Source organism: Lentzea sp. NPDC036955 (assembly GCF_055608005.1).
The window spans coordinates 1-56,176 of record NZ_JBVJRC010000010.1 but is presented as its reverse complement, the minus strand read 5'-3'; the positions used below and the strand labels follow the sequence as shown (position 1 = coordinate 56,176).

51 protein-coding genes, 1 tRNA gene and 2 pseudogenes are annotated in these 56,176 nt (G+C 71.4%); 25 read left to right on the top strand and 29 right to left on the bottom strand.

The features are described from left to right. Positions 1-17: 17 nt before the first annotated feature. The 3 genes from ACZ7CF_RS31800 to ACZ7CF_RS31790 all read right to left on the bottom strand — a co-directional run bounded on the left by ACZ7CF_RS31800 (position 18) and on the right by ACZ7CF_RS31790 (position 1,975). Positions 18-293 (bottom strand): GlsB/YeaQ/YmgE family stress response membrane protein, encoded by a 276-nt coding sequence (locus ACZ7CF_RS31800; RefSeq protein WP_360400637.1) that lies wholly within the window; start codon positions 291-293, stop codon positions 18-20. Between the two features lie 64 nt (positions 294-357). After that, positions 358-840 carry a hypothetical protein gene (locus ACZ7CF_RS31795; protein WP_470371314.1) on the bottom strand — a complete coding sequence of 161 codons (483 nt, stop codon included), beginning with the start codon at positions 838-840 and terminating at the stop codon, positions 358-360. Between the two features lie 94 nt (positions 841-934). Further along, on the bottom strand, positions 935-1,975 hold the full coding sequence (locus tag ACZ7CF_RS31790; RefSeq protein ID WP_470371313.1) for a DUF2786 domain-containing protein: 1,041 nt from the start codon (positions 1,973-1,975) through the stop codon (positions 935-937). Positions 1,976-2,037: 62 nt separating this feature from the next. Here ACZ7CF_RS31790 and folP point away from each other — a divergent pair, with 62 nt between their 5' ends. Genes folP through ACZ7CF_RS31775 form a run of 3 tightly spaced genes read left to right on the top strand, consistent with a single transcriptional unit; the run spans position 2,038 to position 4,148 of the window. After that, positions 2,038-2,874, top strand: coding sequence for a dihydropteroate synthase (gene folP / locus ACZ7CF_RS31785; protein ID WP_360400646.1), 837 nt, complete (start codon positions 2,038-2,040; stop codon positions 2,872-2,874). A 1-nt stretch (position 2,875) separates the two neighbouring features. Continuing rightward, positions 2,876-3,814 (top strand): hypothetical protein, encoded by a 939-nt coding sequence (locus ACZ7CF_RS31780; protein ID WP_360400649.1) that lies wholly within the window; start codon positions 2,876-2,878, stop codon positions 3,812-3,814. 49 nt (positions 3,815-3,863) lie between these two features. Then, a complete protein-coding gene (locus ACZ7CF_RS31775; protein ID WP_360400652.1) occupies positions 3,864-4,148 on the top strand; it encodes a hypothetical protein in 285 nt (94 codons plus the stop codon). 85 nt (positions 4,149-4,233) lie between these two features. On the opposite strand, the gene ACZ7CF_RS31770 is transcribed toward ACZ7CF_RS31775, so the two are convergent. Genes ACZ7CF_RS31770 through ACZ7CF_RS31735 form a run of 8 tightly spaced genes read right to left on the bottom strand, consistent with a single transcriptional unit; the run spans position 4,234 to position 14,010 of the window. Then, the gene (locus tag ACZ7CF_RS31770; RefSeq protein WP_470371312.1) at positions 4,234-8,103 is read right to left on the bottom strand and encodes a TIGR02680 family protein; all 3,870 of its coding nucleotides are present in this window, start codon (positions 8,101-8,103) and stop codon (positions 4,234-4,236) included. Then, on the bottom strand, positions 8,096-9,253 hold the full coding sequence (locus ACZ7CF_RS31765; RefSeq protein WP_470371311.1) for a TIGR02678 family protein: 1,158 nt from the start codon (positions 9,251-9,253) through the stop codon (positions 8,096-8,098). The genes ACZ7CF_RS31770 and ACZ7CF_RS31765 overlap by 8 nt, the downstream gene beginning before the upstream one ends. After that, positions 9,250-10,587, bottom strand: a complete 1,338-nt coding sequence (locus tag ACZ7CF_RS31760) for a TIGR02677 family protein (RefSeq protein WP_470371310.1) — start codon at positions 10,585-10,587, stop codon at positions 9,250-9,252. The genes ACZ7CF_RS31765 and ACZ7CF_RS31760 overlap by 4 nt, the downstream gene beginning before the upstream one ends. 52 nt (positions 10,588-10,639) lie before the next feature. Next, positions 10,640-11,530 carry a hypothetical protein gene (locus tag ACZ7CF_RS31755; protein ID WP_470371309.1) on the bottom strand — a complete coding sequence of 297 codons (891 nt, stop codon included), beginning with the start codon at positions 11,528-11,530 and terminating at the stop codon, positions 10,640-10,642. Continuing rightward, positions 11,527-11,973, bottom strand: coding sequence for a DUF6346 domain-containing protein (locus ACZ7CF_RS31750; RefSeq protein ID WP_470371308.1), 447 nt, complete (start codon positions 11,971-11,973; stop codon positions 11,527-11,529). Before ACZ7CF_RS31750 ends, ACZ7CF_RS31755 begins: the two co-directional genes overlap by 4 nt. Then, positions 11,970-13,268, bottom strand: a complete 1,299-nt coding sequence (locus ACZ7CF_RS31745) for a hypothetical protein (protein ID WP_470371307.1) — start codon at positions 13,266-13,268, stop codon at positions 11,970-11,972. Before ACZ7CF_RS31745 ends, ACZ7CF_RS31750 begins: the two co-directional genes overlap by 4 nt. Beyond that, positions 13,265-13,570, bottom strand: coding sequence for a hypothetical protein (locus ACZ7CF_RS31740; protein ID WP_470371306.1), 306 nt, complete (start codon positions 13,568-13,570; stop codon positions 13,265-13,267). Before ACZ7CF_RS31740 ends, ACZ7CF_RS31745 begins: the two co-directional genes overlap by 4 nt. Next, complete coding sequence (locus ACZ7CF_RS31735; RefSeq protein WP_360400679.1) at positions 13,567-14,010, bottom strand: YbaB/EbfC family nucleoid-associated protein; 444 nt, start codon at positions 14,008-14,010, stop codon at positions 13,567-13,569. The genes ACZ7CF_RS31740 and ACZ7CF_RS31735 overlap by 4 nt, the downstream gene beginning before the upstream one ends. Before the next feature lie 57 nt (positions 14,011-14,067). On the opposite strand from ACZ7CF_RS31735, the gene ACZ7CF_RS31730 reads away from it, so the two are divergent. The 7 genes from ACZ7CF_RS31730 to ACZ7CF_RS31700 all read left to right on the top strand — a co-directional run bounded on the left by ACZ7CF_RS31730 (position 14,068) and on the right by ACZ7CF_RS31700 (position 22,046). Continuing rightward, positions 14,068-14,619: a hypothetical protein gene (locus tag ACZ7CF_RS31730; RefSeq protein ID WP_360400682.1), complete on the top strand. Its 552-nt coding sequence runs from the start codon at positions 14,068-14,070 to the stop codon at positions 14,617-14,619. 62 nt (positions 14,620-14,681) lie between these two features. Continuing rightward, positions 14,682-15,314, top strand: a complete 633-nt coding sequence (locus ACZ7CF_RS31725) for a hypothetical protein (RefSeq protein WP_470371305.1) — start codon at positions 14,682-14,684, stop codon at positions 15,312-15,314. Positions 15,315-15,426: 112 nt separating this feature from the next. Further along, positions 15,427-16,743, top strand: a complete 1,317-nt coding sequence (locus ACZ7CF_RS31720; RefSeq protein ID WP_470371304.1) for a purine-cytosine permease family protein — start codon at positions 15,427-15,429, stop codon at positions 16,741-16,743. Between the two features lie 11 nt (positions 16,744-16,754). Next, the gene (locus ACZ7CF_RS31715) at positions 16,755-18,323 is read left to right on the top strand and encodes a hydantoinase/oxoprolinase family protein (RefSeq protein ID WP_360400690.1); all 1,569 of its coding nucleotides are present in this window, start codon (positions 16,755-16,757) and stop codon (positions 18,321-18,323) included. Then, a complete protein-coding gene (locus ACZ7CF_RS31710) occupies positions 18,316-19,386 on the top strand; it encodes a DUF917 domain-containing protein (RefSeq protein ID WP_470371303.1) in 1,071 nt (356 codons plus the stop codon). The genes ACZ7CF_RS31715 and ACZ7CF_RS31710 overlap by 8 nt, the downstream gene beginning before the upstream one ends. A gap of 63 nt (positions 19,387-19,449) precedes the next feature. Next, entirely contained in the window at positions 19,450-20,511 is a 1,062-nt protein-coding gene (locus ACZ7CF_RS31705) for a DUF917 domain-containing protein (RefSeq protein ID WP_360400696.1), read from the top strand. Next, a complete protein-coding gene (locus ACZ7CF_RS31700; RefSeq protein WP_360400699.1) occupies positions 20,508-22,046 on the top strand; it encodes a helix-turn-helix domain-containing protein in 1,539 nt (512 codons plus the stop codon). Before ACZ7CF_RS31705 ends, ACZ7CF_RS31700 begins: the two co-directional genes overlap by 4 nt. Before the next feature lie 34 nt (positions 22,047-22,080). Here the strand turns inward: ACZ7CF_RS31700 and ACZ7CF_RS31695 are convergent, their stop codons facing one another. Beyond that, complete coding sequence (locus tag ACZ7CF_RS31695; RefSeq protein ID WP_360400702.1) at positions 22,081-23,109, bottom strand: sensor histidine kinase; 1,029 nt, start codon at positions 23,107-23,109, stop codon at positions 22,081-22,083. A 333-nt stretch (positions 23,110-23,442) separates the two neighbouring features. Between ACZ7CF_RS31695 and ACZ7CF_RS31690 the strand changes: the two are divergent. Then, positions 23,443-24,978 (top strand): annotated as a pseudogene (locus tag ACZ7CF_RS31690) (ABC-F family ATP-binding cassette domain-containing protein); the annotation flags it as partial. 98 nt (positions 24,979-25,076) lie between these two features. On the opposite strand, the gene ACZ7CF_RS31685 reads toward ACZ7CF_RS31690, so the two are convergent. Then, entirely contained in the window at positions 25,077-25,913 is an 837-nt protein-coding gene (locus ACZ7CF_RS31685) for a DUF4082 domain-containing protein (RefSeq protein ID WP_470371302.1), read from the bottom strand. 199 nt (positions 25,914-26,112) lie between these two features. Here ACZ7CF_RS31685 and ACZ7CF_RS31680 point away from each other — a divergent pair, with 199 nt between their 5' ends. The 4 genes from ACZ7CF_RS31680 (at position 26,113) to ACZ7CF_RS31665 (ending at position 30,633) form a co-directional block, all read left to right on the top strand. Next, entirely contained in the window at positions 26,113-27,351 is a 1,239-nt protein-coding gene (locus ACZ7CF_RS31680) for a glycosyltransferase 87 family protein (protein ID WP_470371301.1), read from the top strand. Next, positions 27,260-28,249 (top strand): hypothetical protein, encoded by a 990-nt coding sequence (locus tag ACZ7CF_RS31675; RefSeq protein ID WP_470371300.1) that lies wholly within the window; start codon positions 27,260-27,262, stop codon positions 28,247-28,249. Before ACZ7CF_RS31680 ends, ACZ7CF_RS31675 begins: the two co-directional genes overlap by 92 nt. Positions 28,250-28,295: 46 nt before the next feature. Beyond that, positions 28,296-29,087 carry a TIGR02452 family protein gene (locus ACZ7CF_RS31670; RefSeq protein ID WP_470371299.1) on the top strand — a complete coding sequence of 264 codons (792 nt, stop codon included), beginning with the start codon at positions 28,296-28,298 and terminating at the stop codon, positions 29,085-29,087. A gap of 166 nt (positions 29,088-29,253) precedes the next feature. Continuing rightward, positions 29,254-30,633: a GMC family oxidoreductase gene (locus ACZ7CF_RS31665; protein ID WP_470371298.1), complete on the top strand. Its 1,380-nt coding sequence runs from the start codon at positions 29,254-29,256 to the stop codon at positions 30,631-30,633. 141 nt (positions 30,634-30,774) lie between these two features. On the opposite strand, the gene ACZ7CF_RS31660 is transcribed toward ACZ7CF_RS31665, so the two are convergent. The 10 genes from ACZ7CF_RS31660 to ACZ7CF_RS31615 form a co-directional block, all read right to left on the bottom strand. Beyond that, a complete protein-coding gene (locus tag ACZ7CF_RS31660; protein WP_360400723.1) occupies positions 30,775-31,485 on the bottom strand; it encodes a DsbA family oxidoreductase in 711 nt (236 codons plus the stop codon). Next, positions 31,475-32,887 carry a purine-cytosine permease family protein gene (locus tag ACZ7CF_RS31655; RefSeq protein ID WP_360400726.1) on the bottom strand — a complete coding sequence of 471 codons (1,413 nt, stop codon included), beginning with the start codon at positions 32,885-32,887 and terminating at the stop codon, positions 31,475-31,477. The genes ACZ7CF_RS31660 and ACZ7CF_RS31655 overlap by 11 nt, the downstream gene beginning before the upstream one ends. After that, complete coding sequence (locus ACZ7CF_RS31650) at positions 32,884-33,192, bottom strand: Rieske (2Fe-2S) protein (RefSeq protein WP_360400729.1); 309 nt, start codon at positions 33,190-33,192, stop codon at positions 32,884-32,886. The genes ACZ7CF_RS31655 and ACZ7CF_RS31650 overlap by 4 nt, the downstream gene beginning before the upstream one ends. Further along, a complete protein-coding gene (locus tag ACZ7CF_RS31645; RefSeq protein WP_360400732.1) occupies positions 33,189-34,004 on the bottom strand; it encodes an iron-containing redox enzyme family protein in 816 nt (271 codons plus the stop codon). Before ACZ7CF_RS31645 ends, ACZ7CF_RS31650 begins: the two co-directional genes overlap by 4 nt. Next, positions 34,001-34,789: a dihydrodipicolinate synthase family protein gene (locus tag ACZ7CF_RS31640; RefSeq protein WP_360400735.1), complete on the bottom strand. Its 789-nt coding sequence runs from the start codon at positions 34,787-34,789 to the stop codon at positions 34,001-34,003. Before ACZ7CF_RS31640 ends, ACZ7CF_RS31645 begins: the two co-directional genes overlap by 4 nt. 6 nt (positions 34,790-34,795) lie before the next feature. Beyond that, a complete protein-coding gene (locus ACZ7CF_RS31635; protein WP_360400738.1) occupies positions 34,796-35,302 on the bottom strand; it encodes a DUF6190 family protein in 507 nt (168 codons plus the stop codon). Next, positions 35,292-36,443, bottom strand: coding sequence for an aminotransferase class I/II-fold pyridoxal phosphate-dependent enzyme (locus tag ACZ7CF_RS31630; protein WP_360400741.1), 1,152 nt, complete (start codon positions 36,441-36,443; stop codon positions 35,292-35,294). Before ACZ7CF_RS31630 ends, ACZ7CF_RS31635 begins: the two co-directional genes overlap by 11 nt. A 293-nt stretch (positions 36,444-36,736) precedes the next feature. After that, positions 36,737-37,432: a DsbA family oxidoreductase gene (locus tag ACZ7CF_RS31625; RefSeq protein ID WP_360400744.1), complete on the bottom strand. Its 696-nt coding sequence runs from the start codon at positions 37,430-37,432 to the stop codon at positions 36,737-36,739. Continuing rightward, a complete protein-coding gene (locus ACZ7CF_RS31620) occupies positions 37,429-38,247 on the bottom strand; it encodes an MBL fold metallo-hydrolase (RefSeq protein WP_360400747.1) in 819 nt (272 codons plus the stop codon). Before ACZ7CF_RS31620 ends, ACZ7CF_RS31625 begins: the two co-directional genes overlap by 4 nt. Before the next feature lie 25 nt (positions 38,248-38,272). Beyond that, positions 38,273-39,277, bottom strand: coding sequence for a DMT family transporter (locus ACZ7CF_RS31615; RefSeq protein WP_360400750.1), 1,005 nt, complete (start codon positions 39,275-39,277; stop codon positions 38,273-38,275). A gap of 110 nt (positions 39,278-39,387) precedes the next feature. On the opposite strand from ACZ7CF_RS31615, the gene ACZ7CF_RS31610 reads away from it, so the two are divergent. The 6 genes from ACZ7CF_RS31610 to ACZ7CF_RS31585 all read left to right on the top strand — a co-directional run bounded on the left by ACZ7CF_RS31610 (position 39,388) and on the right by ACZ7CF_RS31585 (position 44,597). After that, positions 39,388-40,002, top strand: coding sequence for a TetR/AcrR family transcriptional regulator (locus ACZ7CF_RS31610; protein ID WP_360400753.1), 615 nt, complete (start codon positions 39,388-39,390; stop codon positions 40,000-40,002). Positions 40,003-40,218: 216 nt separating this feature from the next. After that, entirely contained in the window at positions 40,219-40,740 is a 522-nt protein-coding gene (locus ACZ7CF_RS31605; RefSeq protein ID WP_458434059.1) for a YlcI/YnfO family protein, read from the top strand. Positions 40,741-40,812: 72 nt separating this feature from the next. Further along, complete coding sequence (locus ACZ7CF_RS31600; RefSeq protein WP_470371297.1) at positions 40,813-41,655, top strand: DUF4097 family beta strand repeat-containing protein; 843 nt, start codon at positions 40,813-40,815, stop codon at positions 41,653-41,655. Between the two features lie 12 nt (positions 41,656-41,667). Beyond that, complete coding sequence (locus tag ACZ7CF_RS31595) at positions 41,668-42,603, top strand: ATP-binding cassette domain-containing protein (protein WP_470371296.1); 936 nt, start codon at positions 41,668-41,670, stop codon at positions 42,601-42,603. Continuing rightward, positions 42,600-43,382, top strand: coding sequence for an ABC transporter permease (locus tag ACZ7CF_RS31590; protein WP_360400770.1), 783 nt, complete (start codon positions 42,600-42,602; stop codon positions 43,380-43,382). The genes ACZ7CF_RS31595 and ACZ7CF_RS31590 overlap by 4 nt, the downstream gene beginning before the upstream one ends. A gap of 15 nt (positions 43,383-43,397) precedes the next feature. Further along, on the top strand, positions 43,398-44,597 hold the full coding sequence (locus ACZ7CF_RS31585; RefSeq protein ID WP_470371295.1) for a cytochrome P450: 1,200 nt from the start codon (positions 43,398-43,400) through the stop codon (positions 44,595-44,597). 3 nt (positions 44,598-44,600) lie between these two features. On the opposite strand, the gene ACZ7CF_RS31580 is transcribed toward ACZ7CF_RS31585, so the two are convergent. Both ACZ7CF_RS31580 and ACZ7CF_RS31575 read right to left on the bottom strand, forming a co-directional pair. Then, positions 44,601-45,302 carry an SDR family NAD(P)-dependent oxidoreductase gene (locus ACZ7CF_RS31580; RefSeq protein ID WP_360400776.1) on the bottom strand — a complete coding sequence of 234 codons (702 nt, stop codon included), beginning with the start codon at positions 45,300-45,302 and terminating at the stop codon, positions 44,601-44,603. A gap of 43 nt (positions 45,303-45,345) precedes the next feature. Further along, positions 45,346-46,332 carry a fatty acid desaturase family protein gene (locus ACZ7CF_RS31575; RefSeq protein ID WP_470371294.1) on the bottom strand — a complete coding sequence of 329 codons (987 nt, stop codon included), beginning with the start codon at positions 46,330-46,332 and terminating at the stop codon, positions 45,346-45,348. Positions 46,333-46,685: 353 nt separating this feature from the next. On the opposite strand from ACZ7CF_RS31575, the gene dnaE reads away from it, so the two are divergent. The 3 genes from dnaE to ACZ7CF_RS31560 all read left to right on the top strand — a co-directional run bounded on the left by dnaE (position 46,686) and on the right by ACZ7CF_RS31560 (position 53,690). Further along, positions 46,686-50,246: a DNA polymerase III subunit alpha gene (gene dnaE / locus ACZ7CF_RS31570; RefSeq protein WP_458434056.1), complete on the top strand. Its 3,561-nt coding sequence runs from the start codon at positions 46,686-46,688 to the stop codon at positions 50,244-50,246. Between the two features lie 133 nt (positions 50,247-50,379). Next, on the top strand, positions 50,380-52,374 hold the full coding sequence (locus ACZ7CF_RS31565; protein ID WP_470371293.1) for a tetratricopeptide repeat protein: 1,995 nt from the start codon (positions 50,380-50,382) through the stop codon (positions 52,372-52,374). Next, positions 52,371-53,690 carry a hypothetical protein gene (locus ACZ7CF_RS31560; RefSeq protein WP_470371292.1) on the top strand — a complete coding sequence of 440 codons (1,320 nt, stop codon included), beginning with the start codon at positions 52,371-52,373 and terminating at the stop codon, positions 53,688-53,690. The genes ACZ7CF_RS31565 and ACZ7CF_RS31560 overlap by 4 nt, the downstream gene beginning before the upstream one ends. Here the strand turns inward: ACZ7CF_RS31560 and ACZ7CF_RS31555 are convergent. The 4 genes from ACZ7CF_RS31555 to ACZ7CF_RS31540 form a co-directional block, all read right to left on the bottom strand. After that, positions 53,656-53,729, bottom strand: a tRNA-Lys gene (locus ACZ7CF_RS31555). The two genes, ACZ7CF_RS31560 and ACZ7CF_RS31555, sit on opposite strands and share 35 nt — an antisense overlap. A 66-nt stretch (positions 53,730-53,795) precedes the next feature. Then, a complete protein-coding gene (locus tag ACZ7CF_RS31550; protein ID WP_470371291.1) occupies positions 53,796-54,413 on the bottom strand; it encodes a lysoplasmalogenase in 618 nt (205 codons plus the stop codon). A gap of 29 nt (positions 54,414-54,442) precedes the next feature. Continuing rightward, a complete protein-coding gene (locus ACZ7CF_RS31545; RefSeq protein WP_458434050.1) occupies positions 54,443-55,165 on the bottom strand; it encodes an anti-sigma factor in 723 nt (240 codons plus the stop codon). Then, complete coding sequence (locus ACZ7CF_RS31540; protein ID WP_360400796.1) at positions 55,162-55,764, bottom strand: sigma-70 family RNA polymerase sigma factor; 603 nt, start codon at positions 55,762-55,764, stop codon at positions 55,162-55,164. Before ACZ7CF_RS31540 ends, ACZ7CF_RS31545 begins: the two co-directional genes overlap by 4 nt. Positions 55,765-55,985: 221 nt before the next feature. Between ACZ7CF_RS31540 and ACZ7CF_RS31535 the strand changes: the two are divergent. Further along, positions 55,986-56,176 (top strand): annotated as a pseudogene (locus ACZ7CF_RS31535) (fasciclin domain-containing protein); the annotation flags it as partial.

Below are 56,176 nucleotides of genomic sequence, written 5' to 3'. Positions count from 1 at the left end.
CGGCCACGAGGGGTGGGTCAGTGGACGAGGGGGGACCTCGTGCGGCGGTTGGCGAGGGTGGTGACGCCGGCGCCGGCCAGGCCGACCTGGAGGGCCAGCTCGATCCAGTCGATGCCCGCGGTGTCGGCGACGCCGAGGACGGTGGCCGCCGCGGTGCCCAGCAGAGCCGCCGCGATGCCGACGAGGATCGTCGTGAGCAGCGAGACGTGTTGCCTGCCGGGGACCACCAGGCGGCCGAGGCCGCCGATGAAGGCGCCGATGAGCAGGGCGCTGATCAGGCCGGTGATTTCCACGGTTACCCCCTGAAGACTCTGGTGCGTACTGCTCCAGGGTCCGCCGCCGCGGGGGTCCGCCGAATCAGGTCTTCCCCTGAGGCTGCCCTGACATTCCCCCTAGCAGTGCGGCGGCGGTGGAGGAGAGCTCGCGGCCGGGCACGTCCGGGTCGCAGCCCACGCGGGCCAGGCGGGCCCGGATGGCGGTCGAGGAGCGCTGCATCTCCTCGCCCAGTGCGCGGATGAGGACGGTGGCGTCGTCGGTGGACGGGGTGAGCCAGGCTGCGCGGAGGTCGGAGTCGAGGGAGTCGGTCCAGGGCTGGTTGGCGTTCGCGTGGCGGGCTGGGCGGCCGCGCAGGCGCGTGTGGGCGCCCAGGACGCGGGAGAGCAGCTTGCCGACGGCTGCCCCGCCCTCGGAGGGCAGCCTGAGGCGGCCGTCGGCCACCACCTCCCCCGAGGGGGCGGACCCCAGCAGGTCCAGGACCACGGACTCGTCCGCGTCCGTCGTGGCGCTCAGCCGGTACAGGACCTCACCGAGCTTCGTCTCGTTCTGGTAGGTGCTTGGCATGGGGTTGACGTTAGGGAGGGGGTCTGACGGTTTTCGGCCCCGGTTGCCCCGGGACGGCCCCGGGAAGGGGGAGTTCACTCGAACGGGTACGGGGTCAGCCCCGTGGCACGGCCTTCTGGCCCGTTCCCAGGTCCGCGGCGTCCGCCGCCGCCCGCCCCGCGCCCCACCCGGCGGCCGACCGCACCGTCACGCGCGAGGTCCGCGTCCGCGTGAACATCTCGTCGAACAACGTGTCCACGGCCTTCCTGCGGTTCGCCAGCACCGGCAGCAGCCGCTCGTCCGGCACCGGCTCGTCGGCGGTGTGCAGCCGCTCCGCGATCCGGGACGCGTAGGCGATCAGGAACGACTTGCGGAACGGCCGCGACCGCGCCTCGCTGCCCTTGGTCTCCTTCCCGCCGGCGGCCACCATCGCGCGCGTTGCCTGCACCAGCAACGACGTGGACAGCAGCTCCACGATCTCCAGGTCCACCTCGTCGCCCACGAGCGCGACGAACCCGAACCCGTCGTAGGCCACCGCACGCGCCCGCGATGCCTCCGCCACCACGTGCACGAGCTGCGACTTCTCCTTGAAGTACGCCTTGTCGAGCCACATCCGCCGCGACGTCGCGAGCTGCGGCAGGTCCGCGTCCAGCACCGCCCGTTCGAGCGCGTGCCGGTTCATCAGGTCCTGCGCCTTGGCCGACAGCGCCTCCGCCTCCTCCGGGAACGACGTCGACTCGGCCTTCGCCAGCAGCCCGCGCACCCGGTTGAGCACCTTCGGATCCACACCCGCGCGCACGAGACCGCTCAGCGCGTCACCGGGCAGCGGCAGGATCCGCGGCAGGGTCGGCAGCCGGTTCAGGAACGCGAGCAGCTCCGCGGCCGTGCGGGACGCGTAGGACGCCGTCTCGATGTGCCGTGCCGCCCACGCCTCCAGCAGCGGTCCCTCCCACCAGACCGCGGCGCCGATCTCGTCCAGCTGCCGTTGCCAGCGCGGGTGCACCGTGCTCGCGGCATGGGGCGAACAGGACGAAGCGATCACGTCCACCACGAGCGAGGTGGCCGACTCGTCGAGCGAACGCGACACGATCTCGCGAACGTCGTAGGGCAACCATCCCCGGTCCCACAGCGCGTCGACCGCTTTCACCAGTTCCACGCAGGGCAGTATGAGACGTCCGCCATGTGCACAGGCCGGGGCCCGCCTGGTAGACACGGGATGTGATCGAGCTCCAGTTCCGCGGCCGGACCGTCGTCCGCGACCACGCGCTGGTGATGGCGATCATCAACCGCACCCCGGACTCGTTCTACGACAGGGGCGCCACCTACGCCGAGGACGTCGCCATGGAGGCCGTCCACCGCGTGGTCGGCGAGGGCGCGGACATCGTCGACATCGGCGGGGTGAAGGCCGGTCCGGGCGACCTCGTCGACCCCGAAGAAGAAGTGCGCCGCGTCGTGCCGTTCATCGCCCGTGTGCGCGACGCGTACCCGGACCTCATCATCAGCAGCGACACGTGGCGCGCCGACGTCGGCCGGCTGGCCTGCGAGGCCGGTGCGGACCTGCTCAACGACACGTGGGCGGGCGCGGACCCGCGGCTGGCCGAGGTCGCTGCCGAGTACGGCGCCGGTTACGTCTGTTCGCACACCGGGGGCGTGAAGCCGCGGACGCGTCCGCATAGGGTGAGCTACCCGGACCTCGTGGCGGACGTCGTCGCGGAGACGACGGCGCACGCGGAGAAGGTGGTCGCCCTGGGCGTGCCGCGCAAGAGCGTGCTCATCGACCCCACGCACGACTTCGGCAAGAACACCTGGCACAGCCTCGCGCTGGTGCGGCACACGGACGAGCTGGTCGCCACCGGGTGGCCGGTGCTGATGGCGTTGTCCAACAAGGATTTCGTCGGGGAGACCCTCGGCGTTGAACTGCACGAGCGCGTCGAGGGCACCCTCGTCGCGACTGCGATCGCGGCGGTGGCGGGCGCCGCGGTGTTCCGCGCGCACGAAGTGGCGCGCACCAGACGAGTACTCGAGGCCGTCGCCCGGCTGCAGCAGGAGGTATGAGGTGGACGACGTCTTCGCCCGGTTCTCGGACGACCGGTGGGACGACTTCCTCGACGAGCTCGACAAGATCCGCGTCACGGCGGTGGACCCCGCGGAACGGCAGCAGGTCAAGGCCACCGCGCGCCGTGACGCACGGGAGGCGGCCGGTCAGCCGTTGCTCGTGCGGATGGCCATCGCGGACCACTACCTGAACCTGCTCGCCGTCGGCGTGTGGGCGGGCGACGAGAGCTGGCGCGCGGAGCTGCGTGACCTGGTCGTTTCTCTAGTGCCCGAGGACGACGAGACGCGCGACGACGGCCTGTTGAGCTCCGTCATCGCCGTGGTGCTCGCACAGCTGCTGCAGGACGCCCGTCTGCGCGGTGGTTCCGAGGCGGACGTCATCGCGCGCACGGCGTGGGAGAAGGCGCAGGAGTGGGCCGCCTACGCGGAGGACCGCCACGTCGAACGGCTGCTGCACCACTCGACGGAGGCCGGCGCACGCGTCGTGACCGCCACCGAGGTGCAGGAGGTCGTGGAACTGGCCACGGCCGCCGCCGACGACCAGCACGCGGAGACCATCGCGGCGCTGGAGGCCGAAGGGCTGTCCGCGGAGCTGATGAACGGCGTCTGGGTCGTGGACGGCGACTTCCGCAACCCGGTCCGCGCCGCCGCCCGCGCCATCACCCTCACGGGCTACGGGTGCGTGCTCGCGCGGAACATCCGCCAGTCGGCCGTGATGCTGTGGCACGAGAACACGCTCGCCATGGCGGACTCCAAGGTCCCGCGCTGGCGGGTCTACCCGATCCTCGCGCCGGTCACCCCGCAGTCGAAGTTCTCCGGCGGCGAGGGCCTGCCCTTCACCCGCGACACCCACCCGCTGGCACCCGCTCCAGAAGTCGTGCGCCGGTTGGCCGACGCCGTTGGTGTCAACCTGTCCCATCTGCTGGCTGCATTGCGGTGAAAGGGTGATCTTTGGCTTTCCGCAACCTTCAGTGGTTAATCTTGGTGCCATGCCCAGATTTGCCGAGTTCGATGTGGAAGGCCTGCGGAAATCCAGCGCCGTCGCGGACTTTCCCTGGTCAGAGACGTGGGTCACGCTGATCCGCGTCGACGCCAAGGGAGTTGTCCGGCAAGCCAGCTCGTTGTCGGAGAAAGTTTCTCTGCTGACCGTTGCGTCGGACAAGGACCTCGTCATCGCCTCCTGTCCGGAGATTTACGCGGTCGACGACCTGTCGGCCGCCCGAGCAGCCGTCAGGGCTTCGGTCGCACGCGAGATGTCGCCAAGCCTCGGATGAAGCACCACCCGCCACTCGGGCTCAGCGGCGAGCACGAGTTCCGGGAACCGCCGCAACACCACCTGGAAGCGCTCTCACCCCCAGGTCACGACTCGTCCGGTTGCAGGCTGTGGCCGTCCCACGTGAACCGCACCGTCGTCACCGCGTCGTCGCCGTCGGTGCCCGTGGTCAGCTGGTGGATCGCGATGCCGCTGAGCTCCTGGTAGTCGCACCACTCGTGGTCCGAGGTGAGGACCAGGTCGAGGTCGAACGCGACGAGCAGCTCCAGGAGCTGGCCCCGGTTCGTGGCGTCGACGCCGACGAAGACCTCGTCGAGCAGGATCAGGCGGGGTGCGGTCGGGGTGGCCTGGTAGTGGGCGGCAGCCGCGGCGAACAGCGGGAGGTGCAGGACGATGGCCTTCTCGCCGCCGGACAGGGCGCCGTGGACGCGTTTGGTGACGGGGATCCAGCCGTCGCCGCGGTCGACCTTCACCACGAACTGGTGCCAGGTCGTGTAGTCGAGGACCTGGGCGAGCTGTTGTTCCCAGCCTGTCGCGGTGCCGTGGGCGCGTGCCTCTTCTACGCGCTCGCGGAAGAACTGGTGCAGGGTCGCGCGTTCGTCGTCCCTGAGGCCGGAGGGGTCGCGGAGCAGGAGGTCGCGGGCCTCGTAGGTGCCGAGGGGGAGTTGCGGGTCCACCTGCCAGACGAGCTGCACGCGGATGTTCGACGCGGTCTGCACGCGCTCCAGGCGCTGGTTCATCGTGTCGACGAGGTCGATGGTGGAGCTGATGCGCTGGGCGAGGTGACGGCGGGTGTCGCCGGTGAGGAGCTGGTCGAAGAGGGCGTGCTCGCTGTCGGCGATGTGCGCGAGCATGCGGTCGCGGTCGGAGCGCAGGGTGGCCAGCAGGCCGGAGGCGCCGGTGCTCACGCCGTTCACGGTGGCGGTGAGCAGGGTGACGTCGTCGTCGGGTTCGAGGGAGAGGTCGACGCGGCCGGCGAGCTGGTGGCGTGCGTCGTGCACGGTGTTGTTGAGCTGGGCCTCGGCGTCGCGGATCAGGCGTTGTTCGAACGGGACGTCCGCCAGCTCCTCGACGAGTCCCGCGGCGTCCGATGTGGACACGAGGGCGTCGGCGGGCAGCCGGCTGCCGATCAGGTGGCCGAACCGGGTCCTCGCGGCGTCACGGGCTGTGGTGGCCTCGAAGGCGCGGGCGGTGTCGGCCTTGCGGCGTTCCTCCCACGTGCCGAGGACGCGCGCGAGCGAGGTCTGCTTGTGCCGCAACGCCTCCTGCGAGTCGAGCAGTGAACGGGCCTGCGCGCGCAACGTGACGAGCTGCTGGTCCAGCTCCTGGTACTCGGCGCCGGAGGAGCGTTCGACGGTCTCCAGGACGATCGCGAGCCCCTCGGCTTCCTGCTGTTGCGTCGCGGCGGAGTCGGAGGCCTCCTCCGCGAGCTCGGCGCTGGTGGCGGCGCGGGCCACGGCGTCGGCGGCCAGTGCTTCGGCGGCGGCCGCGTCGAGGCGGTCGTCCAGCCAGCGCTGGCCCGTGGTGCGGAACGTCGCGACCGCGGCCAGGACCGCGTCGAGCCCCTGCTCGGTGGTGGGCAGGTCGGTCGCCAGCGCGGTCACGGCGCGCAGGGCCTCGGTGACGGCGAGGTCGGCCTCCGCGCACCGGGTGGTCGCGGCGGCGACGGCGTCTTTCCGTGCGGCACAACGGAGCTGGGCGCGCGTGCGCTGCTCCTCGGCGAGCTCCAGGGGGTCGTGGCTGGGCTGGCGGGCGATCTCACCGGCCAGGGTCGCGCGGCGCACGGACAGCAGCGACAGGGCCGCGTCGAGGCCGGAGAGGTCGGTGGCGAGCTCCTCGATCGACGCGGTGAGCTCGGCGATGCGCCGGGAACGGCCCCGCTCCCGTGCCGAGGTACCGATGTAGGTGGGCTCCGGCTTGGTCCAGCGACCGTGGGCCGCCGCGAGCCGCCACGAACCGTCGGCGCCGATCGCCGCCGTGTGACCGGTCGCGGTCTCACCGAACGCGATGCCTTCGAGCAGCTGCCGGGCGCGGTTGTCCTCGCTGGTCAGCACGTCGAGCAGGGTGCGGCCGGGTGCGGGCGCGGCCAGCAGGGGCTCGGCGAAGCGGTCCTCGTCGCTCAGGCCGTACGAGTTGACCGGCGTGAGCCACGCGTCGAGCAGGCCGGACGCCTCCAGTGCCGCCTCGACGGACCCGCGCACCGGGGTGGGCACGTCCGGGTGGAACTCGACGAGACGCCACAGCGGGGTGCCCGCGGCCGTCATCCGGTGGTCGAGGTCGCGGGTGTAAGGCGCCGGAGGTGGCACGTCGACCTGGTTGGCCAGCTTCTCGCGGATGGCGTTGTACTGCGAGAGCTGCCGGTTCAGCGCGTTGCGGCTCTCGTGCAACGTCGCCTCGGCGCGTGCGAACTCCTCACGGGCCAGCGCGGCGGCCTCCACGACGGCGGAGGGCACGATCTCGGTGGGGTCGGCCAGCGTCAGCTCGGAGCAGCCGCGGGCCCACGTCGCGAACTCCTCCGCGAAGCGCGCAAACGCTTGCTCGTGCGCTTTCTGCGCCTGGACCTCCGCCTGCTCGGCCTGCGCCAGCTCGTCGCGGGTCTCCTCCAGCCGCTGCTGCGCCGCCTTCTGCACGTGCAGGGCCACCTCGTGCGCGAGGAGCACCCGCCGCACGTCGGCGACCTGCGCGGTCCTGGCGTCGACGGCCGCGTCGAGCAGCTGGCGTTGCACTCGCACGTCGGTGCCGCGGTCGAGCTCGCCGAACACCGACGGCATGCCCGCGCGTTCGGCGGCGTGCTCGGCCTCGGTGGCGGACTTGCGCAGGTGCTCGGCCCGGTCAGCGGCCGTGGACCTGGCCGCGGCCGCCCGGTCGGCGTCCTCGGCGGCACGGGCGCGCAGCTTCTCGGCGTGCGCGGCGGCAGCGGCGGCCCACGCGCTCGCGGTGTCGAGCTGACGGCGCAGCCGGTCGACCTGCTTGCCCTTCCGGTAGGCGGGCAGCTCGGTGATGCCGGTGATCTCGGCCTCGACCCCGCTCGCCTCCGCGATCAGGGCGGTGAGCTGCTCCGCGTTCTGCTCCACGTAGGAGACCTGCTGGTGGTAGCGCTGCTCGCTCTCCTCGGCGGCACGGGTGCGTTCGGCCAGCTCCGCCTCGGCGGACGTCAGCGCCGTGGCCGCCGCACGCAGCACGCGCTGGGCATAGGTGCGTTGACGTGCGGCGAGCACGTCGGCCGTGGCGATCTCCTCGTTGAGCCGCCGCAGCTCCTCGCGTTGCCCGTCGAGCAGCTCGAAGCCCTCGGCGATCTCCCCGAGCTCAGTGGTGTCCAGCGGCGGAAGTGCCCTGGACAGCAACGTCGACAGCACGCTCGGGTCGAGCCGCTCGGACAGCTTCGGCGTGCGCAGCTGCAGCAGGGCCGTGATCAACGAGTCGTAGCGCTGCTCGCTCACGCCGGGGAACAACGTCGTGCGGACCGTGTCGCGGTATTCGGCCGGAGACGGGTGCACGGCGCCGTGCTCACCGATCGCGGTCGCGAGGTCGGAGCTGGTCAGCGGCCGTCCGGCCTCGTTGACCAGCGCCAGGTCGCCGACGCGCTGGTCGGTGGTGAAGTAGTGCGTGGTGACGTTGTTGGTGTTCGTGGTCGCCTGCAATCGCGCGCCACAGGTGAACCAGCGCTCGCCCTGCTGGAACTCCAGCCACACATAGCCCACGCGTGTGCTGCCGTGCACACCCTCGCCCATGAGGTTCCAGTGCATGGTGCGGTCCGCGCTGCCGAACGTCGACAGGCGGTGCGGGCGCAGGTTCGCGTCGAACAGGTACGGCAGCAGCAGTTCGAGCGCCTTCGACTTGCCGGTGCCGTTCGGGCCCCTGAGCAGCAGCCGGCCCTCGTGGAAGGTGAAGATCTCGTCGTAGTAGCGCCAGACGTTGATGATGCCGGCGCGGCTGGGTTGCCACCGGTCAGTCATGCAGCTCCTCGACCGCGTACCTGGCTGCCGCGGGCAGCCTGCTCACGTTGCCGTCCTCGACGCGGGCCAGCCCGAACGCCCGCAGCAGCGCGAGCCCGTCCTGCGCGAGCCGGGCGGCACCGCCGTCCGAACGGTAGGCCTTGGCCCAGTTGGGGAACCGGGTCAGCAGCTCGTCGGTCTCCGCGACCAGGTCGTCCTCGGTCGCGTCGCCCCGGGCGAGCCGGTCGAGCAGGACCAGCGCGGCGACCTTGGCGTGGTCGTCGTCATCGGGGAACCGCGTGTCCGTCGCGATCGCGTCGGCGTCGACGACCAGGAAGCCCTCCGCGCGCTCCTCCAGCGTGCACCCGGCGATGCCGACCGCGGTGTGCACGAGCTTGCGCCCGCTCGGCGAGGCCAGGAACGCCCGCTGGTCCTCGGTGAGCTCGTCGCGGTACACGACCGGGTCGTCGACCAGCCGCCGCAGCACCGAGTGCCGGGTCCAGGTCGTGCGCTGGACCGCCGAGCTGTCGTCCTCGTAGCGGTTCTCCCGGGTCAGGCCCTCAATGCTATCCACTGTGGACGGTGCGACAGGCGCGGCGAGCAGCCGGGTGACGAGCGCGGCGTCCACCCGGTACAGCACCTTCGCGCCGGGCTGGTCGAGGAAGCTCTCCGCCTTGCCGTCGACAGGCCGTGCGGCACCGTGCTGTTCGAGGAACAGCAGCACGTCCACGAACGCCGACCGCTCGTCCCGGCGGGACGGGTCGAACACCGGCAACCCCTCCAGCGCGGTCGTCTGCCGCACGCGGTCGGCGAGCAGGCCGATCGTCGTCGCCGGACCGGCCAGCAACTCCGCGCACACCACGCACAGCAGCGTGTAGCGGCGGCGGTCGAACGGCGCCCGTCCCGACCGCGCACGCCGCGCCGGCCGGGTCGGGTCGGGCCGCTGCGTGGTCTTGGTCAGCCGGGCGTACCCGGCGCGCGGCTCGACGTGCAGCCGCCAGCCGCAGTAGTAGTCGAACCACTTCGTGATCGGCTCACGGCGGCGGCGCACCAGGTCGAAGCCGTCCGGTTCGAGCGCGGCGGTCAGCAACGGGCTCGCGAGCAGCATCCTGATGCCACGCGCCACCTCCTCGCTCTCCAACCGCGCGAGCTGGTTCCCGGTCCGGCTCATCGGCGCTGCACTTCGATCACGTAGTCCGGGCCGCTCAACGTACCCCTCTGCGTGGTGATCTTCGCCCACCCGCGGGCGTTGCGCAGCCTGATGTGCACCCGGCCGTCACTGGTGGAGGCCGCGCGGGTGCCCGTGCTGTCCGGCATCGCCCCGAGCGCCCTGCCGACCAGGTCGAGCAGCCGGTCGAACGTGTCGTGGTCGAGCTCCTGCAGGCTGGAGATCCGGATCGGCCCGTCGGTCTGCAGCTGCTGCCAGGCGAGCTCCAGCTGCTGCCGCTCCCGCTGCGCCTGCTCCTTGCGCGCCCGGCGGATCTGCTCGACGTCGCGGACCTTGCCGGTCGCGCCGATGTGCTCCTGCCGGCCGGACTTGCGCAGCTGCGGCGACACCGGCACCGCGGGCGTGTTGTGCCACGGCTCCGCGCTCGGGATCAGCTCGCCGTCCGCGTGCTGCAGGTGCGCGTGCCTGGCCGGCCACAACCCGAACGCCGCGTTGAACAGCGCGTGCGCCTCGTCGTCGTCGCTCGTGCGCGCGAACCAGCTCGCGAGCGCCCGGAAGTCGGCGGCGGTGTTGGTGGGTTTGCGGCGCTGCTCGCCGATCCGGTCGAGCTTGCCGAGGAAGTCGACGATGGCGGCGCGGACGACGTCCTCGAGCCGGTCGAGCCGCCGCGACCAGGCGGTGAGCTCCTCTACGCGTTCGTGCAGGTCATCACGGGTGAGCCCGGCGAGCGCGCGGCGGATGCGGTCCTTGCGCGCGTCCAGGTCCTCGACGAACCCCTGCAGGTGGCCGACGGTGTCGGCGGTGGGCACGTGCTCCCCGCGCTGCAGCTCGCCGACGAAGAGCACGATGTCCGTGCGGAACGCGTCCAGGTGCGCTTCGAGCTCCCGGAGCGTCGCCTTCGTGCGCGTCTCGGCGGCGGCCAGCGCTTCGAGGCGGTCGGCGATGGCGTCGAGGTGGGAGGCGTCGAGCGCGCCGCGGCTCGTGATCGTCCTCAGCGCTTCCCTGGTGGCGGCGACGGCGGCCTCGCCGTGGCGGGTCAGGACGTGGACGACGTTGTGGCGCTCGTACTCGGCCGCGGTCGTGAAGTGCGCGGCGTGCCGCTGGACCGTCTCCGTGAGACCCCACCGCCCGAGGTTCCCGAGAGCGGTCTTCAGCTCCTCGTCGCCGACCGGGCGGTGCGTCCTGCGCAGCTCCTCGTGGAGGTCGTCGGTGGTGAGAGCGGTCTCAAGGCGCTCGGCCGCCTCGCCGAACACGTGGAGGACCGCGGTGTGCAGCTCCGCGTTCGGCGCCGTGGTGAAGCGGAACAGGTCCGCGGGCACCGTCGGAAACGTCGTCACCTGCACCACCGTAGCGGGTGCGCCTACTTCTTCCGGGTGACATCGTGGGCCGTCAGCCCGTTGTCGGCGGAAGCGGCTGCCGGGGCAGACCGGGGTGCTCCAGGTCGCGGATGCGCGACAGGTCGTAGAGCGGCTTGGCGAGCAGGGCGACGCCGCCTGCCAGCAGGAGGACCAGCGCCGTCTTGGCGAACCGGTGCTCGAAGGGCTGGTCGGCCACCTCCCACGTGGTGCCGATGAGCGTCACGGGCTGCGGCCGGCCGACCTCGGTGAACTGCGAGTGGGCCATCGTCTGCGTGACCTTCTCGCCGGTGCCGGCGGTGATGTCGACGGTGCAGCGCCAGGTGGCGGACAGGTAGCGCCAGTCGCGGTCGCACGAGGTGGCGGTGCCGGTGCCCTCGACGGGACGGGGCCAGAAGTCGGCGCGGGCGGCGATGAACAGGCCGTGGGTGAAGTGGACGGCGGCGAGGGCCAGCAGTCCCGCGGCGACGTACCGGGGCGCATCCCGGCGGAGGCGGCGCACTTCCGCGCGGCGCGGCGGAGGACCGATGCGGCTGTTCTGCCAGGCGATGCCGGAGCCGACGAGGCCGGCGGCGATGAGCACCACCGCACCCATGGTGGGCCACGGTGCGGGGGTGAACGAGGCGCGGGCCGGGACGTAGTGGCCGTGGTCGAGCCTTTGCACGGAGACGGACGTGTCGGCGGGGGTGAGGAGCGAGGAGTCGCTGGTGTGCCGGTGCCGCACGCCGTTGTCGGTGACGATGGCGCTGCAGCTCCAGCGGGTGCCGAGCAGCAGCCAGTTGCGGTCGCACTCGATGTGGTCGGCTTGGGCGACAGGACTGCCCTTCGGGCCGTGGTCCTCCCAGAACAGGAAGAGGAAGGCGGCGGCGTAGGTGCAGAGGGCCAGCCAGACCAGGGCGAGCCAGCGTTGGTGGTGTCCTTTCACGACACCGGCTTCTTCTTGTCGCGGAACATGCGGAAGGTGATGAGGAGGGCGATGCCCGGGGTGCCCATGAGGCACAGGACGTAGGCCGCCTTGTTGGGTTCCACGCGCCGGGCGAGCCCCCATTCCGCGCTGGCCTGGGACGACCTGCCGCCGGTGCGGATCATGGTGCTGGTCATCGGCACCCGCTCGCCGATGTCTGCCGGAGTGAGGAGTGAGTTCTTGCTGCTGTACGGGTAGCGCTTGCCGTCGTCGGCCACGATTGTGGCGTCGCAGTACCAGAGCAGGCCGAAGGCGTACCAGTTGCGGGTGCAGGAGATGTCCTGGGCGTAGCCCTTCGGCTCTCCGCCGGAGGCCGCGTCGCCGTCGAAGAACAGGGTGGCGGCTTGGGCGGTGTAGAGGGCGACGACCCACAGGACGGCGGCGAGGACGATTCGTTTGGTCACCGGCCCGCTCCCGGCTCCTTGTGACCGCCGCCTTCGGCCTTGTTCAGCTCCTTGGAGAGTTCTTTGGCCGGGTGCACCAGGTCGCCGAGGTTGGGGATCAGGTGGCGGAGGTCCTTGCTGGCCACCGCGCGAACCCAGTTCTGGCCGTCGAGAATGCCCTTGCTCAACGGCGCGTCGATCTTGTCCGCGGCGCTGGCGGCAGAGCCGAGCGGGTCGCCCATGTTCCTCTGCTTCGTGGACAGGGGCGGCTGGTTCAGCGTCTCGTAGATTTCTTTGATCTTCTGCTTGCGCGCTGGGCCGTTCTCCTTCACGCGGGCGGCCCATTCGTCGACCTTCCTGGTCGTGCGCTGCGCCACATCGTCGATCTTGTTCAGCGAGTTGTCCACGCCGTCCTGCACGCGCCTGCTCGCGTTGCCGAGCGAGTCACCGACGTTGTCGAGGGAATCCGCCTTGGACACCTTCGTGGCGGAGTCGGAGGCGAGTTCGGCCGCGCGCTGGTTGCCGTGCCGGCTGTTCGGCATCTGCTTGCTCAACGCCGCGAGGTCGTCGGCCTGCTTGCGCATGGCCTGGCCTGCCCTCTTCGCCAACGAGGCGAGCTTCTCCAGCGCTTTGAAGAGCTTCGCGACGAACCGCGCGATCTTGGTGCCGATCTCGACGGCTTTGGTGATGGCACGCGTGATGAAGGCGGCGATCGATGCTCCTGCGGTCGGGACTGCTGATGCCGCCGCCGGAATGCCCCACATCAGCAAGGTTCCGGCGAGGTCGGCCAGCAGGTCCCGGATGAGGGCTCGCGTGGCGGCGACCACCGCACCAGCCACCTTTACCTTGTTCGCGGCGGCCGCTGCGGCTTCCGAGGAGCCGCGGAGGTGGGCGACCAGGCTCGCGCAGCGGGTCCGATACGCGTCGGCCGCGTCGCCGGTCCATTCGTCGAGCGACTTCGAGCCCTTCTCGTAACCGTCGGCTTCGTCCTTCAGCCGCTTCGCGATGTTCTCCCACGTGGTGCCGATGGCCTCGATCGCCGGCGGATCACCCGCGAGCTTGTCGAACGCCTCGCGCACGAAGCCGACGTTCTCGATGATCCAGCCGACGGTGGACGAGGCGAGTGTGCCCAGCGGGTCCGTGAGGAAGCCGGCTGCGTCCAGCACCATCGCGGCGCCGTCGATGCCGAGCGCCACCGGATCGATCGCCTTGCCTTCTGCGAACGGTTTGACGAGGTCCTCGCCCGTGTCGAGGATGCCGGCGCCGGTGAACTTCTTGTTGTCCGGCTCAGCCTGCTTGATCAGCGGGTTCGTCATCGGTCCGTCCCCTCCAGAGCGGTGCGGTTGCCCTCTTCGGCTCGGTGGTAGGTCTCGGCGGTCGAGCACAGCTCGTCACCGGTGGCCTCGACGGCCTGGGGGAGGGCGGCGAGCAGGGCCTTCGCCTCGTCGAGCTCCTCGTTGAAGATGAACGACCACACCTGGCACAGCTCGCCCATCACGGTGGGGCCGAGGCTCACCTGCGCGGCGGAGACGGCTTCCTGCAGGGACGGGGTGAGTTGACCGACGAGCATCTTGCCGTGGGCGGCGACGGTGTCGGCCTGCGTGTGGAAGCCGGTCATCGCAGCACCGAGTTCCCGCCGAAGTCGTCGTCGTCGCCCTGCGGCGGGGCAGGGCGGCCGGGTGGTTCGGAGACGGTGCCCGCCGGGTCGATCACGGCGATGCCCCGGTCGATCTGTTCGCGCAGGAAGGCCATGCCCTCGCCGTCGCCGAGGACGGGCTGGAGGGTGGTCTCGATCTTGCGGGCGGCTTCGACCTGGGCGCGGCGGATGGTGTCCATGATGGTGCGGGCCAGGGTGGTGTGGCCGAGGTCGTCGGCGCGCGGGGTGAGGTGCAGGGACTCGATGCGGCCGCCGGAGCCGACGGTGACGGCGACCGAGCCGTCGGGGCTGTGGGCTTCGGTGCGGGAGTCGCGGAACGCGGTCTGGATCGCGGTGGCCTGTTCCTGGGCCTGGGCGAGGCGCTGTTCGAAGGACGCGAGGTACTCGTACGGGTCGGTCACGGTTCGGATGTTCTCATTCCTCACGACTCTCCGCGCACGGTTCGGCACAATGCGTGCATGTTCATGCCGCTGGTGACGAGGGAGATGCGGGAACGGGCGCGGCTCGTGCCCAACAACTGGTTGCACGTGGTGGATCCCGCGTACGACCGGGTCGTGGCCGAGGCGGTGGTCGGGCGCTACCTCGTCGACGAACGCGGGGAGATCACCGGGCAGTACGTGCCGAACCCGCGGTACCGGGCGAAGGAGCTGGTCTTCGACAACGACCTGGAGTCGTTGATGTACCTCGTGCAGCACGGGCGGGCGGAGAAGCGGGAGCTGGTCGACGCGGTGCTGGCCGCCGAGCTGGTGCTGCCCGCGGACCCGGCGCGCAGGGCGCGGGAGCACGTGGTGATGCGCGGGAACGTCATCGACGCGTTCGCGTCGGAGAAGGCGGTGCCGCCGGACTGGCCGCCGCACTGGCAGCGGTTCAGCGGGGTCGAGCTGGCGGTGGTCGCCGACGCGGTCGCGGAACCGGTCGTGGTGGTGATCGGCGCGCAGGGCGGGGTGCGGTTCGAGGTTCCGGGGGACGTGCTGGTCGACGGGCTGCGCGCGGTGATCACGATGTGGTGAACCAGGGGGCGCCGGGGAGCAACAACGGCGTGCTGTTGCGCCGATCGGGCTAACCTCCGGCCGTGCGGACGAGGCTGAACCCGGTGCAGCAGGCGGTGGTGGCCGTCGGACGGCCGTTGCCGCAGCTCACGGACCCGTTGGAGGTCGAGCTGCGGGTCAGTGCCGCGGTGGGGGCGGTGGCGCACGACGAGCAGTTCTGGGAGGTCGTCGTCCGGCACCTGGCCGACCTGCCCAGCCGGCGCAGCGGGGCGTTGCTCACGGCGCTGGGGCACCTGGTGCCGGGACGGGTCGGGGCGTGGGCGCGGGAGGCTGCGCGGGAGCAGGAACGGCCGCCGTGGGACCTCGGGCGGCTCGTGTTCGGGGAGTGCTGGATCGGGGACCGCTCGATCGACGCGGGCTATCTCGCACTGATGTGCACCTATGCCTATGACGACGAGCCGCACGCCATGGTTTTCATGATCGACGAAATCAGCGGGAGCCTCACGCGGCACGCGTTCCTGACGCGGCAGGTGCAGGAGACGCTGGCGCGGGTGGAGGAGCAGGTGCGGCTCCAGGCGATTCCACCGGAAGCGGCGCACTGGCTGCTTTCCCGCAGCTACGACCGGTTCGAACGGCGGCCGGGGCTCGCGGTGAGCGCGGACGTGCACCACACGCGGCTGGTGGCGCGCAGGCGCATCGGGCTCGCCATGAATTAGGGCTGTGCGAATCGCAACGTGCTGGTTCGGCCGACTGTGCAGATTGTCTGTAGCTCGATCGTGACTCCGCCATTACTGTCCGAGTTGTCGATCACAGGGCGGAGGGACGATCATGGCCGCTCTTCTCGGACATGACGACCAGACCCTCACCCGTGTCCCTGACCAGGCGCGGCACCCGTGGTTGTCGGTCGCGACCCAGCGCTTCGGGCAGACTTCCGCGCTGAGCCAGTTGCTGCTGGGCGCGACCCTCGGGTTCGGCATGGAGTTCTGGGACGCGTTCCTCGCGCTGACGATCGGCGCCGTGCTGCTCAACGTCCTCGCGATCGCGGTCGGCGTGATCGGGCAACGCGAAGGGCTCCCCACGGCGGTCCTCAGCCGCTGGACCGGGTTCGGGCACGCCGGGTCGGCCGTGCTCGGGCTGGTCGTCGCACTCGCCGCCACCGGGTGGTTCGGGGTGCAGACGGGGCTCGCCGGGGTGGCGCTCGCCGGGGTCGCGGGACTGCCGGCGCCGGTGTGGTCGCTGGTGTTCGGGCTCGCGGTCACCGTCATCGCCGCTTTCGGCGTGCGGTGGAGGGCGTGGACGGCCTACCTGACCGTGCCCGCCTATCTCCTCCTCGTCTTCTGGGTCGTGCACGCGAACGTCGCCGACGTCCCCGCGGCGGTGGCGGCACCGGCGCCGGGACTGGGGATCGGCCTGCCGACCGCGGTCACGCTGGTCGTCGGCAGCTTCGTCCTCGGTGCCGCGATCGCGCCGGACACCACCAGGTTCAACCGGTCCACGGCGGACGTGGTGAAGCAGACCGTCCTCGGCGTCACGGCCGGGCAGTGGGTCGCCGGGTGCGCGGGCGTGCTCCTCGCGCACGGGCTCGGCACCACCGACGTCATGGGCGCGGTCAGCCGGTCGGGCGGCTGGGTCGGCGTGCTGGTCGTCGTCGCGGTGGTGCTGAAGGTCAACGACTGGAACCTCCGCTCCGCCTCGCTCGGGCTCGGCAACTTCTTCGACGCGGTGTTCGACCGGCGGATCAGCCGGGCGCAGGTGACCGTCGTGGCCGGCTGCGCGGGCAGCTTCCTGGCCGCAGCGGGAATCCTGCACCAGTTCACGCACTTCCTGGTGCTGCTCGGCGTGGTGTTCCCGCCGGTCGCCGGGATCATGATCGCCGAGTACTACGTGGTGCGGCGGTGGCGCAACGAGATCATCTCCACCCGGCCGCGCGTGCCCAGGTCGGCGCCGTCGTGGGTGCCCGCGACCGTGGTCATCTGGCCCGCCTCCGCCGTCGTCGGCGAGCTCGTCCCGTTCGGCCAGCCCAGTGTGAACGCGCTCCTGCTCGCGTTCGCGCTCTACGTCTCAGCTGGCCGGTTGGACCTGCTGCGCATGCGGTGCAGGCGTGCCACGAACCGTAGGGTGGCCGGGGAAGCGACCGCTGTCTGAGGGGTTCGTACATGCACATCGGTATCGACGTCGGCGGCACGAACACCGATGCCGTTCTCGTTGACGGACGCCGCGTCCTGGCCGAGTGCAAGAGAACCACGACCGCCGACGTCACCACCGGCATCGTCGCCGCGGTCGGCGGGCTGCGGGCGGCGTGCGCGTTCGAACCCGCGGCCGTGCGGGCGGTCATGATCGGCACCACGCACTTCGTCAACGCCGTCGTCGAGGGCAGGGGCCTCGCGCAGACCGCGGCCGTGCGGCTCGGACTTCCCGCCACGAAAGCACTTCCGCCGTTCGTCGACTGGCCGGACCGGCTGCGGCGGGTGATCGGCGGGCACGCCTACCTGTGCCACGGCGGGTACGAGTACGACGGCCGGCTGATCTCGCCGCTCGACCACGACGAGCTGCGCGCGGTGGCCGCCGACATCGCCGCGAAGGGCGTGCGGTCGGTCGCGATCTCCTCGGTGTTCTCGCTCGTCGACGGCGACCTCGAACGCCAGGCGGCGGAGGTCCTCACCGCCGAGGTGCCGGACCTGGTGGTCAGCTTCTCCCACGAGCTCGGCCGGCTCGGCCTGCTGGAGCGGGAGAACGCGACGATCATCAACGCCGCGCTGCGCGAGCTCGCCGCGCAGATCGCCGACGGGCTCGTGGAGTCGTTGGCGGCACAGGGCATCGACGCGCCGCTCTTCCTCAGCCAGAACGACGGCACGCTGATGGACCTGGAGCACGCACGCTGCTACCCGGTCGCCACCTTCTCCTCCGGGCCGACGAACTCGATGCGCGGCGGCGCGTTCCTGTCCGGGCTGGACGAGTGCGTGGTGGTCGACGTCGGCGGCACCACGACCGACGTCGGCGTGCTGCACAACGGTTTCCCGCGCGAGGCCTCCTCCCAGGTGCAGATCAGCGGGGTGCGCACGAACTTCCGGATGCCCGACGTGCTGTCGGTCGGCCTCGGCGGCGGCAGCGTCGTGCGGGAACGCGACGGCGTCCTCGTCGGACCGGACAGCGTCGGATTCCGGTTGGCGCAGAAGGCCCTGGTGTTCGGCGGCGACACGCTGACGGCCACGGACGTCGCCGTCGCCGCCGGGCGCGCGGACATCGGCGACGCCTCGCTCGTGCGCCACCTGGACCGCTCGCTGGTGACCGCGGTGCTCGGCCACGCCGGCGAGCGCATCACCGGGCTGGTCGACCGGATGCGCGCGAGCCCGACGCCGGTGCCGGTCGTGCTGGTCGGGGGCGGCAGCGTCCTGGTGCCGGAGGAGCTCGCCGGTGTCAGCGAGCTCGTCCGGCCGGAGCACCACGGGTTCGCCAACGCCATCGGCGCGGCGATCGCGCAGGTCGGCGGCGAGGTGGACCGCGTGTTCACGATCGACCCGGCACGGCGCGGCGACGTGCTCGACGCGGCCAGGCAGGAGGCCGTGGACAAGGCGGTGGCCGCGGGCGCGAAGGCGGACACCGTGCGGATCGTGGAGGTCGAGGAGATCCCGTTGGCCTACCTGCCGGGCAACGCGAGCAGAGTGCGCGCACGGGCCGTGGGCGATCTCGTGCTGGAGGGCCTGCCGAGGAGGGCCCGTGCGTGAGATCGGAGTCGAGGAGCTGCGGTACCTCGCCCGTGGCGCGGCGATCCTGGGCGCGGGCGGCGGTGGCGACCCCTACATCGGGCGGCTCGTGGCGGAACAGGCGCTGCGGGAGCACGGGCCGGTGCTCGCGGTCGAGCCGCACGAGGTGCCCGACGACGCGCTGGTGGCCGGCATCGGCATGATCGGCGCCCCGACCGTGATGGTCGAGAAGCTGCCCTCCGGCACCGAGGCGGTGACGGCTTTCCGGACCCTGCAACGGGAGCTGGGCCGCCCGATCACGCACGTGCTGCCGATCGAGGTCGGCGGGATGAACTCGCTGGCGCCGTTCCCGGTCGCCGCCGCGCTCGGGCTGCCGGTGCTGGACGCGGACTGCATGGGCCGCGCGTTCCCGATGGTGCAGATGGTGGTGTGCACGCTCGACGGCGTGCCGGCCAAGCCGCTCGCGGTCGCGGACGAGAAGGGCAACTCGGTCGTCCTCGACGTGCTCGACAACCACTGGGCGGAACGGCTCGCGCGCTCGGCGGCGGTCAGGATGGGCTGCACGGCGGTCCTGTGCAGCTTCCCGATGTCCGGTGCGCAGGCCCGCGGCACCGTCATCCCGCGCACGCTGACCCGCGCGGCCCGGCTCGGGCGGCTCGTCGAGCAGGCGCGGCGCGACCACGCCGACCCGTGCGCGGCCGTGGCGGACCACCTCGGCGGGCGGGTGCTGTTCACCGGCAAGGTGGCCGGCGTGCTGCGGGAGAACGACCCCGGCTTCGCCAGGGGCGAGGCGCTGCTGGAGGGGTCCGGCGCGCACGACGGGTCGCGCTGCCGGCTCGCGTTCCAGAACGAGCACCTCGTGGCCACCCTCGACGACGTGGTGGTGGCGTCCGTGCCCGACCTGATCTGCGTGCTGGAGGCCGACGGCGAACCGGTCCCCGGCGAGCGGCTGCGGTACGGGCAGCGCGTGGTCGTCGTGGGAGCGCCGTGCCACCCGCGCTGGCGGACGCCGGAGGGGCTTGCGCTGGTGGGCCCGTCGGCGTTCGGCTACCCGCACGGGTACGAGCCGCTCGGACCGGCCTGACCGCCCCGGACGCGCCGTCGCGGGAGCTTCTCGCCCGCACGGCGCGGCACTACTGTTCCGCGCATGCACCTGCTCCAGCCCGACGAGGTCGACCGGCTCGCGCTGGGCGTGGTCGTGCTCGGCAGCGGTGGGGGCGGCGGGGAACGCGAGACGCACGCCTTCGCGGCCATGTTGCGCCAGCAGTTGCGGGAGAGCGGCCCGGTCACCGTCCTGTCGCCGGAGGAGGCGGACCCGGACGGGCACGGCGCGCGGGTCGGGCTGATCGGTGCGCCGTCGGTGGTGATCGAGAAGCTGCCGTCCGGCCGGGAGGCGGAGGAGGCGCTCAAGGCGTTGCGGGGCCACGACGACACGGCCGTGACCGCCGTGATCGGGTGGGAGGTCGGCGGGTGCAACGGCCTGCTGCCGCTCATCCTGGCCGCGCGGCTGGGCCTGCCGTACGTCGACGTGGACGGGATGGGGAGAGCGTTCCCACGGATCGACCAGACGACCTACGACGCGGCCGGGCTGCCCACGACCCCGTTGGCCATCACCGAACCCGGCGGCAACCGGGCCGTGCTCGACGCGACCGGCATCGAGAAGCTCGCGCGCACGGTCATGGTCGACTTCGGCGGTTGGGCGATGATGGTGGCGAAGCCGTTGCGGCTCGGGGACGCGCTCGGCGCGGGCGTGACGGGCTCGCTGATGCGGGCGTTGCGGCTGGGGGAGATCTGGTCGCGCCGGACCGCACCCGTCGCCGACAGGGCCGCGGAGTCGGGCGGGTTCCTGGTGGCACGGGGGAAGGTCGTCGAGGTCTGGCGCGAGTCGAGCGGTGACTTCCCGCGCGGGACGGCGGCGCTGCGGCTGCTGGACGACGACGACGCCTACGTGCGCCTGGAGATGCAGGGCGAGTACCTGGCCGCGCTGGCCGACGGCGAGACCCTCGTGACGACGCCCGACCTGCTCTGCTGCCTCGACGCCGAGTCGGGCACGCCGGTGTCGGCGGAGCGGCTCACGTTCGGCGCCGTGGTCGACGTGGTAGCGCTCCCATCACCGGCGCAGTGGCTGCACGGCGACGTGCTCGGCCGGGTGGAACCGCGGGCGTTCGGCTACGACCTCGACTACGTGCCCTTCGGGGCCGCCCGGTGATCGACGACGCCGACGCGCTGACCGTGCGGGACCTGCTCGACATCGGCGTGCTCGACGACGCCTCTCTGCTCGCCGGTGGACGCGGGCTCGACGTCGAGGTCGGTGACGTGCGGCTGGCGGCGGACCTGACCGCGGTGGAGGCGTGCGCCGCCGGTGACGTGGTGATCCTGACCGGGAACCAGCCGTACCTCGTCGAGGTGGCGCTGCGCAGGGCCTACAGCGCGGACGTGCGGGCCGTCGTGCTGGTGCGGCCGGTCTCCGGCACCCACCAGCCGCCGTCCGCCGCGACGCTGTCGTTCGCGAACCGGCTCGGCGTGCCGCTGCTGCAGACCGGTGCCGCCGATCCGCTGCTGGTGGCCGACGCGCTGCGCACCGCGGTCCGCCATCCCGAGGTGGTCGCGGCCCGGTTGCTCGTCGCCGTCACCGCGCGGCTGGGCCGGTCCCGCCCCGACCCGCGGTCGGTCGTCACCATCCTGTCCGGCGAGCTGCACGTGACGTGCGCGGTGATCAGCGCCGACGGCACCGCGATCGAGGGCCTGGCCCCACCGGGCCTGCCCGCCGACGTGCTGGTGGGCTCGGTCGCGACGACCGTGGAGCTGGCCGAGGGCTTCGCCGCCGCCGTGCCGGTGGAGACCGACCGCACCGGTCACGTGCACCTGTGGCTCGTCGTGCACGCCGGCGGACGCAACCGGCGCTGGGCGCAGACGGTGCTGCAGATCAGCCAGGTCGCGTCCTGGGCGCTGGGCAGCTGGGTCGCCGCCGAACGGCTGGAGACCGAACGCAGGGCCCGCTCCCGCGGCTCGCTGCTGTCGGAGCTGCTCGCGGCCGGTGACCACGTGCCGCCGCTGCTGGTGCAGCAGGCGGTGCTCGCGGGGTGGCGGCTCGACGGCTGGCACACCGGCGTCCACGTGGTGGCACCCCCGCCGGTGCCCGGTGTGCACGACCCCGGCCACACCGAACGGTTGCGCGTCGAGCTGTCCCGCCGCGGCCTGCACGGCCAGCTCGTCGAGGGTGCGGAGGGCTGGTCGTTCTGGCTCACCAACGACTCGGAGCCACCGCAGTCGCAGCACCGCGAGCTGACCGCGCGGATCGCCGCCGCGCTCGGCCCGAGCCGGTTGGTGGCGGGCATCGGCCGGCCGCACCCGGGGGCGGCCGGTGTCGGGCGGACGCTCGCGGAGGCGCGTGAGGCGGCGGCGATGACCGGCACGGCGAAGGTCGTGCACATCGACGAGCTCGGCGTGCGGCGGTTGCTGTCGATGGCGGCCGAGACGCCGGCGTTGGTCGAGCAGGCGACCCGGCTGCTGGAACCGCTGGTGGGGGTGGAGGACGGGCAGCTGCTGCGGACCCTCGCCGTGTACCTCGACGAGGAGTCCGTGACGTCGTCGGCCGCGGTGCGGCTGAAGGTGCACCGCAACACCGTGTCGCAGCGGATCAACCGGGCGGAGCAGCTGCTCGGGGTGAGCCTGCTGAACGCCGACGAGCGACTGGCCGTGCACCTGGCCTGCCGGGCGGCCCGCGCGTCCGACGAGCTCTAGCCCTCGTCCACGGCACCGGCAGATGCCGGTGAAGCTAGGTCGGGACGAACGCGGGCAGCACGGCGTCCACCTCGTAGCCGCCGTCCGACGTCGGGCCGGCGGTCAGGGTGCCACCGACCATCTCCACGCGGCCGCGCAGGCCGAGCAGGCCGGTGCCCGGTGTCGGCAGAGGACCGGGGGCGGTCGCGGGCGGGGTGTTGCGGATGACGGCGCGGACACTGTTCGGTCCACAGTGGACGGTGATGGCGGTCTCGGCGCCGGGCGCGTGCTTGTGGACGTTGGTCAGGGACTCCTGGACGACGCGGTACATCGTGCGGCGGACGGCGGGGGAGACGGTGTCGGCGTCGCCGTGCTCGGTCAGGGTGACGGTGAGGCCGGTGGCGGCGACGAGGCTGGACAGCTCGTCGGGCAGGACGTCCGGGATGCGGGCGGTGCGGCCCGCGCGCAGGACGCCGACCAGGTCGCGCAGCTCGTCGAGGGCCTTCAGGCCCGCGGTGCGCAGGTCGTCGGCGGCCCTGCGCACGGCGTCGGTCCGCGCGGCCATGCGGAGGGCACCGGCGTGCAGGACCACCAGCTTCAGGCGGTGGGTGACGACGTCGTGCATCTCGGAGGCCAGGCGGGTGCGTTCGTCGGCGCGGGCCTGTTCGAGCAGCAGGGCCTGAGCGGCCTGGGCCTGGCTGAGGCGGTGCTGGGTGCCCTGGTGCAGGCCGGTGAGGGCGGCGATCACGAGCAGGGCCGGGGTGGTGGGGTCCGGTGACCAGGCGCCGAGCGCCCACGCCGCGGGCAGCGTGGCGGCGACCCAGCGGCGGCGGGGCTGGGCGGCGACCGTGACGGCAACCGGGAACGCGGCGTAGCTCGGGGCGAGCAGGCAGAGCAGCCCGACCGCCGTGGCCGAGGTCAGCGGGCGGGAACGGCGCCACCACAGCGCGGCGGCGGCGAGCAGGTGCACCGCCAGGTAGGCGGCGGTCGGGGCGGCCACCAGGTGTGCGGGCGCGGTCAGCTCGCGCCACGTGCCCAGGGCTGCGACGAGCAGCACCAGTGCCAGGTCGCCGGCGGCTTTCACCTCCCTGACGATACTGCGCGGAAGTGGTCCGGATCACCTACGTCAGCAGGCTGTGGACCCTACTTTCGCAGGTGGCGACCGGTCCGGTTTCCGCCTGCCGGACACCGTTGTCCGGCAGGCGGTTCGAGGTCCTGTGTGGACTCGCGTCACGGCCTGCCGAACAGCACTGTCCACAGGAACGACCGGCCGAGCGCCACGGACGAAACCGGCTCGCCGGGTACGAGGACCGGTGTGCGGTTGCGCTCTCGTACACCGTATGGGAGCCTTGACCACATGATCTTCTGACACCACATCCGTGCATCCGAACTTCTCCTCTCGGTAGTGGGTGGTGTCATGTCAGGTCAGTTGACGCTGAAGAAGATCAGCAAGAGCTTCGCCCACCGGCGGGTGTTCGACGACGTTTCGCTCACGGTCAGGCCGGGCGAGCGGGTCGGCGTCGTCGGTGAGAACGGTTCGGGCAAGTCGACGTTGCTGCGGCTGGCCGCCGGGGTGGACACCCCGGACGACGGCGAGGTCACCGTGGTGGCGCAGGGCGTCGGGCACCTCGGGCAGGTGCTCGACCTGCCGCCCGGCGCGACCGTGGGCGACGCCGTCGACTCCGCGCTGGCCGACCTCCGGTCGCTGGAACGGCGGATCGCGGTCGCGGCGCGGGAGCAGCGGCTCGCGGAGTACGGCGACCTGCTCACGGCGTTCGAGCTGCGCGGCGGGTACACGGCCGACGCGCGGGTCGAGGCGGCCATGTCGGCGCTCGGGGTCGGCGGGATCGGCCGGGACCGCGAGCTAGGCGCGGTGTCCGGCGGGCAACGGGCCCGGCTCGCGCTCGCGGGCGTGCTGTCGGCGGAACCGGAGCTGTTGCTGCTGGACGAGCCGACCAACCACCTCGACGGGGAAGCGTTGCGGTGGCTGGAGAAACGGCTGCTGGCCCACCGCGGCACGGTGGTCGTGGTGACGCACGACCGGCTGCTGCTGGAACGGGTGGCCACCACGATCGTCGAGGTCGACGGCGACCGGCGGACCACCGCCCGCTACGGCGCCGGGTACGCGGGCTACCTCGCCGAACGCAGGGCCGCGCGGCAGCGGTGGGAGCAGGCGTACGCGGAGTGGACGGGCGAGGTCGGCCACTGGACGCGGTGGCGTGGCACGACAGCGCACCGGGTCGCGCCCGGCCGCCCGATCCCCGACCACAACAAGTGCAAGTACAACGGCGACGGGCGGCGGGTGCAGGCGTCCGTCCGGACGCGGGTGCGCAGCGCCTCCGAACGGCTGGAGCGGTTGCGCGCCGCACCCGTGCCGAGGCCACCGGACCCGTTGCACCTCAACGCTCCGCTCGACGCGGCGGTGCGCGAGGGCGCGGTGCTGGAACTGCGGGACGTGGTGGTCGGCGAGCGGCTGGCGCTGGCGGAGCTGACCGTCGACGCGGGGCAGCGGCTGCTGGTGACCGGGCCGAACGGTGCGGGCAAGTCGACGTTGCTCGACGTGCTCGCCGGGGTGCTGCGACCGGACAGCGGCACGGTCGAGCGGCACGGTGCGGTCGGCTACCTGCCGCAGGAAACCGTTGTCGCACAACCACGACAGCCGGTGCTGGCGGCCTTCGGCGGTGACGCCGGCGAACTGGCGGCGCTGGGGTTGTTCCGGGAGGACGACTTCGCGACCCCGGTGGGCGCGCTGTCGGTGGGGCAACGGCGGAGGCTCGCGCTGGCGCGGCTCTTGCGGGCCGAGTGGGACGTGCTGCTGCTCGACGAGCCGACGAACCACCTGTCGCCCGCGCTGGTGGAGGAGCTGGAGGCGGCGCTCGCGGACTACCCCGGCGCGGTGGTCGTGGCATCGCACGACCGGTTGCTGCGTCAGCGCTGGGACGGCGCCCGCCTCGACGAACGGCTGCGGTCCGAGGAGGCGCTGGTGCGCCTGCTCGACCTGACCGGCGGTACCGACGAGGTGCGGCACCGCCGGGCGACCGGCGCCTGCGCTCACGGCCGGAAGATCGGCTCGATCCAGTAGTTGCTCGCGTTCCACGTCTCGGTGGGGAAGCCGCCGCCCTCGCCGTAGCGGTAGACCCCGGCCTCCACCCCGGCGTAGAACGGCGCGTTCGCCACGCCGCCGAGGAAGTAGCCCTCGGAGGCGACGTACCCGCCGGCCGGTGTGTAGTAGGAGACGACGTAGTCGACGCCCGGCTGCACCGGGACCGGGGTGACGAAGGTGATCCGCTGCGAGTGCGCGGCACCGGGCGCGGCCTGCTGCGCGAGCAGCGTGCCGTCCGGTCCCCAGACCCGTGCGGTCACGGGACCGGTGTAGCCGCCCCGGCGCAGGACGACGGCCGGGACGGAGCCCGCGCGGTCGAACCGGGTGCGCAGGCCGAGCTCGACGGCGGCGAGGTCGGGGTCGAGCTCGGCCGGGTGGCCCGGCTGCGGCGGCAGGACCAGCTTGGTGTCGCCGTGCAGCGGCGGGGTGGTGCTGCCGCCGACGTGGATGGTGGTCGAGGCGGTGACCGCGCCGAGCGCCGAGGCGGTGCGGGCGCGCGCCCAGATCGTGACCGGGCCGGGAACGCTCGGGAACAGCACCGTCGACCACGTCTCGGTGCGCGCGTCGAGCGAGGTCCAGTTGACCCCGTCGGAGGAGAACTCGACGGTGGTGACGCCGCCGGACTCGCCGTTGACCGCGCCACCGGCGAGCACCAGCGGGGTGTTGAGCGGTACCGAGGTGCCCGTGCTCGGCGAGTGGATCATCGCGTACGGGGTGTCCGCCGCGAGGGCGGGCGCCGCCTGGAGCAGGAGCAGGGCCGGCAGGAGTGCGGCTAATCGCTTCATGGTGCGCAAGTGTCGCACCAGCGGCGGACGGCCCCTGCCTCGGCCGAACGACCGACCCCCGCCCGGGTTGCCGTCTGAAAGCACGACTTTTCCCGGCCCGCCGACCGATCCGGCCGGGTGCCGGTGATCGGCACGCTCGTCCACGTCGGACGGCGGGAGGGCGCGGGCGGTGCTGGATCAGGTGGTTACCCGGTGGGTGGTGCGGATCGACCTCCGCTGGGTGTGGGCGGCGGTCGCGACCGGGGTGCTGGTGTGGGTGGCGGCACGCGTTCCCCACGGCGGTTCGCTGGACCTGCGGGTGTACCTCGCGGGCGGGGAGGCGCTGTGGTCGGGCGAGGGCCTCTACGGACCGGACTTCCCCGGCCCGCGGGGGTTGCCGTTCACCTACCCGCCGTTCGCCGCCGCTCTCTTCGGCCTGCTGGCACCGCTGCCGCTCGTGGTCGCCGCGGTGGCGTGGGCGGCGGCCGGGATCGTGCTGTTCACGCTCGCGTGCCAGGTCGCGGTGAGCCAGGCGGCCGCGCCGGGCACCGTGCCGCGGGCCGGGTTCGGGCTGGCGGCGGCGTGCCTGCTGCTGGAACCGGTGCGCGGCGGGCTCGACCTCGGGCAGGTCAACCTCGTGCTGCTGGGCCTGGTCGCCCTGGACTGCCTGCTGCCGCGCACCCCGTGGCCGCGCGGGCTGCTGGTCGGGCTCGCCGCCGCGGTGAAGCTGACGCCGGCGGTCTTCGTGCTGTTCTTCCTGTGCCGCGGGCGGTGGCGCGCGGTGGCGACCGCCGTGGCGGCGTTCGCGGGCTGCGCCGCCGTCGGCTGGGTGCTGGCGCCGGGGGAGTCGCGGCGGTTCTGGTTCGACGCCGTGCTCGACCCGCAGCGCGTCGGCGGCCTCGCGTACACGGCGAACCAGTCGCTGCGCGGGCTGCTGGTGCGGGCGCAGGCACCGGAGTCGCTGTGGGTCGTGCTGTGCGCGGCGGTGGTCGCGGTGCTGCTGCTCGTGCTGCCGCGGTTGCGGGACGACCTGACCGCCGTGGTGGCGGTCGCCGTCACCGGCCTGCTGGTCTCGCCGGTGTCCTGGTCGCACCACTGGGCGTGGGTCGCGCTCGCGGTCCCACTGCTGCACGGCCGGGTGCGCGTCGCGGTCGTGCTGCTCTTCGCGGCCGGCGTGCACTGGTGGCTGCCCAAGGAGGCCGATCGCGAGCTGCGGTGGACGTGGTGGCAGCACCTCGCCGGCAACGCCTACGTGTGGCTCGGGCTGGCCTTCCTCGGCTGGTGTTTAATGCGAACACGCAAACTTGCGCGTACGCAAGAATGGCGGCTATTCTCGGCGGCGTCGACCGACGCGGAGGAGAACGGCCATGCGGGGCAGGGGAATCGCGTACAGCACGGGGTTCGTGCTGAAGGGGGAGAACTCGTTGCCGGTGTTCGACCCGGAGGCGGTGCGGCGTGACCTGCGGGTCATCCGCGACGAGCTGCACTGCACCGCCGTGCACCTGGTCGGCGGCGACCCGGACCGGCTGGAGCGGGCTGCCCGGTGGGCGGCCGAGCTGGGACTGGAGGTCTGGTTCTCGCCGTACCCGCTGGAGCTGACGGCGCAGCAGCTCACCGCGTTGCTCGCCGACTGCGCCGAGCGGGCGGAACGGGTGCGCGCGGACGGCGCCGAGGTCGTGTTCGTGACCGGTGTCGAGCTGAGCATCATGAACCGCGGGTTCACCCCCGGTGACGACGTCCTGGACCGCGTCGGGCGGCTGCTGGGGAACCCCGCGCGGATGGCGGAGGCGGCCACCCGGCTGAACGAGTTCGTGGCGGACGCGGTGACGAGGGTGCGCGAGGTGTTCCACGGGCGGGTCACCTATGCGGCCATCCCGTTCGAACGGGTCGACTGGGACCTGTTCGACGTCGTGTCGCTGGAGCTGATCCGCTCGGCCGAGGTCGCCGACCGGTACGCCGAGGGCATCCGGTCCGTTGTGGCGCAGGGGAAACCGGTCGCGATCACCGGGTTCGGCACGGCGGCGTGGCGCGGGTCGGGTGCGGTCGCGCCGCGCAGCATGGAGATTGTCGAGCACGACCGGGACGGGCGGCCGGTGGGGATCAAGGCCGGCTACGAGCGCGACGAGGACGAACAGGCGCGGTACCTGCGCGAGGTGCTGGCGGTCCTCGAGGCGGAACGGGTCGACAGCGCGTTCGTGTACCTGTTCGCGCTCAACGACTTCCCGCACCGCCCCGGTGACCCGCGGCGCGACCTCGACATGGCGAGCCCCGGCATCGTGAAGGTCCGCGAGGACGGGTCGTGGGAACCCAAGGCGGCGTTCGCCGCGGTCGCCGAGCACTACGCGCGCACCGGCTGAAACTCGCTTGGCCGCGCGGAAACCGTGCGGCCACAATCGGCTCATCATGAGCACAAGGCTGAGAGCGATCGCCCACGAGACCGTGGCCATCGCGCAGAGCGGTTCTTACCGCACCGCGACGGGAACCGTGCCGGTCGACGTCGCCCCGGCGGTCAGCGGAACGCGGTTGTACACCCCCGAAGACGTCGTGCCGCTGCCCGAGCAGGGCGGTCCGCCGCGCGTCGAGGTCACCGCCGAGTCGACGCTGGTGGCGACCCGGCGGCTGGGCGGAGACGTCGCGGCGCTGGTGTTCGCCTCCGCCCGCAACCCCGGCGGTGGTTTCCTGAACGGCGCGCAGGCCCAGGAGGAGAGCGTCGCGAGGGCGTCGGCGCTGTACCCGTGCCTGCTGGCGGCCGGCGACTTCTACGCCCACCACCGCGCGCACGACGACCTGTCCTACAGCGACCGGGTCATCCACTCGCCGGGCGTGCCGGTGTTCCGCGACGACCGCGGTGAGCTCCTGCCGCGGCCGTACCCGGTGTCGTTCCTCACCGCGGCCGCGCCGAACCTGGGCGCGATCCTGCGCACGCAGCCCGAACGCGCGCCGGCCGTTCCCGGGCAGCTGCGCCGGCGCGCGGTCCGGGTGCTGCACGTCGCGGCCGCCCACGGCCACCGGCGGCTCGTCCTGGGCGCGTGGGGCTGCGGTGTGTTCGCCAACGACCCGGCGACCGTGGCACGGGCGTTCCACGACGCGCTGGGGGAGTGCCGCTTCTTCGACGAGGTGGTGTTCGCGGTGTTCGACCGGCAGCGGGACAGCCCCGCGCTGAGGGCGTTCACCGAGGTGTTCGCCGGGAGCTGACCTCCCGGAAAAAATTTCCGGGGTTCTGCTGAACCGCCGCGGCCCGCTGTCCGTGTGGGTGGCGTCGGGCCGCCAGCCGGCCGGTCGACGAACCCCAGGGAGCACCGATGCCAGCCACGCTGTTGGCCCTGTTCGCCATGCCCGTTTCCGGTCGAGGAGCGCGGCGATGAGCGACTACGACTTCGTCGTCGTCGGCGGTGGCACGGCGGGCTGCGTGCTGGCCGCGCGCCTGTCGGAGAACCCGGCGCACACGGTCCTGCTGCTCGAAGCCGGCCACCACGACACCCCGGACACGCCCACGGCTCACGTCCGCGCGCACCGCTCCAGCTACGACGCGTGGGAGGCGGCCGGGGCCACCGGCTGGAACTTCCAGACCCTGCTGCCGCACCTCAAACGCGTCGAGCACGCCGCGGGCATGGACCCGCGGTGGCGCGGCCGTGGCGGCCCGGTGGTCGTGTCACCGGCGCCGATGGCCGAGCCCGGCTCGTTCTACGACGCCTGCTACCGCGCGGCGGAAGAGGTCGGTGCGCCGTTCACCGCCGACGGCAACGGCCGGGTCGCGGAGGGCGTGGCGCGCACCGAGGTCAACCTCGTCGGCTTCACCCCGCAGAGCCCGTTCGCCGCCTACCTGAAACCGCTGCGCCGCCCCAACCTCACCGTCCTCACCGGTGTCCGCGCCCGGCAGCTGCTCTTCGCCGGACGGCGCTGCACCGGCGTCGAGCACGTGGTCGACGGCCGCCCGCGCATCGCGTTCGCCTCGCGCGAGGTCCTGCTCGCCGCCGGTGCGGTCGGGTCGGCGCAGTTGCTGCTGCTGTCCGGTGTCGGACCGGCGAACCGGTTGCGGGAGCTGGGGATCGACGTCGTGCGCGACCTGCCCGGCGTCGGGGAGAACCTCCAGGACCACCCCTTCGGCCACGTCACGTTCACGTCGCGCGTCTCCGCCGACGACGGGCGGGTGCCCGACACACCGCAGGTGCTGCTGCGCAGCGACCCCGTCGCGGACCCGGACCTGCGGCTGGTGTTCACGCACTTCGCGTTGCCGCACGGCAAGCCGGACAACGGCTTCTCCGTCATGTTCTCGTTGCAGCGCCCGCACAGCCGGGGTTCGGTGCGGCTCGCGACCGCCGATCCGCACGAGGTGCCGCTGGTCGACCCCGGCCACTACCGCGACCCGCGCGACCTCGACCTCATGGTGACGGGGCTGCGGCGGGCCAGGGAGGTGGGCGAGGCGGCCGCGTTGTCCCGGTGGCGGATCGGCGAGCACCTGCCCGGTGCGGGCGTCACGTCCGACGAGGAGCTGCGGGCGTACGTGCGGCGGGTGACCGGGACGTTCCTGCACTTCGCCGGGACGTGCGCGATCGGCGCGGTCGTCGACCCGCAGCTGCGCGTGTACGGGACCGGCGGGCTGCGGGTCGTGGACGCCTCCGTCATGCCGACGGTCGTCGCCGCACCCCCGAGCGCGTCCGTGCTGGCGGTCGCCGAGCGGGCGGCGGTGCTCGTGGCGCGGCGGTGGGAGGACGAACGAGCGGTGCGCGCGACCGGCTGAGGCCGGTCGCTTCGGTGTGGCCGGGCGTGGGCACAGCCAGGCCGTGCCCGGCCACACCTCGGCACCGGCGCCGTTGTCGGGACGGCACCGGTGGTGATCCGCTCCCGGTCGCGGCGGCGGCGCCGGCGCGACCGGGGCGTGTCAGGCGGCCGTCGACAACCCGGCGGCGCGGTCGAGCAGATCGGTGTAGACCGACGGGTCGTCGGCGTCGATCACCGGGAACCCGGTGCCGAACCCGCCGTTGACCCAGCGGGTGCGGATGCCGGGGTTCGCGAGGTTCGTCCCGTCGTGCAGGAACACGTGCGGGCTGCAGTTCACCCGCCCGTCCTTCGCGGCCTCGTACTGGCTCATGACGTCCGCACGGGCACGGCCGTCGTCGAGCGCGCGAGCCAGTTCGCCGACGTCCACGACACCGGTCGACCCGGCGATGTCGAGGATCTCGTGGCGCAGGGAGATGCAGCGGCCCTCCGCCCAGAACGCCCGGCGCAGCGCCAGGTCGAGCTGTTCGGAGGCGTGCCAGCCCTGGGCCTTCGCGGCCTGCACCGCCTCCAGCGGCGGCAGCATCGTGACCGGGTACGTCCAGTCCGGTCCCTGCCACAGCCGCCAGCCCGCGTCCGGTTCCAGCGCGCCGATCACGGACACCTCGGAGTCGACGCCGGGGCGTTCGTTGACCGTGCGGTTGAACAGCTCCAGCGGGAAGGCCCGGTGGTCGAACCAGATCCGGCCCTCCAGCCCCAGCCTGCGCCGTGCCTCGTGCAACCGGTACACGGCCAGGTGGGCGAAGGAGCAGTTGAGGTCGGTGAAGACCGTGATCGTGTCGTGGCTCGACGGGAGCCGCGGGTCAGTCGGCATGCGCGAGAACCCTTTCCGGGAACAGGCGGCACAGCACGTCGTACAGGACCGCGGCGACCACGAACGGGACCACCGCGCTCAGGTCGATCCCGCCCGCCAGCCCCGCGAGCGGGCCGGTGTAGAGGGTGTTGCCGACGAACAGCAGTCCCAGCAGGACGGACGGCACGAACGCGCACACCGCGCGGAGGTTGAACCCGCCGGTGTACCAGTAGCGGCCCTGGCCGGCGGAGGTGAACGCGAGCAGGTCCGCGGCCGAGTAGCGGCCACCGTGCTGCCGGTAGCCCACCAGCATGATCGCGGCCCACGGCGCCACGAACACCAGCAGCACCAGCACGAACGCCGAGATCGAGTCGATCGCGTCGTACACCACCGCGCCCACGTACAGCGCGCTGACGCCGACCACCGACACCAGGACCGTCGCCACCGGCCGGGACAGCCGCCAGAAGATCGACTGCGCCGACAGGCCCGCCGCGTAGATGCACAGGCCACCCTGCGGCAGGGTGCCCGCGAGCCCGTAGGCCACCACGACGACCGCGAACCACGCCGGCACCACACCGGCCACACCGATGATCCACGGCTTACCGGGATCGGTCAGCAGCGTGGTGACGAACGCGCCCACGCCCAGCGCCACCGCGTTGCTCAGGTACATCGCGGAACCGTTCCACCACACGGCGGTCCGGTCGCTCACCGACCTCGGCAGGTAGCGGCTGTAGTCGCCCTGGAAGGTCGAGTACGAGATCGGCACCGTCGCGCTGAACGTGACCGCGAGCAGCCACGTCCTGGTGAAGTCGCCGAGCGCGTACGCACCGCCGGCGTACCCGGGGTCGAACTCCGGCAGCAGCACCACGACGAGCCCCAGCAGCACCGCGGCACCGATGATCGTCATCACCCGGTAGGTGGCCAGCAGCACCGCGTGGCCGTACACCGCGACGAGCACCACGACCACCGCCACGACCGGTGCGACCACGGCGAGCGCCGCACCGTCCGCGGGCGTGCCGAGCAGGCGTTGCCCGGCGAACAGGATCGCGGTCGCGCCGGTCCACACGGCGATCGAGAAGAACCCGATCGCCGCGCAGACCGTGATGACGTTGCCGATGACCCGCCCGCGCACGCCGAAGTGGGCGCCGCTCGACACCGGGTCGTTGGCGCCGGTGGCCTTGCCGAACCGCACCAGCGGCGCGACCACGACCGTGCCGATCAGCAGCCCGATCAGCAACGAGCTGATGCTCGCCCACCAGCCGAGCCCGAACGCCACCGGCACCGAGCCGAGCACGACGGTGCCCAGCGAGAACTGCGCGGAGTTCCAGATCCAGAAGAACTCCCCCGGCGACGACGTCCGCTCCTCGTCCGGGACGACGTCCACGCCGCGGGTCTCCACCACGACCTTCTGCGGAGTGCTCATCGGGCCTCCTCCGCCGCTGCCAGCAGTGCGCGGGCGGTGTCCGGGTCGGGCACCTCGGCGCCCTCCGCCAGCGGTGCCACCACGAGCTCGCGGCACGGTGGCCCGGTGACCTGCCTGCCGGTGGTGAGGTCGAACGACGAGAGGTGCAGCGGGCAGGTGATGCGCAGCGTGCGGCCGTTGACGTAGCCGTAGCGCAGCCGGCCGCGGCGGTGCGGGCAGGCGGACTCGGTGAGGATCCGCCTGCCCGCGACCTCCACCAGGATCAGGTCCTCCGCGAGCTGGCGCACCACGGGTTCGGCGCTCATGCCGCCCTCGCCCTGTCGATCGCGGCCTCGGTCGCCTCGGCCACGACCGCGCTGGTCAGCGTCACGCCGGTCCACACCTTCGCGAGGTCGACCGGCCGCTCGTCGGCCAGCGCCTTGATCGACGCCTGCATCTGCCTGCTGTGGTAGGCGTCGATGTAGAGGTGCTCGTCGTAGTACCTGCGGTTGACGACCCCCAGCCGGTCGCACGCCTGCGCGTAGCACCGGAACGCGTACAGCACGCTCGACTCGAAGTAGGTGTAGGCGCCGAGGAAGTACTCCGGCGCGGGCGCCCGTTCGGCGAGCCAGTGGAACAGGTTGACGTAGGCGAAGCTCTCGTCGCCGACCCGCTCCACGTACCAGTCGAGGTCGGTCGGCATGCCGAGCTCGGCCACCAGCTTGCCGTACAGCGCCGAGTGCTCCTGCTCGTCGTTGCCGCAGCCGAACTCGTCGATCAGCACGCGCAGCACGGCCATCCGCGCCTTGTTCGGCAGCCGCGGCAGGATTCCCAGGTGCGACTGGGACTCCACCAGCCCGTCGACGGCGAACTCCCGCACCACCACGCGGAACTGGTCCAGCGTGGCCTCCTCGGCGAGGAACCGCTCGTGCTCGGACGGACCGGCGGCCTCCTCCTCCTTGAGGAACGCCTCGATCGCCTCCAGCAGCTCACGGCGGTGGCCGAACGACGGCGCCGCCGCCTCCAGCTCCGCGGCCTTGGGCACGACCCAGCGGCTCTCGATGTCGAGCAGGTCGGCGTAGGCGCCGAGGTCGAGGACCGAGCGGTTGTGCACGTAGAGCTGCCGCTGGTCGCTCATGTGCCCACCACCCGGTCTGTCTTGATGATCCCGCGCTCGCGCAGGGCCGTCTTGACGTGGCGGTACCAGTCGTCCTCGAACACGCCGTACTTCTCGCACAGCGCGTTGATCTCGTCCTGCCGCTCCTGCGTGGGCTCGGCGAGCATCTCCGTGCACACCTTCGGCTCCAGGTTGGCGAGCGGGCCGATGAACCCCGCGACGCCCCGCGCCTCCAGCAGCAGGTTCTCCCAGCCCTCGAACACCGGCAGGCCGGGGCACTCGGCGACCAGCGCGCGGGTCAGCTCCGCGGAGCCGCTGGACTCCTTGACGCCGACGACGTTCGGCAGCTGCGTGCAGACGCGCCGCAGCGTCGCGGGCTCGATGCTGTTGCCGGACACGGCTTTCTCGTTGTAGAGGAAGAGTCCGACGTCGAGCGCCTCGGAGACCTCCCGGTAGTGCTGGAAGATCTCGTCCTGGCTGATGTCCGCGCGGAACGGCGTGGTGACCACCACCGCCGACACGCCGAGCCGTTCGGCCAGCCGCGACCGCTCGACCACCGACTCGGTGTCGGGCAGCTGAACGCCGGCCAGCACCGGCAACCCACCGGAGTGCTCGACGGTCGCGCTCACCATGTCGGTCCACTGCCGGGTGTCGAGCAGCCAGCCCTCGCCGGAGCTCAGCGTGGGCATCAGCCCGTTCACGTTGCCCCGCACCGACTCCACGAGCCGCGCGACGCTGTCGGTGTCCACCTGCCCGCTGTCGTCGAGCGGGGTCACCAGCGGCACGATCGTTCCGGAGTAAGCCATCGTCGTTCACACCCTCTCCGGAGCAACCCGCAACGCCAGCGACTCTTCGTAGAGCCGTTCCAGCGGTTGCGGGAAGTCCACCGTGGACTCTTCTGCGGTGTTCCACACCGACACCACCGCGGCGGGCAGGTCGGTGCGGGCGGTGAGCCGGCTGCTGGCCGTGTGCACGGTGGCACCGAGCCTGGTCGCCATGGCGAGCAGCAGCCGTTCGTGCCAGGGCAGGTCGGGCGGCCAGGCCCGGTCGAGGGCGAACTTGAGGTCCGTCTCCTCGTAGCCGATGCGGTCGATCCGCATGTCCGTGTGGAGGACGTCCATGAACGGGTAGTACGCGTCCTGCTCCGCTCTGGGGTGGCTCCACACCAGGTTGTCGCAAAACCCCACGTGTTCGAGGCTCATCGAGACCCGGTCCGCCATCCGCTGCGCGAAGAAGCTCTTGCAGCGGAGGCGGATCGTGTCGTCGGTGCTGTGCATGCCCATGAACAGCGAGGCGTCGATCATCGCCTCAGCGCTCATCGGACAGCAGCACCTCCCGCATCTTGCGCGCGGCGCCGGCGAAGTGCTCCGGCTGGCGGGCGAGCGCGATGCGGACGAACCGCTCGCCGCGGGCCGGCTCGTTCCAGTAGAAGAACGTGCCGGGCAGCACGTAGACCTCGTGCTCCAGCATGGAGGCCTGCAGCTCGGTGGCCGTCAGGTTCTCGTCCGCGATGCGGAACCACGCGACGCTGGTGTCCACGACCGGCTGGACGTACTCGAGGATCGTGCCCTCGAGCGCCTCGCGGATGGTGGCCCGGTTCTCGCTGATGACGTCGCGCACCGACGCGAAGTCGTCGGCGATGGAGTCCTCGACGTACTGGGTGAGGACGTTCAGCACGAACGGCGAGACGTTGAGCAGCACCGCCGTGTGGATGTTGTAGACCTCTTCGCGGATGTTCTCGCTGACCGTGATCATCGCGCACTTGGCGTCCTGCACCGGCCAGGTCTTGCCGGTGTCCTCGATCGCCATGTACGTGACGCCCGAGTCCTCCAGCAGCTGGTAGACGTCGAAGCGGTCCATGCCCTGGTCGCACAGCGCGAACGAGGCGAAGCAGAAGTCGATGACGAGCAGCTTGTCGTGGTCGACGCAGAAGCGGACGACCTCCTCGAAACCGCTGCGGCCGTCCTTGAGCAGCGTGAACCCGGTGGGGTTGTTGGGGTCGACCAGGTAGATCGCGTCGGTCTCGACGACCTTCAGGTTCTCGTAGATCGAGCCGACGTCGTGCAGCGCGGTCTCGGCCAGCGGCCGGGTGTCCACCCGCATGCACTTCAGCAGATCGACCAAGTTGTCGAAGCACGGTTCGACCAAAGAGACGGACATGTTGCGCTGCTTCATGTACATCGCCGCGACCATCGTGGAGACGCTGGCCGAGTAGGACAGCCAGGTCTTTCCCATTGCCAGCGCGGTCGGCTGCTTGTGCAGCCGGAAGAAAGCATCGATGAACTTCTGCTCGAAGTGGGCCTGCTGGTCGCGCTCAGCCTCGTACCACAGGTCAGGAAGTCGAGAAACGATCTTGTCCTGACTCGGCGACTGGTACTGGTGGGTGTGCGCGTCAGCGAGGTTGAACTTTGTTCGAAGAGCGAGCAGTTCGTGCTGTGTGAGATCGACGAAATCTTCCACAGCATTGTTGTTACTCACAGTAATTCCCCCGAGGAATTGTTGTGGGTGGTTTCGCGAACTCCCCAGCCGCGATGGGTGCAAAGCTATCCGAACGCTTCGAGAATTTGTGTAACGGAAAGGTAACGCCAATGTTTCTGCAAAGTTGCCTATGGGATTCCTGAGCTGCTTTTTCGGGAACGCCGAAATGGCGCTGCCCCTGAAGGGGCGCGCCATGCCGGTTTCTGGTGTTCTGCTTGTTATTTAGCGGAGGATGGTTAAGTTTTTTCTGTGTCCGTTTTGACTGGGTTCCGCGGTCAGGCCGCCGAACGCTTCAGGATTTCCTCGTAGACGTCGCTGTCGTCGGCCTCCACGACGGGCCAGCCGACGCCGTAACCGCCCTCCCAGCGCACCTGGATGCCGGGGTTGGCGTGGTCGCTGCCGTCGGGCAGGAACAGGTGCGGGCTGCAGTTCACGACGTCCGTGGCCGCGATGGCAGCCTGGTCGCTCAGCGTGCGGCGGGCCCGGCCGTCGTCGAGTGCCTCGACGAGCTCGGCCACGTCGACCGCACCGGTGTCCTGGGCGCAGTCGACGATCACCTTGCGGTTGCTGATGTTGCGCGACTCGGCCCAGAAAGCCTTGCGCAGCCTCAGGTCGAGCTGCTCGGAGGCGTGCAGGCCCTGCAGCTTGGCCGCCTGCACCGCCTCCAGCGCCGGGAGGACGGTCGACGGGTACAGCCAGTCCTGCACCTGCCACAGCTGCCAGCCGGCGGCGGGCTCCTGCGCCGCCATCCGCCCGACCTCGCTGTCCGTGCCCGAGCGCGGGCTGGAGGCGTTGTTCAGCAGCTCCAGCGGGAACGCGCGCAGGTCGAACCGGACGCGGTCCTGCAGGCCGAGCCGTTCGCGGGTGGCGTGCAGGCGGTGGATGCCGATGTGGGCGAAGGAGCACCAGATGTCGGAGAACACGACGATGGTGCCCTGCTCCGGCGTGAGGTCTGCCTTGGTGACGGTCACTGCGCACTCCTCTGGTCTGCTTCGTACTGGGCGAGCACCGACTCGACCTCGACGTCCTCGTCGGGCAGCCACGGGTCCATCGCGGGCACGCCGCGGACGGTCTCGATGAGCCGCTCGACGCGGTCGGTCGCGGTCGGGCCGTGCGAGCTGAGGACCCGGCGCGGCCGCAGCCGGGCGAGGTCGTCGAGGTTGCGGTCCCACTTGGCCTGGTCGACCAGGGCGGTCCACGGGGCGTTGGCGCGCGTGAAGAGCGCCATGCCCTCCAGGTACTCGCTCTCCTTGGCGTCCGTGGCGTCGTCGACCAGGTCCGGGATGATCGTGCCGAAGCTGTCCGCGCTGAAGAACGCTTCCTCCTGGTGCTCGTACACGGCGAGCGTGGAGGGGGAGTCGTAGGACGGCGGGCGCAGCAGCGTGATCTTGCGGTCGCCCAGGTCGAGCGTCCGGCCGGGGTTGACGAGGCGCACCCGGTTCGGCGGCACGTCCCACTCCTCGCCGAGGCGGGCGACGGCGAGGCCGTTGGTGATCAGCATGGCGTTCGGTGCCGCCATGAGGACTTCCTTGAGGTTCCCCGCGTGGTCGCGGTCGTCGTGGGTGAGCACGATCCACCGCAGGTCCACCGGATCGACCAAAGACCACAGCGACTCCAGGAAGTCGCTGCGGTCGATGCCCATGCCGGTGTCGACGAGGACGGGTTCCCGTGCGCGGACCAGGTGCGCGTTGACGGGCAGCAGGCCCGCGCCGGGAATCGGTAAGTACGACGGGAGGGTGAAGATCTCGGGAGCTGCGCGGTAGGGCTTGCGCATGTTCGGCGGCACGGGTGGTCCCCCCAAGTGCGTGGTGTCAGGTGAGTTGGACGAGTGCGGAACCGACGACCAGCAGCGCGAGGCCGGTGACGCGGACCGCGGTGAAGGGCCGGCGCGGCATCTGGAACAGACCGCGGCTGTCGATCAGCGCGGAGGCCAGCTGCTGGCCGGTGACGGTGAGCGCGACCGTGGTGGCGGCGCCGATCTCCGGGATGAGCATGAACGTCGCGGTGACGTAGGCGGCGGCGCACGCGCCACCGAGCCAGCCCCACCACGGCATCGTCTTGAGCGGCGCCAGCTTCGGCGCGGGAGTGCGGTTGAGCGCGCGCATGACGAGCAGCACGATGGCGATGGCGAGCGTGGCCACCACGAAGCTGATCATCGCGACGGTGATCGGCGCCTTGAGGTCGGCGCGCAGCTTGGCGTTCACCGCGCCCTGGATCGGCAGCACGGCACCGGCGACGATGCCGAGCACGATCCAGCCGGCCTGCTTCACGCTCGTGCCGGACGCGGACTTCGTCGCGACGGCGGTGCCACCGCCCGCGGGCGTGGCCGGTGCGGGCGCGGCGCTGGCGGGTGCGGCTGCCTTCTGCGCCTTGAGCTGACCGCGGATGATCACGGTGATGCCGGCCAGGACGGCGAGGGCGCCCACCGCGATGCCGATCGTGAGCGGCTGCCTCGGCACGCCGAACAGCCCGAACAGGTCCAGCGCGAGCGAGGCGAACATCTGGCCGGTGACGAAGAGGCCGACGGCCGCCAGCGCGCCCAGGCGCGGGAACAGCAGGATGCCGCTGGTGATGTAGAGCGGGCTTGCGAGGCCACCGAGCAGGTGCCACGGCTCGACGTCGGGCACGAGGGAGACCGCGCCGATCGTGCCGACCGCGACCGCGAGGATCGCGAGCAGTGCGGTGGCCACGCTGAGCTGCAGCGTCGAGGCGCCGTACGGCGTGCCGACCGCCTTGTTCAGCTGAAGGTTCACCGACGCCTGCACGGCGAGCAGACATCCGACCAGCAGCGCCGCCGCCAAGAGTGCGAAGTACACGGGACTACCCCCGACCTGAATAAGTGGACAGCGTGTCCATATGACCGCGTCAGCCTAAGGGGCAAGTGGACGCGCTGTCCACTTCCTTGCGGTGCGCGTAGGATTCGGCCATGGCCATCAGGGGCGGACAGGGTGAGGCCCTGCTCGCGGTGACGACCGGGCAGCCGGAGGTCAAGGAGCGCGTCGACGCCGCGCGCAACCGTGCGCGCGTGCTCGCGGCCGCGGAACAGGTGTTCGCGGCCAAGGACGCGCGTCAGGTCACGATGGAGGACATCGCCCGCGCCGCCGGTGTCGGCAGGGCGACGCTGTACCGCCGGTACCCGGACCCGGCGTCGATCGCCGCGGCACTGCTGGACGAGCACGAACGGCAACTGCAGGAGCAGTTGCTGCGCGGCGAGCCGCCGCTCGGTCCCGGCGCGACGCCGTCGGACCGGCTGGCGGCGTTCTACGGCGCGATGACCTCGTTGCTGGACCGGCACCTGCACCTCGTGCTGGGCGCGGAGGTCGGGTCCGCCCGGTTCGGCACGGGCGCCTACGGGTTCTGGCGGGTGCACGTGCGGTCGCTGCTGGTCGAGGCCGGCGTCACGGAGCCGAACGGGCTGATCGAGGTGCTGCTGGCCCCGCTGGCGCCGGAGGTCTACCAGGAGCAGCGCCGCCGCGGCGTGAGCAGGGAGCAGATCGCGGAGGGGCTCACGTGGATGAGCCACCGCCTGCTGATGCCCTGAGCCACGCTGAGCCAGCCTGAGCCGCCGGGTGCCACCCGGCTCGGTCGTGCTGCGGTCCGAAGGCCACTTCCGAGTCGCTGTGGCACCGCGTGAGCCATCCTGCTTCACTGCTGTGAGCTGCGACTATCCTTCCTGAGGCCGGATTTTGAGCCACGGTGATGCCAAATTGAGCCAAAGGTGCTTGTGGGTGGTGCCACCGTGTGCCATAGTGGTGCCATGGATCTGACCCCGTATGTGGCTTCCCTCGGCCGCGAGCTCCTCACCGCCGCCGAGATGGGCAGCGGCGAGGACAGCGCGCTGGTCGAGCGGTTGACCGTGTCGATGGAGTCGGCGATCCGGCTGGCGCTGCTCGAAGCGCTCTCCGCCGCCGCCGACGAGATCACCGCGGATCTGGCACCGGACTCGGTGCAGGTGCTGCTGCGGGGCCGTGACCCCCGGTTCGTCGTGACCCGCCGCGCACCGGAGCCGCAGCCGGCCGAGGTCGCGCCGGAGCCCGCCCCGGCACCGGCCGAGGACGCCTCCGGTTACGAGGACGGCGCCACCGTGCGCATCAACGTCCGCCTGCCCGAACAGCTCAAGGCCGCGATCGACGAGGCAGCCGCCAAGGAGGGCCGCTCGGTCAACGCGTGGCTGGTCCGCGCCGCGACGGCCCAGCTGGCTCCCAAGCGCGACACCGGCACCGACTCCTGGCTGGGCGGCGTCGCCCAGTCGCAGCGGTTCACCGGCTGGGTCCGCTAGCTCCCTGCCGCTCTTCACCTCACGTCTCTGACCTGCGGAGACGGTTTTCCGACACCTTCTGAGGGGACAGCCATGCCTTCTTACGACACGCCAGAACCGATTTCGGTGCTGCTCGACATCTACGCGGGCCACGTCGAGGTCAGGGCGAGCGACCGCACGACGACCTCGGTCGAGATCCGGCCGTCCGACCCGCGCGACACCTCCGACGTCGAGGCCGCGCAGAAGACCCGCGTCGACTTCGCCGACGGCACGCTGACCATCCGCGGCCAGAAGCGCACGTTCGACTTCTCCAAGAAGACCAGGAGCGTCGACGTGGTCATCGAGCTGCCGACCGGTTCGAAGGCCGACCTCGACGTGACCGCGGGCGGCATCCGCACCAGCGGCGTGCTCGGGGAGACCGGCGCCGACATGTCCGCGGGCCACGTCCACGTCGACCGCACCGGCAAGCTGAAGGTCGACACCGGTGCCGGTCAGGTCACCGTCGGCGCCGTGAACGGCGACGCCGACGTGAAGTCCGGCAGCGGCAGCATCCGCGTCGGTGCCGTCACCGGCTCGCTGACGGTGAAGAACTCCAACGGCAACACCGAGATCGGCGCGGTCGGCGGCGAGCTGCGGGCCCGCGCCGCCAACGGCGACATCACCGCCGAGCGGGTCGGCGCGCTGCTGGACGCCAAGACCGCCATGGGGTCCGTCACCGTCGGCGAGGTCGTCCGCGACACCGCCACGCTCAGCACCGCGATGGGCAGCATCGAGCTCGGCATCGCCAGGGGCACCGCCGCGTGGCTCGACGTCAAGACCGGGTTCGGCCGCGTCACCAACACCCTCGACGGCAGCGACGGCCCCGGCGACTCCACCCAGACCGTCAAGGTCCACGCCAGCACGTCGTTCGGCGACATCACGATCCGCCGGGCCTGAGGAGCAACCCCGATGAACGCGATCAAGGCAACCGGCCTGCGCCGCTCGTACGGCGACACCGAGGTGCTCAAGGGCGTCGACCTGACCGTGCCGCGCGGCACCGTCTTCTCGTTGCTCGGCGCGAACGGCGCGGGCAAGACCACCACGGTCAAGATCCTCTCCACGTTGATCCGCGCCGATGGCGGCAGTGCTTCCGTTGCGGGACATGACGTTGCCGCCGACCCGGACGCTGTGCGCGCCGCCATTGGCGTCACCGGCCAGTTCTCCGCCGTAGACAACCTGATGACGGGCAGGGAGAACCTGAAGCTGATGGCCGACCTGCACCACCTCGGCAAGACCGAGGGCAGGCGCAGGGCCGACCGGCTGCTGGAGCAGTTCGACCTCGTCGACGCGGCGGACCGGTCGGCGTCGACCTACTCCGGCGGCATGCGGCGCCGGCTCGACCTCGCGATGACGCTCGTGGGCTCACCGCAGGTGATCTTCCTGGACGAGCCGACCACCGGGCTCGACCCCCGCAGCCGCCGCGCCATGTGGCAGGTCGTGCGGGAGCTGGTCGCCTCCGGCGTCACGATCTTCCTGACCACCCAGTACCTGGAGGAGGCCGACGAGCTCGCCGACCGGATCGCGGTGCTCGACAACGGCCGGGTCGTCGCCGAGGGCACCGCCGACGAGCTCAAGCGGCGCATCCCCGGTGGTCACGTCCTGCTGCAGTTCACCGACCCGCGCCACCTGGAGTCCGCCCTGCGGGTCGTCCGCACCGCCACCCGCGACGGCGACGCGCTCGCGGTGCGCGTGCCGAACGACGGCAGCGTGAGCTCGCTCAAGGCGCTGCTCGACCGGCTCGACCACAACGCCGTCCCGGTCGGCTCGCTGAGCACGCACACCCCCGACCTCGACGACGTCTTCCTCGCCCTCACCGGCAATCCCGAAAAGGTGACCCAGCCATGAGCTACGTGCTGACCGACTCGGCGACGATGGTCCGCCGCAACCTGCGGCGGATGGTCCGCTACCCGTCGATGACGTTCCAGCTGCTGCTGATGCCGGTCGTCTTCCTGCTGCTGTTCGTCTACGTCTTCGGCGGCACGCTCGGCGCCGGCCTCGGCGGGCCGTCCGGTGGCCGCGCCGAGTACCTGAGCTACGTCACCCCGACGATCGTCCTGATGGCGATCACCGCGGCGGTGCAGGGCACGTCGATCTCCATCGCGATGGACATGACCGAGGGCATCGTCGACCGGTTCCGCACCATGCGGATCGCACGGGTGTCCGTCCTCACCGGACACGTCGTCGGCAGCCTCGTGCAGACCGTGCTCGCCATGGCGTTCGTCTTCGGCGTCGCCGTGGCCATCGGGTTCCGGCCGCAGGCGGGCCCGGTCGAGTGGCTGGCCGTCATCGGCCTGCTGGTGGGCATGTCGTTCGCGCTCATCTGGCTCTCCGCCGCGCTGGGCCTCGCCAGCAGGTCCGTCGAGTCGTCGAGCAACATCGGCCTGCCGCTGATCCTGCTGCCGTTCTTCGGCAACGGGTTCGTGCCCACCGACTCGATGCCGGCGGTGCTGCGCTGGTTCGCCGAGTACCAGCCGTTCACCCCGTTCATCGACGCGCTGCGCGGCCTGCTCACGGGCACGCCGATCGGCCACAGCGGCTGGATCGCGCTGGGCTGGTGCGTCGTCATCGGGTTCGGCGGCTACCTGTGGTCCAAGAAGCTGTTCAACCGCGAGTCCACCCGCTGAGAAGGAGACCGAACCATGTTGCAAGGCTTGCCGATGGACCGCGACGCCGGCCCGTTCGTCCCGCCCAGCGCCATCACCGCCGTGCGGTCGGAGCGCCCGGTCAGTCCGATGCTCTTCCCCGACGGCCACGAGGGGTGGCTGGTCACCGGCTACGAGGCCGTCCGGCAGGCGCTGGCGGACAGCCGGTTCAGCTCCCGGCAGGACCTCGGGGTCCTGCACGTGCCGTACCCGACGCCGGGCTGGCCGGAGCAGACCGAGCCGTCCCCGCAGGAGCCCGGCCTGTTCCTGAGCATGGACCCGCCGGACCACACCCGGCTGCGGCGCAAGCTCACCGGCGCGTTCACCGTCCGGCGGATGAAGGCGCTCGAAGAGGGCATCATCGCGATCACCGAACGGCAGCTCGACGCGCTGGCGGAGCTCACCCCGCCGGTCGACCTGGTCGCCGAGTTCGCGCTTCCGGTGCCGTCGCTGGTGATCTGCGAGCTGCTCGGCGTCCCGTACGCCGACCGGGAGACCTTCCAGGTGAACTCCTCCAGGATGATGGAGCGGGACATCACCCTGGAGGACAAGATGGCCGCCTACACGGCCATCGCCACCTACCTGGCCGGCCTCGTCACCGCCAAGCGCGCCGACCCCGCCGACGACCTGCTGTCCGACCTCGCCCGCGACGAGGACCTGAGCGTCCCGGAACTGGTCGGCATGTCGTTCCTGCTGCTGCTCGCCGGGCACGAGACGACGGCGAACATGCTGGCGCTGGGCACGTTCGCGCTGCTGGAGCACCCCGACCAGCTCGCGGCGCTGCGGGCGGACCCCGAGCTGGTCCCCGGCGCCGTCGAGGAGCTGCTGCGCTACCTCGCGGTCGCCGACGTGTTCTTCCGCTACGCAGCGGAGGACGTCGAGTTCTTCGGCGAGACGATCCCGCGGGGGTCGACGGTCGTCCTGTCACTGCTGGCGGGCAACCACGACCCCGCGAGGTTCACCGGCGCCGACGAGCTGGACGTGCACCGCAACGCACGCGGCCACCTGGCGTTCGGGCACGGCATCCACCAGTGCCTCGGCCAGCAGCTGGCCCGCATCGAGATGCGCGCCGGCTTCGAGGGGTTGCTGCGCCGGTTCCCGACGCTGCGGCTGGCCGTGCCCGCTGACGAGGTGAGGCTCAGGACCGACATGAACATCTACGGCGTGCACGCCCTGCCGGTCACCTGGGGGCAGTAGCGGTCAGGCGGTGAACCCGCCGTCGGCGTTGACGGAGGCTCCGGTGACGTACGCACCGGCGTCCCCCGCGAGCGCCACCACCACCTCGGCGATCTCCGCAGCCTGCCCGTAGCGCCCCAGCGCGGTCAGCCCGCGGATCGTCTCCGCCATCGGCCCGTCCGCCGGGTTCATGTCCGTGTCGGTCGGACCGGGGTTCACGATGTTCGCGGTGATGCCCCGCGGTCCCAGTTCGCGGGCCAGGCCCTTCGTCATCCCGATGAGCGCCGTCTTGCTCGCCGAGTACAACGCGAAACCGGGGAACGGCGCGTACACCGCGACGTTGCTGCCGATGCTGATGATCCGGCCGCCGTCGCGCATGTGCCGTGCCGCCGCCCGTGCCGCGAGGTAGGGCGCACGGACGTTCACGGCCATGGTGTGGTCGAACTCGGCACGGCCGATCTCGTCCAGCGGCCCCACCTGGAACGTGCCCGCGTTGTTCACCAGCACGTCGAGCCGGCCGAACTCCGCCGCGGCCGAGTCGACCGCCGCGACCACCGCGTCCGGGTCGGCGCTGTCCGCCCTGATCGCGAACCCGTTGTCCGGCTTGGTGTTCTGGTACGTCACCGCCACCCGCGCACCCAGCGCGGCGAGCCTGGCGGCGACTGCGGCCCCGATCCCGCGGCTGCCACCGGTGACCAGTGCTGCTTTGCCTTCAAGTGATCCCATGGGGCAAAGCCTGGTCGAACGGCAGCCGCGGGTCTGGCGGGAATCAGACCGCGGGTTTGACCCGCAGCGGTGCGGCCGCCTCGTGCAGGTGCTCCAGCACGTACCCGTACGAGCGGAACAGCCCGCACTGGGCGTAGGAGATGCCGTGCTGCTCGCAGAACTCCCGCACGATCACCTGGGCGTGCCGCAGCGCCGGACGGGGCATGCTGGGGAACAGGTGGTGCTCGATCTGGTAGTTCAGCCCGCCGAGCAGGAGGTCGACGAACCAGCCGCCGGTGATGTTGCGGGAGGTCAGCACCTGCTTGCGCAGGAAGTCGAGCGAGTGCCCGGCCGAGAGCACCGGCATGCCCTTGTGGTTGGGGGCGAACGAACATCCCATGTAGAGCCCCCACACCCCCTGGTGCACCAGCACGAACGCGATGGCGTACACGGGGGACAGCACCCAGAAGACGACGCCGAGGTACACGACTACGTTCGCGATCATCACGTACCGCTCCCGGCCGGAGTACCTGATCGAGTGCCAGTGCAGCGCAAAGCCTTCGAGCAGCAGCAGCGGGAAGAACAGGAAGGCCTGGCGGGCGGCGATCCAGCGCAGCGGCCCGCGCTTGGCCGCGCTCTGCCGCTGGGTGAACGCCAGCACCGAGATGTCGACGTCCGGGTCCTCGTCCTCGTGGTTGGGGTTGGCGTGGTGGCGGCTGTGCTTGCCCACCCACCAGTCGTAGCTGACCCCCACCAGTCCACTGTGGAAGTAGCCGGTGGCCTCGTTCCAGCGCCGGGACGCGAAGATCTGCTTGTGGCCGGCGTCGTGGCCGATGAACGCCAGCTGCGTGGTCATGACCGCCAGCGCGACCGCCACCGCGAGCTGCCACCAGCTGTCGCCCAGCACCGCGAACACCACCCACAGCGAGGCGTACACCAGCAGGTTCGCGCCGATGCGGACGTAGTAAGAGCCGCGCCGTCGCCGCAGCAGGCCGGCCTGCTTGATCAACGCGGACAGCTGGGCGAAGTCGCTCGCCTGCCGAAGCACCATTCGTGCAGTTTGACGTGCTTCGGCGGCAAGTCAACGCACAACCGGTGACGGATGCGCAAAGGCCGCCCGCACCGCGCACCGGCGAGTTCGAGCTCGCCCACCACGGCTGGATGTCACCCGGTGTGATGACGTGCGCACGTCTGAGCAGCCACTGCGGCGTCCCGCCCGCCGACCCGCGGGCCAGCCTCCGCGAGCTCACCGCACGGCGCGTCGCGCGACCCGTCCGGGTAGGTTCGGGAGCATCATCGACGCTGTGCGGTCGGGCGGCCGCGGCGGACCGGGCTTGGCTAGTGTGTGCGTCTGGTCCGTGCCGGGTCCGGCACAGTCGACCACGATGCTGGGAGGTCTCCGCCTTGTCTGGGCAGTCGTTCGTCCACCTGCACGTGCACACCGAGTACTCGATGCTCGACGGTGCGGCCAAGGTGGCCCCGCTGTTCGAGGAAGCCGAGCGGCTGGGCATGTCCGCGGTGGGCATGAGCGACCACGGCAACATGTACGGGGCCGACGAGTTCTACCAGACGGCGACGAAGACCGGCATCAAGCCGATCATCGGCATCGAGGCCTACCTCGCACCGCACAACCGGCTGCACAACAAGCCCGTGTTCTGGGGCGACCCGTCCCAGCGCGGTGACGACATCTCCGGTGCGGGCGCCTACACCCACATGACGATGTGGGCGAAGAACGCCACCGGCCTGCGCAACCTGTTCCGGCTGCACACCGAGGCCAGCAAGACCGGCTACTACTACAAGCCGCGCATGGACCGCGGCCTGGTCGCCGAGCACTCCGAGGGCATCATCGCCACGACCGGGTGCCCGTCCGGCGAGGTGCAGACCCGGCTGCGGCTCGGCCAGGTCGAGGAGGCCTACAAGGCCGCAGGCGACTACCAGGACATCTTCGGCAAGGAGAACTTCTTCCTGGAGTTGATGGACCACGGTCTCAGCATCGAGACGCGGGTCCGCGAGGACCTGCTCGCGATCAGCAAGAAGCTCGGCATCCCGCCGCTGGCGACGAACGACAGCCACTACGTCACCAAGGAGCAGGCGGACACGCACTCCGCGTTGCTCTGCGTGCAGTCCGGCAAGATGCTGACCGACCCGAACCGGTTCAAGTTCGACGGTGACGGTTACTACCTGAAGTCGGCCGCCGAGATGCGCGAGGTCTTCAAGGACCTGCCGGAGGCGTGCGACAACACGCTGCTCGTGGCCGAGATGATCGAGTCGTACGAGGACGTGTGGACCCCGCGCGACCGCATCCCGAACTTCGAGGTCCCCGAGGGCGAGGACCAGGCGTCCTGGTTCCGCAAGGAGATCCAGCGCGGCCTGGAGTGGCGGTTCAAGGGGCAGCCGGTCCCCGAGGAGTACATCAAGCGCTGCGACTACGAGGCCCAGGTCATCATCGACAAGGGCTTCCCGGCGTACTTCCTCATCGTCGCCGACCTGATCAGCTACGCCCGCAGCGTCGGCATCCGGGTGGGTCCCGGCCGTGGCTCCGCCGCGGGTGCCGCCGTGTCGTGGGCGATGGGCATCACGAACATCGACCCGATCCCGCACGGTCTGCTGTTCGAGCGGTTCCTGAACCCCGAGCGCACCGCCATGCCCGACATCGACATCGACTTCGACGACCGCCGGCGCGGCGAGATGATCCGCTACGCGAGCGAGAAGTACGGCGCGGACAAGGTGGCGCAGGTCATCACGTTCGGCACCATCAAAACCAAAGCCGCGCTGAAGGACTCGGCGCGCGTGCACCACGGCCAGCCGGGCTTCGCGATCGCCGACAAGATCTCCAAGGCGCTGCCGCCGCCGATCATGGCGAAGGACATCCCGCTCAAGGGCATCGTCGACAAGAGCCACCCGCGCTACGGCGAGGCGGCCGAGGTGCGGTCGCTGCTCGAGACCGACGTGCAGGTGAAGGAGATCTTCGACACCGCGCTCGGCCTCGAGGGCCTGATCCGCAACGCCGGTGTGCACGCGTGCGCGGTCATCATGTCGAAGGACCCGCTCACCGAGTCCATCCCGCTCTGGTACCGCCCCGACGGCTCGTTCATCACCGGCTGGGACTACCCGTCGTGCGAGAACATCGGCCTGCTCAAGATGGACTTCCTCGGTCTGCGCAACCTCACCGTGATGGGTGACGCGATCGACAACATCAAGGCCAACCGCGGTGAGGCCGCCGTCCCGGACTTCGACAACCTGTCGCTGGACGACCCGGAGACCTACGCGCTGCTCGGCCGCGGTGACACGCTCGGCGTGTTCCAGCTCGACGGTGGCCCCATGCGCGACCTGCTGCGGCGCATGCAGCCGACGACGTTCGAGGACATCGTCGCCGTCGGCGCGCTGTACCGGCCCGGCCCGATGGGCGTGAACGCGCACAACGACTACGCCGACCGCAAGAACGGCCGCCAGGACGTCAAGCCGATCCACCCGCAGCTCGAGGAACCGCTCAAGGAGATCCTCGGCGAGACGCACGGCCTGATCGTCTACCAAGAGCAGATCATGTTCATCGCCCAGGAGGTCGCCGGCTACTCCATGGGCCGCGCGGACGTGCTCCGCAAGGCGATGGGCAAGAAGAAGGCCGAGGTCCTCGCGAAGGAGTTCGAGGGCTTCCAGGCGGGTATGCGGGCCGACCCGCGCGGCTTCTCCGACGAGGCCATCCAGGCGCTCTGGGACACGATCCTCCCGTTCGCCGGCTACGCGTTCAACAAGTCGCACGCCGCCGCGTACGGCCTGATCTCCTACTGGACCGCCTACCTGAAGGCGAACTTCCAGGCCGAGTACATGGCCGCCCTGCTCACCTCGGTCGGCGACAACAAGGACAAGTCGGCGGTCTACCTCGCCGAGTGCCGCCGCCTGGGCATCAAGGTCCTCCCGCCGGACGTCAACGAGTCGGCGCTGCGGTTCAGCGCGGTCGGCACCGACATCCGCTTCGGCCTCGGCGCGATCCGCAACGTCGGCGCGAACGTCGTCGAGTCGATCATCAAGACCCGTGCCGAGAAGGGCGCCTACACGTCGTTCACGGACTTCATGGACAAGTCCGAGCTCGTGGTCTGCAACAAGCGCGTGATCGAGTCGCTGACGAAGGCCGGCGCGTTCGACTCGTTCGGCCACCCCCGCCTGGGCATCTTCCAGGTCCACGAGGACGCGGTCGACGGCGTGGTGCCGATCAAGCGCAAGGAGGCGGAGGGCCAGTTCGACCTCTTCGGCTCCGACAGCGCCGACGAGCCGGACGACAGCACCTCACCGCTCGCGCACCTCAAGATCGGCGCGGACGAGTACCCGCGCAAGCAGATGCTCAGCTACGAGAAGGAGATGCTGGGCCTCTACGTCTCCTCGCACCCGCTCGACGGCGCCGAGCGCATCCTGCGCAAGCACGCCCCGCGGCCCATCGCCGTGATCCTGGACGACCCGCCCAAGGACGGCGAGCTGATCGTCTCCGGCATGATCTCCTCGATCGAGCGCCGGGTGAACAAGAACGGCCAGCCCTGGGCCATCACCGTGATCGAGGACCTGGACGCCTCGATCGAGGTGCTGTTCTTCCCGAAGTCCTACGAGGTGCTGAAGGACGACCTGGAGCTCGACTCCGCCGTCTGCGTCAAGGGCCGCGTCAACTGGCGCGAGGACAAGATGGCGATCTTCGGCGACGGCGTCATCCCGCTCGACATCAGCGACGCCGAGCTGAACCCCGACGCCGACCCGCCGATCGTGCTGGGCCTGCAGGCGAAGAACCTCACGCCGGAGATCGTCGAGGAGCTGAAGCTGACCCTCAAGTCGCACGAGGGCCACGTCGCCGTGCACCTGGAGGTCCAGCGCCGCGACAAGACGAAGGAGCTGCTGGTCGTGGACAACTACCGCGTCCAGCCGACCCCGTCGTTCTTCGGCGACCTCAAGACGATCCGCGGTGTGACCGTCCAGAGGTGAATTCGGTTCGACGAGGACTGCTTTCCGCGTCAGCACCGCAAATGGCCTGAGCGATAACTCAGCCGTATCAGCGGAACCGGTCCGCAGGAGTGACGCACGGGATTTCTGCGCATTGCTGTGGATGATGGGAAATGTGGACCACGGGTCGAGCGCGGTCAGCAACCAGGCGGTGGGGACACGGGGGCCGGTGGTCCAGGCCGGCACCGTGCACGGGGGCGTCCACGTGCACCCGGACACCGCGCAGCGCCGCCACGTCCCCCGCCAGCTGCCCGCTACCAGCAGGTACTTCGTCGGCAGGTCGGACGCGCTCGCGGCGCTGACGGCGCTGGCGGAGACCCCGGCCGGGCGGGGGAACCGGGTCTGCGTGGTCGAGGGAGCACCCGGAGTCGGCAAGACGTGCCTGGTCACGCGGTGGGCGAGGGACGTCGCCGAGCGGTTGTTCCCCGACGGGCAGATCTACCTCGACCTGCACGGGTTCACGCCCGGACAGCCCGCCGTCAGCCGGGACCGGGCCACACTGGCGTTGTTGTCCGCGCTGCGGGTGCCTCCCGGCGAGGTGCCGCCGGACAGCGACGAGCGAATGGCTCTTTTCCGCGATCTGGTGCACGACCGCTCTTTGTTGCTGGTGCTCGACAACGCGCGGGACAGCGGTCAGGTGCAACCGCTGTTGCCCGGTGACGGGTGTTTCGTGGTCGTCACCACGCGCCGCAGCCCCGCCGCGCTGCACGCGTTGTACGGCGCGGAGGTCCTGCGGTTGGGAACGCTGACGCGCGCCGAGTCGCTGGAGCTGTTCGAGAACCACCTCGGCGCCGAGCGGGCCGGTGACCCCGCGGTCGCGCTGCTCGCTGAGGAGTGCGCCGACCTGCCGCTCGCCGTGTCGATCGCGGCGGCCTCCGCGGTGCAGCACCCCGGGATGGACCTGGAGCGCTTCGCGGGGGAGCTGCGGGAGCACGGTCTGCGGCTGGACATCCCCGCCGCCGACCTGGGTGCCGTCATCTCCAGCTCGTACGACCTGCTGTCGGACGGGGCCGCCCGCACGGTGCGGTTGACGAGCCTGTGGCCCGGTGACTCCTTCAGCGTCGAGGGCGCGGCGGCGGTGAGCGGGCTGACCGTGCGGGAGGCCGGCGGCCACCTGCGCGAGCTCACGTCGCACAACCTGCTGCTCGCCGACGCCGGCCGGTACCGCTTCCACGACCTGCTCCGGGTGTTCGCGCGGGAACGGTGCGCGGCCGTCGACCCGGACGAGGTGCGCCGCGCGGCGATCACCGGCTTCCTCGACCACGCCCTGCACACCGCCCTCCGCGCCGACCGCGTGCTGAACTCGCACCGGCGGCCGATCGACGCGCCCGCCCCGCCCGAGGGGATGGTCCTCCCCGCGGTGGAGGGCTGCACCGAGGCGGTCGACTGGTTCGCGGCCGAGATCACGGCCCTGCTCGCCGCCGCCCGCATCGCGTTCGACCAGGGGGCGTTCGCCCACGCGTGGATGATCCCGTGGGCGCTCACCGACTTCCTGCACCTGCACGGCCGGTGGCAGGACTGGGCCGACTGCCACACCACCGCGCTCCAGGCCGCGCGGGTGCTGGCCGACGTGGCCGCCGAGAACCGCGTCCTGCAGTCGCTGGCCAGGGCGTACGCCGAGATCGGTGAACCGGCGAAGTCGGCGGAGTGCTACTCGGCCGCGCTGGAGAACTACCGCCGCTGCGGCGACACCCACGGCGAGGCCAACTGCCTCAACGGCAGGGCCGGGAGCCACCTGTACGCGGGCAGGCCGGAGGAGGCGTGCGACGACGCCACCGCCGCGCTGCGGATCTACACCGCCCGCGCCGACCTGGCGGGACAGGCGAGCACGGTCAACCTCCTCGGCCGTGTCCGCACCGCGCAGGGGTCGCTGGACAGCGGGGTCGTGCTGCACGCCAAGGCGGTGCGGCTCTTCCGGCGGCTCGGCGACCGCTACGGCCAGGCGCAGGCGCTCGACGCGATGGGCGTCGCGCTGTCCTCGGCGGGACGGCACCGGTTCGCGTTCGTCTGCCACCGGCGGGCCGTCGAGCTCAACGAGGAGCTGGGAAGCACTGTCCACCTGGCCCGCTCGCGGGAACGGGCCGCACTGGCGCTGGAGGCTTCGCGGTGAACATGCTGTTCCTGTCCGCTGAGGCGTCGGACGGCGAGCTCGTCTCCGCCCTGAACCTGGTGGTCATGGTCCTGCTGCCGGTGGTGGCCGCCGCGGCGCTGTACTGGTCCGGTTCCCGCGAGGAGGTCGGTTCGCAACGGGACCTGCGCCGACGGCTGGGACACGTCGCCACGGGGGTCGCCCTCGCCGGCGCCTGGCTGTCGGGCGTGGTGTTCGACGTGGTCGTGGCGCTCGACGACGTCCCGGTCCGCAGCACCGTCCTGCTCACGATCCTGGGCGGTGGCGTGCTGGCCGTGCCGCTCCTGGTCCTGACGACCAGGCCGAGCCGCACCAGGGAGGTGGGGAGCAGGAGCCACTGGATGCCGTTCCTCTCGATCGGCAAGGCGCTCACCCTGGCCGTCCCGGTGGGACTCGCCGTCATCCACCTGACCGGTGGGGCGCACGTCTTCGTCGTGCCGTTCATCGTCCTGGCGAGCCTCTTCCTCGACGCGGCGCTGCGCAAGGACAAGGCAGAGGCGGAGAGGGACGTGGTCCTCCAGGCCGGCGCGGTGGTCTACATCCGCGGGTTCCGCCGCGAGCTCGACCTGTTCGCCCACACCTCCGCTGACCACGGGATGAACACCGGTCTCGGCATCACGTACAAGCCCAACCGGTTCCGCCGCGGCAGGGCGTCGTTCGCCGAGTTCCTGGAGCCCACCGCCAGTGAGCTGCTGGGACGCTGGCAGCACATGGGGAACCTGCACGACCGCCTGCCCCTGCCCGGGGGAACGGCGGCCTACACGGCCGAAGGAGTGGCGCGAGCACTTCGCGTGGCTGGTGGAGCACTCCCGCTGCGTCATCACGTTCCCGCACCCGTACCGGCAGCTGAGCTACGAGCTGGCGGTCATCAGGAAGGCGGGCGCGTACACGCGGCTCTTCCTGCTCACCCCGCCGGAGTCCCCTTCTCGCCGGAGCGCCCTGCACGCGCGCCGCTGAGCTGCCTTCGCCGCCGCGGCTGCCCAGCCCCACAAAGACTTCGGCCTCGGCGGCTGCACCCTCGAAGACAACCCCGGGCCGGGCGCGGTCGTCGCGTTCGACGACGACTGCAAGGCCGTCGTGCTGTGCAGGAACGCGAAGACCCCGGCCGACTACGTCCAGGTCGTCCGAGCCCGCCTGGAAGCGACCAGGAACGTCGGGAACCAGCAGTAGCCGTGAGCCGAGGTCGAGCCGGTGGTGGTCTGCGACGAACCCCGCACAAAAGGAGAAGCAGGTCGAGACGAATCTCGACCTGCTTCTCCGGTGTACGCCGCCAGGGACTCGAACCCCGGACCCGCTGATTAAGAGTCAGCTGCTCTAACCAACTGAGCTAGCGGCGCTTGTTTGTGTGCCGGTGTCCTGCTCGTTCCGACGAGAAGAACGTTAGCACACGCCTGGGAACCGTTTTACGAGGGCTCCCCCCGACCCTGCGCGAAGCCGGTGTGCAGCAGCCACTGCGCGGCCGTGTAGGTCGGCATCACCCCGGCCGACGCGATGCGGGCGGCACGTCCTTTGAGGACGAACCGACTCGCGCCGAGCAGCGCGTCCGAGGTCATGAACAGGGTTGCGCCGCCGAGGACGCGGCGGGCGCCGGTGCCGCGGGCGGTGGACGCGGCGGCCACCATCGTGCCCAGGGTGAGGGCGTAGAGGGCGACCGGGCGTCCCAGCGGGCCGGCCGCGCGGCCGAAGAGCGCTGCGGCGGCTGCGGAAGCGGCGACGATCGGCACGACGGCGCCGCGGGTGCCGGGGCGGGAGCGGCGGGCCAGTGCCGCCGTGTACCCGAGGTGGGCGGCCAGGAACGAGAACAGGCCGGTGCGGAACGCGCGGTCGGAGTCGCCGAGCAGGGCCACGTCGCCCGCCCACGAGCCGGCGAGGCCCACGGCCATGCCGGGGTCGCGGGGTGGGCTGGCGACCGCCAAAGCGGGCATCAGCGCGGTTTTCGTCACCTTGCGCACGGAGGTGGTGCGGCGCGCGGCCGCGATCGAGTCCACGACCGCGGCCAGCGCGTAGGCCTGTTTCTTCACGTGCGCAGCCTAAAGCGGCCGCGGCACCGTCACGCGACGGTGATCTCCATCACCTTCTCGCCGGTGGGGGTGGGCGAACCTCCTTGTGGCTCAACGGTGACGGCCACCCGTTCGGCGCCGGTGACGCCGCCGGTCAGCAGTGGTGCCGAGCCCGAGGGGAGCACGCCAGCCGAGTGCGGGCCGTCGGAGTTGATCACCCACAGCTGGTAGACGCGGTCGGTCGGCGGGGCGGGCATCGAGCGGCTGAGGAACAGCAGTTCGTTGCGGCTGGGGGAGATCACGGCGGTGGCGGTCGACCCGGCCGGTCCGTTCGCGGTCACCAGCCTGGCGTCCGGTGTGGACAGCAGGTCGGAGAACCGGCCGTACTCGCTCGCCAGCTGGGTCAGCTGGTCCTGCGACGAGTCGGAACCCGTGACCTGCACGGTCAGCACGACGGCCGCGACCAGGCAGGCGGCGGCGAGAAGGCCGCCGGCGGGACGCCAGCTGCGGGAACGGGCGGCGCGCGGGGTGTGCGGGGGCAGCTGGCGGGTCTCGCTCGCCGCCGCCAGCACGCGGGCGCGCAGGTGCGGTGGGGGCGTGAACTCGACGGCGACGCCCAGGCGGGTCGCGGTGGCCGCCAGCTCGGCGACCTCCACGGCGCAACCGGCGCAGTGGGCCAGGTGGGTCTCGAACGCGGCACGTTCGAGGTCGGACAGGGCGTTCACGGCGTAGGCGCCGGTGAGCGTGTGCAGATCGGGGGACGTGGTCCTCATCCGGTCACCCCCATGCAGTCGCGGAGCCGGATCAGGCCGTCGCGCATCCTCGTCTTGACCGTGCCGAGCGGCAGGCCCAGCAGGCTCGCCACCTCGGGGTAGGAGTAGCCCTGGTAGTAGGCGAGCACGACGGACTCGCGCTGCAGCTCGGTGAGGAAGCTCAGGCAGCGGCGCACCTGGCGTTGCTCGAACCGGCCGGAGACCTGCTCGCTCACCTCGTCGAACGGCCGCGCGGGGTCGAGCCGCGCCACGTGCTCCTCGCGGTTGCTCGCCGCCTGCGCGGACCGGACCCGGTCCACGGCACGGCGGTGCGTCAGGGTCATGATCCAGGTCGTGGCACTGCCCCTCTCGGGGTCGAACCTCGTCGCCGTCCGCCACACCTCGAGCATCACCTCCTGGAACACCTCCTCCGACTGCGCCTGGTCCCGCACCACCCGCCTGATCAGGCCGAACACCGAACCGGACGCCACGTCGTAGAGCCGTTCGAACGCGGCCTCGTCACCACGCGCGACCAGGGCCAGCAGCTCGTCGGCTGACGGTTCGGCCGGATGGCCGGTGGCCGGTGGCAGGCCGTGCAGCGGCCGCTCGAGCTTCGGCATCCTGCGTCCTCTCCTGGAGCGTTGTCCTCTGGTGTTCGCAGCAGGAGCGCGAATGGATCGGTCGGTGTCCGACTGACTGGTTGAAGCGCAGGTCACCGCCCTCGACGCCGACTGTGGGCGACGGCTTCGGGTAACGGATCGATAACCGCACCCATCCGCTCACCGGGGGGTCGCGAATCACCGGCAGCAACCGCTCGACCACTCCCTGGAGATGTCCTGTCATGAACAAGACCGTCCGCACCACCGTCCTGGCCGTCGGCGCCGCCTCGCTCGCCCTCTTCGGCGCGGCCTGCGGCTCGGGTGACACGGCCGGCAGCAGCTCCACCACCGCGACCACGTCGGCGACCTCGATGGCACCGCCGTCCTCGTCGGCGATGGCCGACCCCGCCTCGAACCTCGTCGGCCCCGGCTG

Coding starts and splice junctions, on each gene's coding strand:
- ACZ7CF_RS31670 (WP_470371299.1), top strand. CDS start 28,296: ATGAGCACAAGGCTGAGAGCGATCGCCCACGAGACCGTGGCCATCGCG.
- ACZ7CF_RS31770 (WP_470371312.1), bottom strand. CDS start 8,103: ATGACTGACCGGTGGCAACCCAGCCGCGCCGGCATCATCAACGTCTGG.
- ACZ7CF_RS31605 (WP_458434059.1), top strand. CDS start 40,219: ATGGATCTGACCCCGTATGTGGCTTCCCTCGGCCGCGAGCTCCTCACC.
- ACZ7CF_RS31685 (WP_470371302.1), bottom strand. CDS start 25,913: ATGAAGCGATTAGCCGCACTCCTGCCGGCCCTGCTCCTGCTCCAGGCG.
- ACZ7CF_RS31595 (WP_470371296.1), top strand. CDS start 41,668: ATGAACGCGATCAAGGCAACCGGCCTGCGCCGCTCGTACGGCGACACC.
- ACZ7CF_RS31765 (WP_470371311.1), bottom strand. CDS start 9,253: ATGAGCCGGACCGGGAACCAGCTCGCGCGGTTGGAGAGCGAGGAGGTG.
- ACZ7CF_RS31740 (WP_470371306.1), bottom strand. CDS start 13,570: ATGACCGGCTTCCACACGCAGGCCGACACCGTCGCCGCCCACGGCAAG.
- ACZ7CF_RS31795 (WP_470371314.1), bottom strand. CDS start 840: ATGCCAAGCACCTACCAGAACGAGACGAAGCTCGGTGAGGTCCTGTAC.
- ACZ7CF_RS31705 (WP_360400696.1), top strand. CDS start 19,450: ATGCACCTGCTCCAGCCCGACGAGGTCGACCGGCTCGCGCTGGGCGTG.
- ACZ7CF_RS31540 (WP_360400796.1), bottom strand. CDS start 55,764: ATGCCGAAGCTCGAGCGGCCGCTGCACGGCCTGCCACCGGCCACCGGC.
- ACZ7CF_RS31575 (WP_470371294.1), bottom strand. CDS start 46,332: ATGGTGCTTCGGCAGGCGAGCGACTTCGCCCAGCTGTCCGCGTTGATC.
- ACZ7CF_RS31720 (WP_470371304.1), top strand. CDS start 15,427: ATGGCCGCTCTTCTCGGACATGACGACCAGACCCTCACCCGTGTCCCT.
- ACZ7CF_RS31640 (WP_360400735.1), bottom strand. CDS start 34,789: ATGGCTTACTCCGGAACGATCGTGCCGCTGGTGACCCCGCTCGACGAC.
- ACZ7CF_RS31650 (WP_360400729.1), bottom strand. CDS start 33,192: ATGAGCGCCGAACCCGTGGTGCGCCAGCTCGCGGAGGACCTGATCCTG.
- ACZ7CF_RS31730 (WP_360400682.1), top strand. CDS start 14,068: ATGTTCATGCCGCTGGTGACGAGGGAGATGCGGGAACGGGCGCGGCTC.
- ACZ7CF_RS31715 (WP_360400690.1), top strand. CDS start 16,755: ATGCACATCGGTATCGACGTCGGCGGCACGAACACCGATGCCGTTCTC.
- ACZ7CF_RS31610 (WP_360400753.1), top strand. CDS start 39,388: ATGGCCATCAGGGGCGGACAGGGTGAGGCCCTGCTCGCGGTGACGACC.
- ACZ7CF_RS31675 (WP_470371300.1), top strand. CDS start 27,260: ATGCGGGGCAGGGGAATCGCGTACAGCACGGGGTTCGTGCTGAAGGGG.
- ACZ7CF_RS31590 (WP_360400770.1), top strand. CDS start 42,600: ATGAGCTACGTGCTGACCGACTCGGCGACGATGGTCCGCCGCAACCTG.
- ACZ7CF_RS31635 (WP_360400738.1), bottom strand. CDS start 35,302: ATGAGCGCTGAGGCGATGATCGACGCCTCGCTGTTCATGGGCATGCAC.
- ACZ7CF_RS31665 (WP_470371298.1), top strand. CDS start 29,254: ATGAGCGACTACGACTTCGTCGTCGTCGGCGGTGGCACGGCGGGCTGC.
- ACZ7CF_RS31645 (WP_360400732.1), bottom strand. CDS start 34,004: ATGAGCGACCAGCGGCAGCTCTACGTGCACAACCGCTCGGTCCTCGAC.
- ACZ7CF_RS31600 (WP_470371297.1), top strand. CDS start 40,813: ATGCCTTCTTACGACACGCCAGAACCGATTTCGGTGCTGCTCGACATC.
- ACZ7CF_RS31775 (WP_360400652.1), top strand. CDS start 3,864: ATGCCCAGATTTGCCGAGTTCGATGTGGAAGGCCTGCGGAAATCCAGC.
- ACZ7CF_RS31585 (WP_470371295.1), top strand. CDS start 43,398: ATGTTGCAAGGCTTGCCGATGGACCGCGACGCCGGCCCGTTCGTCCCG.
- ACZ7CF_RS31545 (WP_458434050.1), bottom strand. CDS start 55,165: ATGAGGACCACGTCCCCCGATCTGCACACGCTCACCGGCGCCTACGCC.
- ACZ7CF_RS31745 (WP_470371307.1), bottom strand. CDS start 13,268: ATGACGAACCCGCTGATCAAGCAGGCTGAGCCGGACAACAAGAAGTTC.
- ACZ7CF_RS31655 (WP_360400726.1), bottom strand. CDS start 32,887: ATGAGCACTCCGCAGAAGGTCGTGGTGGAGACCCGCGGCGTGGACGTC.
- ACZ7CF_RS31580 (WP_360400776.1), bottom strand. CDS start 45,302: ATGGGATCACTTGAAGGCAAAGCAGCACTGGTCACCGGTGGCAGCCGC.
- ACZ7CF_RS31660 (WP_360400723.1), bottom strand. CDS start 31,485: ATGCCGACTGACCCGCGGCTCCCGTCGAGCCACGACACGATCACGGTC.